Consider the following 57,671-nt stretch of genomic DNA (forward strand, 5'->3'; position numbering starts at 1 on the left):
CCGACCAGCTCGCTGGTCACGCAACCAACCCAAGCTCCGTGTCGTCGCCTGTTCGAGGCGACTGCACCATCGAGGGAGTCCTCAAGCACCCGGCTGGTTCACGCGCGCACTCCGGCCACGCACGGACAACGCGCCCTGCCCGAAGAGGTCGGGCGGGGCGCGTTGTGGAGTTCGGTCGAGGTCAGCTGACCGTGAAGCTCTTGGCGGGGCTGACGCCCGTGGCGTGGTCGCCGTCGGACTGGAAGACGACTCGGTAGGTGTAGCTGGCTCGGGCGGTGGGCTTGATGGAGAAGCCGTAGTTGCCCGTGGCGTTGAGCTTGGTGCTGGTGATGGTCGTCCACGTGGCGCCCGTCGAGCGCTGGAGGTAGACCGTGGAACCGGCGTGCTGGGGGCGGACGTAGCCGTAGAACGTGGTGGCGGCGCCCAGCTTGATGGACGTTGCCGACAGGCTCGCGGTGAGGGTCGGGCGGATGTCCGTTGTCCAGTTGCCGGTGCGGGAGCCCAGGAGCTCCGGCGAGCCGTTGTAGCCCCAGGCAAAGATCGTCGAGTACGTCGGCTGGTAGGTGACCGAGTACGTGCCGGTGGCGCTCGTCGTGACGCGGGTGATCTCGCGCCAGGTCGAGCTGTTCTTGTTCCGGCCGTACAGCGAGACCAGTACGCCGGCCAGCGGCGCCTTGGTGTCGACCCGGACGACGCTGCCGCTCAGCGTGACCTTGCCGCCGAAGTCGAGTGCGGTCGCGTTCGCGGTCATCGTCGTGTACGTCCCGGTCAGGTTGGCCGCGACCGACGAGCTCCACTTACCACTGCGGTCCTTGACCCAGGCGCGGAACGCGTAGCTCGTCGCGTTCGCGAGCCCGGTCGCCGTGGCGCTCGCGGCCGGACCCATGTACGCCGGGGTGCCAGTGTTCGGAGCCCCCGGAGCGACAGTCCCGACGTTACGCCGTACGACGACCTGGTCGAGGTCGGTGATCCCCGGCAGCGTCCACTTCATCCCCGCCGCGGCGTACTGCCCGGTCACGGTGAAGTTGGTGATCGGCGCCGGCGCGACGTCGACGGTCCGGAAGAAGACGAAGTACGAGCCCGGCATGGTCGCGCCGCCGGTGTCCTTCACCGCGCCGATGACCGCCCGGTACGGCGTGTTGTCCTGCAGCGTCGCGGTCGGGTCGATCGTGATCCGCTTGGTCGCCGGGTCGTAGGTCGGTGTGCTCGGCACGACGGCGCCGGTCTTGCCGTGCAGCAAGCGGACCGTCGTCGTGTTCACGCTCGCGGGGTCGAGCTCACGCTCGAAGGTGAACGTGGGGGAGGCAGTCTGCGCGATACCACCGGCCAGGTCGGCCGGGCTGGTGTCGCGGACCCAGTAACGGTCGCCGATCCCCGAGCTGCCCGGCCCCGTGTTGGCAACGGACAGGGTGTACTGACGGCTGTCACGGACACCGTTGTAGTTGTTCACCTTGAAGTAGGAGCGGCCGGCGGGGAGGGTGACGTTCGCCTTCTCGTCTCCCGTGCCGGCGTCCGCGAACCCGATCAGCCGAAGTTGCGCGTCGTAGACGCTGAGCACCGGGTCGACCCTCTGCGCGCGGTTGACCTCCTTCTCGTACTCCGGGGCATCCAAGGTGATGACGACGTTACGAGCGGCCGGCGACTCCGCGGAGTACCAGTCCTCTTCGCCCTCCGTGCCGATGGCACCGGCGATGGATGCGTGGGCCATCGCGGTTGCACGAACCGGGACGTCGTTGCCATCAGGACCGGCGGCCCAGAACTCAGGCGCCCAGGTCGCGCCGAGCGCGTTCGCGGCGTCGAGGATGCCGGCGCCGTAGTACGGGTCCCGGCCGCGTGGGCCTGCATCGCGGGCAGTGTTCTTGAGCTGCGCCTCGATCTGGGCCGGCGTCCAGCTGGGGTACTTGTTCCGCAGCATCGCCGCGACACCCGCGACGATCGGCGCGGAGAACGACGTACCGTCGCCAACGCCGTAGGGAAGCTCGTTGGGCTTCGCGAGACGACGCGGCAGGGTGGACAGGATCGACCAGCCCGGAGCGGCGATGTCCACGTTGTCGCCCCAGGAGCTGAAGGTGGTCAGGACACCGTTCGAGTCGGTGGCGCTGACCGAGAGCACCTCCGGAAGCGAGCCCGGGTAGTGCGCCACGTTGGTGTACTCGTTGCCCGCGGAGACAACCACGACGATGCCCTTGGCAATGGCCGCCTTGATCGCGTTGTGCATCACGGCGTTGTAGCTCGGACCGCCGAGGGACATGTTGATCACCCGGGCGCCGTGCGAGGCAGCCCAGTTGATTCCGGCAACGATCGCCGAGTCGCTCCCGGAGCCGTTGGCCTGGAGGACCTTCACCGGTAGGATCCGCGCGTTCCAGGCGACTCCGGCCATACCGCGGGCGTTGTTGGTGTTGCCGGCGATGATGCCGGAGACGAAGGTGCCGTGCCCGTTGTCGTCGTCGGTGGCGGCGTTCTTGGTGTAGGCGTTGTAGCCGCTCAGAACCCGTCCCGAGAGCTCGGGGTGCCCCGCGTCGACGCCGGAGTCCAGTACGGCGACCGTCTGCGCGCCTGCGGACTTGCTCAGGTCCCATGCTTGCGGCATCCGGACCGTCGACAGGTAGCCCTGGTCCGACCGGTAGTACTCGTCGTTCGGCGTAGCGTCGGCGTGCCGGGTGTAGTCCAGCGACGCGGCCTCCACGCTCGGCTCGGCCTTCAGCTTCTTCAGCAGGTCGGCGGCCGGGGCGGTGCTGGACACGGTGACGAAGTCACCGGTCGACAGCGAGGCGGCCTGGCGACTGTTGTGCTTGGCAAGCACCTTGCTCCGGGCGGACGCGCTCGCCTTGGCGGAGAACTTCACCATCACGGTGTGCGGGTCGAAGGTCTCCGGTGCGGTGCCCTTCGCGGGCAGCGTGGGTGCGGGCAGGCGCTTGAACGTGGCCGGCTGGGCCGCGGTGACGCTCGACGAACTGAGCACGACCAGCCCGGACGCGATCAGCGCGGCCGGTAGGCCCAGTTTCAGGAGGTGGGACGGGCGGATGGGTAACACAGGACCCCCCCAAGGGTCTCAGAGTGACATTCTGGGCGGAGTATGTCAGAGCAGGGAGACAGTTTCGGGGGCGCCGGGATGTCAATAGATGCAATGTTGTCCCGACGTTACCGTGGGACGCCCAGCGGGGGCTGGTCCTGGGAAGAGGTTGGCGATGAAGTACATGTTGTTGATCCGGCCGGACATCGAGTTCGACGGGCCGGTGCCGGCGGAGATGGTTGCCGCGACCGAGGCGTGGGTGGCGGAGATGACTGCGCGCGGCGTACGGCTGCACGGGGATGCTCTGCGGCCGGCGCGCGAGGGGACCGGGGTGAGTCGGCGGCAGGGCCGGGTGGTGACCACCGACGGGCCGTACGCGGAGGCCAAGGAGCAGATGGGCGGCTACGACCTGATCGACTGCCGCGACCTCGACGAGGCGATCGAGATCGCCTCCAAGCACCCGGTCGCGGAGATCGGCACGGTCGAGATCCGCGCGGTCAAGGCGATGACGGACTAGGCCGAGCCAGTACGACGAACGCACGGCCGGTCGGGTGCGAGGGCCGGAGTGGCCGGGCGGGGGAGCGGACGCGACCGGCGGGCGGGCCACCGCGCGGGCCACACATGATCGCCGAGCTGGAGCGTGTGCGGCAGTCTCGGGGCGGCGTACAGGTTGAAGTGGGCGTGCGGTTCTAGGGTGGGAGTCCACCTGCTGAGGAGTGCGCACGATGGCTGATGGTTCTGCACCGAGGTCTGATCTGTCCGGGTGGCGGAAGGCGCCGTTCACCGGGGGTGGGCTGACCTATGACTGCTACGAGAAGGGTGCCGGGCCGGGCGTCGTACTGGTTCCGGAGGTTCCCGGGATCAGTCCGGAAGTGCTCGGGCTGGCGCAGCATCTGGTCGCGGAGGGGTTCACTGTCGTCGTACCGTCGCCGTTCGGTACGCCGGGGCGGGAGGCCTCGTCCGGGTACACGATGCGGGTGTTCGCGCGGTTGTGTGTGACGAAGGAGTTCCGGGCGTTCGCGGTCGACGCCGAGCGGCCGATCACGCGGTACCTGCGGGCGCTCGCCGCGGATCTGGCAGCCCGTACGCCGGGACGTGGCGTCGGCGTGATCGGGATGTGCTTCACCGGCGGGTTCGCGCTGGCGACGGCGGTGGACGACGTCGTCCGGGCGCCCGTGATGAGCCAGCCGGCGACCCCGGGACCGATCAGCCCCGCTCGCCGGCGCGATCCTGGGGTCTCGCGCCAGGAGCTGGAACGCGTCGCCGAACGCACCCGCACGGACGGCCTGTGCGTACTCGGCCTGCGCTTCACCAAGGACCGCGCCGTACCGGCCGAACGCTTCGCCACCCTGCGCGAACACCTCGGCGACGCCTTCGAGGTCATCGAGCTCGACTCGGGCCCCGGCAACGCGGGCGGCTTCAAGTCCTCCGCCCACCAGGTCCTCACCGCCGAGGTCCGCGAGACCCCAGGCCACCCGGCGCTCGCAGCCCGCACCCGCACGGTCGAGTTCCTCCGCGAGCACCTCACCCCAACAGCCTGACGGTGTACGCCAGGCACCGACCGACGCCGTCATCCGGCGTCGGTCGGTGCCTCAGGCAACTTCATTCAGCGAAGATCCCGGAACGTCCGGCGTACGTCGTCGGTCCACTCGACCGGGATCTCCCACGGGATGAAGTGCCCGCCCCGTGGATGGCACGTGACGTTGGTGTGGTTGTACCAAGCTGCCCGATCACCATTCAGGAAATTCGCGACGCGCTCTGCAGCGGAATGAACGCCGGGTGGGTTCTCGTAGTTCACGAACGTGATCCCAGTCGGCGCCTCGACGACCGGCCAGCGGTCGTGGGAGGGCTTCCACGGGTAGCGGTTGTTGTTGGCGTACGTCCGGATCGACGTCTCGATCGCGTTGCCGGCCCAGAAGATCGTCGCGTGGGTGAGCAGTTCGTCCTTCGTGAACACGTTCTCCACGTCGCCGTTGTCGTCGGACCACTTGTCCCAGCGCTCCAACAGCCACGCGAGCAGGCCGGCGGGGGAGTCGGCCAGTCCGAAGGCGAGCGTCGACGGCGCGAGCATGTGCGCGGACAGGTGCACCGCGAACTGTCGTTCCACCGAGAGAATCCGCTCCCGGATCTCCAGCGATACGCCGTCGGGGATCGCCCGCCCGCCGGTGATGTCCCACGCGCGCTCGCCCTCGAAGAACGTCAGCTTCAACGCCGACCCGATGTGGATCCCGTACAGCTCGTCGGCGTACTTGTGCCCGAGCTGCCCGGTGACCAACGCGCCCACGTCGTTCCCCGCGGCCGCGTACCGCTCGTAGCCCAGTACGTCGGTCATCAGCGTGTGCCACACGTCGGCGATCTTCCAGAAGTTCATGTCCGGCTGCTGCAGCGGCGTCGAGAACCCGAAGCCGGGCAGCGACGGCACGATCACGTCGAAGGCGTCCGCCGGATCACCTCCGTACGCCGCCGGGTCGGCCAGCCGGTCGATCACCTTCGACCAGTGCCAGAACGTCCACGGCCAGCCGTGGCTCAGGATCAGCGGCACCGGCCGCGGCCCGACGCCCGCCTTGCGCAGGAAGTGCACCGGTACGCCGCCGACGTCGACCCGGTAGTTCTCGTAGCTGTTGATCGCGCTCTCTGCCGCTCTCCAGTCGAACGAATCGGCCCAGTACGCGACCAGCTCTTGCAGGTCAGTACGCCGTACGCCGTACCGGCCGTCCTCGTTGCCCTCGTCGAGCGGCCATTTCGTGGCCCGCAGCCGGGCGCGGAGATCGTCGAGCACCTCGTCGGTGACATGGATCGGGGTCGGTTCCAGGGTCATGGATTCCTCACAGGATCGGCGGCGATCTCGGTCAGGCGTTTCAGCACCCGCGCGGAGTCGCTCAGGAGAGCGCGGTCTTCGTCGTTCAGCTGGTCCACCAGCTCGGCCAGGCGTTCGACACGGCTGACGCGGCGGGAGGCGACGATTGCCTGCCCGGCGTCGGTGAGCGAGAGCAGCACCGCCCGTCCGTCCCGCGGGTCCCGGGCACGGGCGATCAGGCCGTCGCGTTCGAGCTTCGCGACCAGGCTGGTGAGGGCCGGCTGCTTGAGCTGCTCGGTGGCGGTCAGGTCGGTCAGCCGCAGCGGCCCCTGGCGCGCGAGCGTGTGCAGGACGGACAGCGTGGAGAAGTTGAACCGGCGGACCGAGGGCAGCCGGATGAAGATCGTGGTGAAGTCCTCGATCGCGGTGGTCAGGTCGTCGAGATCGGGCGTCGGTTCCGGCACGGCAGAACCATATCAATTTTCGATGTAACTCCAAGGGGTTAAATCAACCAACGGTTTCGCTGCGTGTAGTTACCGACACGTGCTGACGGCAAGTGTTAAGCCCACGTTGGGAATTCCCCTGTCGCGATTGCCTCCTGAGCGCCGCGGGCATCTCTTCACCTGGACGAGGTGTCTGTCGCGCCAACGCGGTGCCGGCGGGTCGCACCGACTGGGGTCGTTGCTCTGCGCAAGGCTTGTTCAGCCCTGTGTGACGCTCGGTGATTTGCTCTGGTCGCACCCCCTGCGGGCATGGCACCATCGGCCACCGGGGAGTCACGTCATCAGGGGGCGGCGGAATGGCGAGAGCCAAGCGAGCGAACCGCGGCGACACCGAGCGGTCGCGCTGGTCGAACGGTACGGCGGACGCCGGCCACCGGGAAGAACCCGGCTGGGGCGCGCAGGTCGTGCAAGCCCGTCCGAACGGCGCCGGTGCCCCGGCGTACGGCTTCGGCGGACCCAACGGAGCAAGCGGACCCAACGGCCCAGGCGGCCCCAACGGCCCAGGCGGACCAAGCGGACCCAACGGCCCAGGCGGCCCCAACGGACCAGCACCAGGCGCCGCCACGACCACCACCGGCCAGCCGACCGCCGAACGCACCCCGGCTGAGCCGTCAACGACGGACGAGCCCACCAAAGCAAAGCCCGCCCCAGCGAGAACAGGTGAGACCACCGCAGTGAGCACGGTTGAGAAGGCCCCCGTGGGCCCGGGTGAGCCAGGCGCGGGCGGCTGGCAGCAGCAAGCCGCGAACGCCCGCCCGATGACGGTGGCCCCTCGCCAGGCAGGATTCGGTACGCCGGTCCGCGTGGACGAGATCGCTCTCGCGGCGAAAGCGCTCTCCGAAGATCTCCTCGCCGCGACCCAGGGCATGCCCGAATCAGTCGCGTCCCGTCAGCTCCGGCGGGATCTCGACAACGCCGTCGAGACGTTCCGCGCGGTGGCCAGCGAGCTGCAGTCAACAGCCGGCAGCCTGGTCCGCCTGGCAGCGAGCGAAGGCCAGGTCTGCGGCGTGACGTGGGGCGTGTGTCCCGACCACGGCCTCACGCTGATGAACGTCGGCGAGGTCGCGACCTGTCACGTGCTCGGCTGCCACCACGAGCAGCAGGGCCCGGCCGAGCAGTGCGCGCAACCCGTTGCCTACAAGGTCGTCGACGTCGCCGGCCCGGCGCTGTTCACCTGCGCCGGCCACGCCATCGCCTGCCGTCTGCACCTCGACGGCGCCGTCATCACGCTGGCGACGGACAGCCTCGAGCTCCTCTGAGCCGGCACTACCAACGCACAGCTACTCCTGCACGATTGTCATCGTCTGCAGCCGTACGGCGTCCTGCCCCGGCGGGGCGCCGTACATCCGCCGGTACTCACGGCTGAACTGCGACGGATTGTCGTAGCCGACCGCGTACCCCACCGAAGCCACGTCGTGCGGCGCCGCCAGCAGCGCCAGCCGGGCCTTCTGCAACCGGATCTGCTTCTGGTACTGCAGCGGGCTCATCGCCGTCACCGCCCGGAAGTGCCGGTTCAGCGAGGACACGCTGGTCCCCACGTCCGAGGCCAGGTCCGCGATCCGGATCACCCGGTCGGATCGCTCCCTGATCCACGCGATCGCCCGCGCGACCAGCGCCAGCCGGCTGTCCGCCGTACCGGCCTGGCGGATCAGGGCGGCCTGCGGACCGTTCAGCAGCCACCAGTGGATCTCCCGCCGTACGCCGGCCGCCAGCACCTGCCGGTCCCGCGGTGAGTCCAGCAGCCGCGTCAAGCGGACCAGGGCGTCGAGCAACCGGTCGTCCGCGGCGCTGACCGCCATCCCCGGCCCGTCGTGCGGCCGAATGGTGGTCGGTCCGCCGTCGACGAGGAGCTGCGCGATCGTCGTCGGTTCGAGTCGCAGCCCGAGCGCGAGGAAGGGTGCCTTGATGATGTGCCCGGTCAGTGGCAGGTCGACGGTCACCACCGCGACCTGACCGGGCCCGTGCTCGAAGGTGTGCTCGCCGAGCACCGTTCGTTTGACGCCCTGGACGACGAGCGTGAGCATCGGCTCGGAGACCGTGATCATCGGGTCGGTCACCCGGCCCGAGGCGAACACCAGCACACTGCCGATCCACCGCGGCTTCTGGTTGCTTCCGGCAAGCGCCTCGACCCGGCGGCCGAGCTCGCGCAACTGGTCCATGCTCCCAGTCAAGCACGCCGGCCCAACCCGAAGTTGAGCCGATCGTGCAACCGATCGCCCCCATCGGTCTAGGAGACGCCGCCAAGGAGCGATCCACTGGAGGCATCCCCGAAAACCCCTGGAGGCCCGCACCATGTCCCTCGATTCCTACCGCACCCTCGGCCGCTCCGGCCTGCGGGTCAGCCCGCTGACGCTGGGCACGATGACCTTCGGCGACGACTGGGGCTGGGGCAGCAGCCCCGAGGAGTCCACGAAGATCCTCGCGACGTACCTGGACCGCGGCGGGAACTCGGTCGACACCGCGAACCTCTACACCAACGGCCACTCCGAGCAGATCATCGGCGACCACCTGCACGGCCGGTCGTCGCTGCGGGACCGCGTCGTCCTCGGGACCAAGTTCTTCGGCAACCTGTACCCCAAGGACCCGAACGGCGGCGGCCCCGGCCGTAAGGCGATCGTGCAACAGCTGGAGAACTCGCTCCGCCGTCTGCGGACCGACTACGTCGACCTCTACTGGCTGCACAACTTCGACCCGGCCACGCCGGTCGAGGAGACCCTGCGGGCCCTCGACGACCTGGTTGCCGCAGGCAAGATCCGGTACGTCGGCTTCTCCGACGTCCCGGCCTGGGCGACCGCCGAGGCGGCCACGATCGCCCGGCTGCGCGGCTGGTCCCCGATCATCGCGCTCCAGCTGGAGTACTCGCTGCTCGAGCGGACCGCCGAGGGCGAGCTGATCCCGATGGCGGCGGCGCTCGGCATGGGCGTGATGCCGTGGTCGCCGCTCAAGGGCGGCTTCCTGTCCGGCAAGTACTCCAGCACCGGCGCCGCCGACGTCGACACCACCCGCGGCAACACGCCGAGCGCGGCGGACTACGTCGTGATCGACGCCCTCAACGCCGTCGCAGCCGAAGCCGGTACGACGGCCGCCAAGATCGCGCTCTCCTGGCTGGCCGGGCGACCCGGCGTCACCTCGACGGTGATCGGCGCCCGCCGGATGGACCAGTTCGAGACCAACCTCGGCGCGCTGGAGATCACGCTCACCGACCAGCAGCGGGCGACGCTGGACGAGGTCTCGGCCCCGACGCTGAACTTCCCCGCCGAGAACAACAGGCTGCTCGCCCCGACCATCCAGTTCGCCGGCGCCACGGTCGACGGCCGCACCACCGCGACGAACCAGTTGCTCGAGGCAAGCGACACCCGCTACTGAGAGCCCCGGCCCTCAGAGGCCCGCAGAGGGCCTCAGGTGATCCGGCAGGACGTCAGCTGGTCGTTCGCGTTCGGCGAGAGCGTCGTGAAGTTCGCCGTGTTCGCCGACCAGGTCCACGACTGCCCGGTAAAGTTGTCCCCGGAGTACGCCGTGACCGTCCACCCGGACGGGACCCGCACCGACGACGCCCAGTTGTCCTGGACGCCGGCCGCCTGCAGCTGCGCGCGCGTGTAATTGCCCTTGGCAAGCACAGCTCCAGCGGCGCCCAGGTAGTCGACGTGCTCGAAGAACACCACCCCGCCCGTCCCCTGCGCGGGCATCGGCTGCGTCGGCCGGTTCGGGGTCAGGGCGATCTGCCCCTTGAACATCCGCCCGCCGTCGTTGGTCAGCCGCAGGTAGTAGTCCGAGGAGCACGCCGTACCGTCCTCGTCGAGCGCCCGGATCCCCGACCCGCTGGGGACGAAGGCCGAGCTCTCCGCGGTCTTGCCGATCTGGTTGCCCTCGTTGTACTCGTCGAACATCGAGATGTACATGCCCTGCACGCCGACCCGGGTCAGGTTGTAGAACTGGCGCCACATCAGGTCGCCGTGCCGCCGGTGCCCGGACTGCAGATCGCCCGGGATCACGCACGGCTGATAATCGATCCCAAACGCGTTGCAGTCGGCCTGGTCCTGCTGGTTGACGTTGTTGTAGTAGTGATCCGCGCCCGCGACGTCGCTGATCCGGCCGACCATCCACGGCGACAGCATGTTGAACGCGTGGTAGACGTCCAGGTACCCGGCCCGCGAGTCCTCGACGCCGCGGCGCCAGTGCGTCGGCACGCCACCGATCACGTAGCAGCCCTGCGCCTTGAACCAGTTCACGACGTCCAGGCAGACCGACGCCGGCCACGCCTTGTTCGCCTCGTTGAAGCCGAAGCCCCAGATGCAGACGACCGGCTTCCCGTTCTGCCGCGCGTACGCCGGTGACGACGTGTACGCGCGCATCTTGTCGATCCAGTCCTGCTTCATCTCCGACTGCATGTTCTGCCACGCGGTCGCGTCGTACATGATGTAGAACTTCCGCCCGTACTGCTCGGCGGCCTGGCGCACCTTCGCCGCCATCGCGTCGCGGGTCGGGCCCTCGCCCCCGAACGGGTTGAACCGCTGCAGCGCCGCGGTGTCGCAGCCGTTCTGCTGCATCCACTGGAAGTGCGTGTTCACCGTCTGCTGGTCGTACGACGAGAACAGCTTCGCGGGCTGGCCGTTGCCGAGGTTCGCGTACGCCGTCTGGTACGTCGCCGTGTAGTCGCGGACGTCCGGCCAGCTGCCGAGGGCGTTGTTGCCCGGCGAGGGCGGCTGGCCCCAGTTGCTGCTCCAGTGCCACCAGCCGTTGATCGGGGCGCCGTCGCCGGCGCAGGCGAACCAGCCCTGGTAGCCGACGGTGATCTTGCCGACCACGTCGCCGGGCGGGCTGGCCAGCGGGCCGGCGGAGGCGGACAGGGCGGTTCCTGCCGAAGTGGCGGTGGCCGCTGCGGCCGCGGAAGCGGCCAGGAAGGTACGTCGTGTGAGTGCCATGTGTGCAGGCTCCTGGTGGGGGCGGGACAGGACTGCGGAGAGAGTGGCCGCAAAATATCAACAATCAGATGAAAGACCAAGACCGAAATCTCTTGGACCTGACATCTTGACGCCGCGTGACGCTGTACTTAGTTTGTTGGCTCAACAGACAAAGTCTGTGACCGGCGTCACAACGCCGGCCGTTCTCCTGTCGGGGGAGAAGGGGTGGGGGTCTGTGACGCTGACCGACGGCAGTCGGCCGGGCGGTGGTGTGGTTGCCGCCGACCACGTTTCGCTGCGCCGCAACAACCTCTCGGTCGTGCTCCGGCACGTCCGCTCCGCGGGTCCGAAGTCACGGGCCCGGATCGCCGCCGACACCGGCCTGAACAAGGCCACCGTCTCCAGCCTGGTCGCCGAGCTCGTCGAGCGTGGTCTGCTCCGGGACGGCCGCGCCGAGTCCGAGCGCGGCGCCCTCGGTCGCCCTGGGCAACTGGTCGAGCTCGACGGCAGCGCGGTCTGCGGCGTCGGCGCGGAGATCAACGTCGACTACCTCGCGGTCACCGCGCTCGACCTCAGCGGCGACACCGTCATCGAACGCCGCGTCCCCCTCGATGTCGCCCACCTCGACCCCGGTACGACGCTCGACCACCTGGCCGAGCTCGTGCAGGAAGCCGTGACCGCGGTCGACACGCGGGGCGGTCAGACCGCCGGGGTGACGCTGGCGGCGCCGGGTCTGGTGCAGAGCACGACCGGTTCGCTCAAGCTCGCGCCGAACCTCGGCTGGGGCGAGCTGGAGATCGTCGACGAGATGCGTGAGCGGCTCGGCGGTCCGGCGTACGCCGTGCGCGTGGACAACGAGGCGAACCTGGCCGCCCTGGCGGCGTACTCGGAACTGCGCAAGGACGCCGGGAGCAAGGTCGAGGACATCGTGCTGCTGACCGGCGCAATCGGTGTCGGTGGCGGCATGGTCGCCGGCGGGCACCTGCTGCGCGGCGGCCGCGGCTTCAGCGGCGAGGTCGGGCACATGCCGGTCGCGCCGGCCGGGGGGATCTGCGGCTGCGGGCGCACCGGGTGCTGGGAGACCGTGGTCGGTCTGACCGCGTTGCTCAACAAGGCGACCGACGCCGACGACCCGGTCCGCGACCCGTCGCTGGACGTCGAGCAGCGCCTGGCCGAGATCACCCGCAGGGCCGAGGCCGGGGGAGCGCGGACGCTGCGCGCGCTCGCGGACGTCGGGACCTGGCTGGGCATCGGCGGCGCGATCCTGGTGAACATCCTGAACCCGGACGTGCTCGTGCTCGGCGGCTACTTCGCCGTCCTCGGCCCCTGGCTGAAGGAACCGCTGGAGAACGCGATCCGCGACCGCGTGATCGCGCCCGACGGTGGCGGCTGCCGGGTCGTGCAGTCCGAGCTCGGCTTCACCGCGGCCGTGCGCGGCGGGGCGCAGATCTCGCTCGACCAGGTGTTCCTCGACCCGACCCTGATCGGCCGCGACGCCACCGGAGTCGCGCAATGAGCAGTCAGAACAGCGGGACCAGCAGGAAAGGTGGAGGGGTGGCTGACGAAGAACTGTTGCGGATGACCGGGATCGTCAAGGAGTTTCCCGGCGTCCGGGCGCTGGACGGCGTCGATCTCGACGTACGGCGGGGCGAGGTGCACTGCCTGCTCGGCCAGAACGGCGCCGGCAAGTCGACGCTGATCCGCGTGCTGACCGGCGCGCACCAGCCGGACGAAGGCACGATCGTTGTCAATGGCAACGAGGTCGCGCTGAACAGCCCGACCGCCGCGATCGATCTCGGCATCGCCGCGATCTACCAGGAGCTCGACCTGGTGCCCGACCTGACCGTCGCCGAGAACGTGTTCCTCGGCCACGAGCCGGCCCGGTTCGGGCTGACCCGGCGGCACGAGACCAACACCAAAGCGCGCGAGCTGCTCAAGGGGCTCGGTCACGGCGAGATCCCGGTCGGCCGTACGGTCGGACTGCTCCCGGCCGCCGGCCAGCAGGTCGTCAGCATGGCCAGGGCGCTGTCCCGTGACGCCCAGCTGATCGTGATGGACGAGCCGTCCGCGGTGCTCGACTCCGAAGAGGTCGGCAACCTGTTCCGCGTGATCCGCGACCTGACGTCGCGCGGCGTCGCGGTCATCTACATCTCGCACCGGCTGGAGGAGATCCGCGAGATCGGCGACCGGGTCACCGTGCTCAAGGACGGCGCCACCGTCGCCACCGGCCTGGACGCGCGCGAGACGCCGACGTCCGAGCTGATCCGCCTGATGACCGGCCGCTCGATCGAGTACGTCTTCCCGCCCCGCGCCGAGCTCGCCAAGGACGCGCAGACCGTGCTCGAGGTGACCGGTCTGTCGAGGCCGCGCGAGTTCGAGGACATCGGCTTCGAGGTCAAGGCCGGCGAGATCCTCGGCTTCGCCGGGCTGGTCGGATCGGGCCGTTCCGAAGTACTGGAGACCGTGTACGGCGCTCGCAAGGCCGCCACCGGTGAGGTCCGCGTCGACGGCGTCACGCTGCGCCCGGGCCGGGTCCAGGCGGCGGTCAAGGCCGGTGTCGGACTGGCGCCCGAGGAGCGCAAGAGCCAGGCGCTGCTGCTCGACGAGGCGGTCTACAAGAACATCACGGTCTCCACCATGCAGCGGTTCGCCAGTGGCGGGTTCCTCAACGGGCACGCCGAGAAGAAGGCGGCCGAGGAGTTGACCAAGGCGCTCGACGTACGGCCGCCCGGCGTCGAGCACCCGGTCCGCAACCTGTCCGGCGGCAACCAGCAGAAGGTCGTCCTGGCCCGCTGGCTGTTGCGCGACTGCCGGGTGCTGCTGCTCGACGAGCCGACCCGCGGGGTCGACGTCGGCGCGCGGTCGGAGATCTACGCCCTGGTGCGCAAGCTGGCCGCGAGCGGGGTCGCGATCGTGCTGGTCTCCAGCGAGGTCGAGGAGGTGCTCGGTCTGGCCGACCGGGTCGTGGTGATGCGGGAGGGGCGGGCCGTGCACACCGGGCCCGCGCAAGACATCGACGAGCACCAGGTACTGGACCTGGTGATGGAAGGAAGTGCCGTGTGATGAGTGAGGAAGTCGCACGACCGGACAAGGCAACAGGAGAGAAGATGCAGGACACCGTGCCGACGGGAGGGGTCGAGACCACCGCGTCCACCCAGTCCACCACCCGCCAGCCCGGCGCGCCCCGCAACGGCGGGGGAGCGGCGAGCGTCCTGCGCTCGGGCATGGGCCGCAACGTCGGCCTGGTCGTCGCTCTGGTGCTGCTGTGCATCGTCGGCGTCGCCACCGCCGGCGACACCTTCGCCACCGGAGCCAACGTGCTCACGATCCTGCGGCTGGCCGCGGTGGTCGGTGTGGTCAGCATCGGCATGACCTTCGTCATCACCGGCGGCGGTATCGACCTGTCGGTCGGCGCGATGCTCGCGCTGGCCTCGGTCTGGGCGACCACCCTGGCCACCCAGCAGATGGCCGCCGACTACGGCGTGATCTTCATGGTCTCGACGGCGCTCCTGGTCGGTGCCGCCTGCGGCCTGGTCAACGGCCTGCTCGTTGCCTACGGCAAGATCGTGCCGTTCATCGCGACGCTGGCGATGCTGGCCGGAGCGCGCGGTCTGGCCGAGATCATCTCCGACCGCAAGACCCAGATCATCACCGTCAACCCGTTCCTGGACCTCTTCGGCGGCTCGTTCCTCGGCGTCCCGGTGCTGGTGTGGATGTTCGTGATCGTCGCCGCGCTCGGCTGGGTGCTGCTCAACCGGACCACGTTCGGCCGCCGGACGTTCGCTGTCGGCGGCAACGCCGAGGCCGCCCGCCTGGCGGGCATCAAGGTCCAGCGTCACACCGTTGCCCTCTACGTCCTCGCGGGCCTGTGCTGCGGCATCGCCGCCGTCATGCTGATGGCCCGTACGACGACCGGCAGCTCGACCCACGGCCAGCTGTACGAGCTGGACGCGATCGCGGCGGTGGTGATCGGCGGCACCCTGCTGTCCGGTGGCCGCGGCACGATCGTCGGCACCGTGTTCGGCGTCCTGATCTTCACGACGCTGAACAACGTCTTCACCCTGAACAACCTGAGCATCTCCGCGCAGTCGGTGGCGAAGGGCCTGATCATCGTGATCGCGGTCCTCCTCCAGCAGCGCCTGGCCGCCCGCGCCACCACCCCATGAGTTTCGTAACCCCTGTAGAGCAGTTCGCACATTGGAGGACGATGATGTCCGCACGACCCGCGCGGTTCCTGAAGGTTGCCGGTATCGCCGGCCTGAGCTCGCTGGCGCTGATCGCCTGCACCAGCAACACCCCGGAGGCCGAGAAGACCTCCGACACCGGTGCCACCCAGGCGGTCGCCGGTGGCAAGAACGACGAACCGGGCAAGAAGGTCAAGATCGGCTTCTCCGCGCCGGCCGCCGACCACGGCTGGATGGGCGCGATCACCAAGGCCACCCAGGCCGAGGCGAAGAAGTTCTCCGACGTCGAGCTGATCGTGGCCGAGGGCACCAACGACGTGAACCTGCAGATCAGCCAGGTGGAGACCTTCATCAACCAGAAGGTCGACGCGATCGTGCTGCTGCCGTTCGACGGCGCCGCGCTGACCGCGGTCGCGACCAAGGCGATGGACGCCGGTATCACCGTGGTCAACGTCGACCGCGAGTTCGGCACCACGTTCGCCGCCCGGACCACCGTGCTCGGTGACAACAAGGGCATGGGCGTCTCGGCCGGCACGTACATCTGCCAGGAGCTGAAGGGCAAGCCCGACGCGGTGGTCGCCGAGATCGCCGGCATCGACTCGCTGCCGCTGACCCAGGCGCGCAGCCAGGGCTTCAAGGAGGCGCTCGCGGACTGCGGCCTGAAGGTCAGCAACCGCGTCCCGGCCGAGTTCACCGTCGAGTCCGGTGAGAAGGCCGCCGCGAACCTGCTCCAGGCCGCGCCGAAGATCGACGCGATCTGGAACCACGACGACGACCAGGGCGTCGGCGTGCTGGCCGCGATCAAGAACTCCGGCCGTAAGGAGTTCTTCATGGTCGGCGGCGCCGGCTCGGCGAACGTGATGCGCGACATCAAGGCCGGCAACACGGTGATGCGGGCGACCGTCATCTACCCGTCCACCCAGGGCGCCGACGGCGTCCGGCTGGCTCGCCTGCTGGTGCAGAAGAAGTCGCTCGGTGACCTGGTCGAGGTCGAGGTCCCGCGCACCGTCCAGCTGTACGCGCCGGTCGTCACCAAGGACAACGTGGACCAGTACCTGCCGTCCGCCTTCGAGAGCTGAGAAAGGGAACACACGGTATGACGAACCTGGGCATCGGCCTGATCGGCTACGCCTTCATGGGGGCCGCCCACTCGCAGGCCTGGCGCAACGCACCGCGCTTCTTCGACCTGCCGCTGCACCCGGACCTCAACGTCCTGTGCGGCCGCAACGCCGAAGCGGTGCAGGCGGCCGCAGGCAAGCTCGGCTGGAGCACGACCGAGACCGACTGGCGCACTCTGCTGCAGCGTGACGACGTCCAGCTGGTCGACGTCTGTACGCCGGGCGACAGCCACGCCGAGATCGCGATCGCCGCGCTCGAGGCCGGCAAGCACGTGCTGTGCGAGAAGCCCCTGGCCAACACCGTCGCGGAAGCCGAGGCGATGGCCGCCGCGGCCGAGAAGGCGGCGGCCAGTGGGATCAGGTCGATGGTCGGGTTCACCTACCGGCGGGTCCCGGCGATCGCGCTGGCCCGCAAACTCGTGGCCGAGGGCAAGCTCGGCACGGTCCGGCACGTCCGGGCGCAGTACCTGCAGGACTGGATCGCCGATCCCGAGGCGCCGTTGTCGTGGCGCCTCGACAAGGAGAAGGCCGGCTCCGGCGCGCTCGGTGACATCGGCGCGCACATCGTCGACCTGACCCAGTTCATCACCGGCGACCGGATCGCCGAGGTCAGCGGCCGGCTGGAGACGTTCGTCAAGGAGCGCCCGAAGGCCGAGGCGCACAGCGGTCTGTCCGGTACGGCGAGCGCCGAGCGCGGACCGGTCACCGTGGACGACGCGGCGGTGTTCATCGCGAACTTCCGCGGCGGGGCGCTCGGTGTCTTCGAGGCGACCCGGTTCGCCACCGGCCGCAAGAACGCGATCCGGATCGAGATCAACGGGTCGTCGGGCAGTCTGGCCTTCGACTTCGAGGACATGAACGTCCTCCACTACTACGACGCGACCGAGGATGCCGAGACCGCCGGTTTCCGCCGCATCCTCGCGACCGAGCCCGTGCACCCGTACGTCGCCGCCTGGTGGCCGCCCGGTCACCTGCTCGGCTACGAGCACGGCTTCACCCACCAAGTGGTCGACCTGGTCACGGCGATTGCCGAGGGCAAGGACCCGGAGCCGTCGTTCGCCGACGGCCTCCAGGTCCAGCGTGTCCTCGCGGCCGTGGAAGACAGCTCGGCCTCCCGACAATGGCAGGAGATTCCCGCATGAACGCGTATACCCCCAGCAAGGCCGACAAGTTCTCGTTCGGTCTGTGGACGGTGGGCTGGGAAGGAGTCGACGTCTTCGGTACGGCGGTGCGCGCGCCGCTCGACCCGGTGCTCGCGGTCGAGAAGCTGGCCGAGCTCGGCGCGGCCGCCGTCTCCTTCCACGACGACGACCTGGTCCCGGACGACGCGCAGCGCCAGGCGGTGCTCGCCCGGTTCGGCAAGGCACTGGCCGACACCGGCCTGGTCGTCGAGATGGCCACCACGAACCTGTTCGCCCATCCGGTCTTCAAGGACGGCGGCCTGACCGCCAACGACCGTGACGTGCGGCGGTACGCGCTGGCCAAGATCCTGCGCAACGTCGACCTGGCCGCCGAGCTCGGCGCCACGACGTACGTGCTGTGGGGCGGCCGCGAAGGTGCGGAGTCCGGCGGCTCGAAGGACGTCCGGTCCGCGATGGACCGGTACAAGGAGTCGATGGACCTGCTCACGTCGTACGTGCGTGACCAGGGCTACGACCTGCGGTTCGCGCTGGAGCCGAAGCCGAACGAGCCGCGCGGCGACATCCTGCTGCCGACGATCGGGCACGCGATCGCGTTCATCAACGATCTCGAGCACCCCGAGCTGGTCGGCATCAACCCCGAGGTCGGGCACGAGCAGATGGCCGGCCTGAACTACGCGCACGGCATCGCCCAGGCGCTGTGGCACGGCAAGCTGTTCCACATCGACCTGAACGGGCAGCACGGTCCGCGGTTCGACCAGGACCTGCGCTTCGGCGCCGGCAACCTGCGCGAGGCGTTCTGGACCGTCGACGTCCTGCAGGGCGCGGAAGGGCAGCCCGGGTACGACGGCTACGTGCACTTCGACTACAAGCCGCCGCGCACCGAGGACCTGGAAGGCGTCTGGGAGACCGCGCGCGGCTGTATGCGCAACTACCTGATCCTCCGCGAGAAGGTGGCCGCGTTCCGGGCCGACCCGGAGGTCCAGGAAGCCCTGGCCGTCGCCCGGGTCGCGGACCTGTCCCAGCCGACGCTCGGCGCGGGCGAGTCCCTCGACGAGCTGCGCAAGGCGACGTACGACCCGGAGGCTCTGGCCGCTCGCGGCCTGGGCTTCGAGAAGCTCGACCAGCTGGCGATGGACCACCTGCTCGGAGTCCGCTGACCCACAAGACGCACGTCCCGCAGTAGCTGAACCGCAACACCAGGGCCGACGCCCGGGGACCCGCCCCGGAACTGGGTGACTCGGATCGGACCCCGATCCAAGGCACTTGATGGAGCGCGCACCTTATCCGACCCATAAGGAGCACCTCATGCACCAGCTACGCAGGCGCCTGCACGGCACGGTTGTCCGTGCCGTGCTGCTGGCGCTGATCGCCGCCTTGGCGATCCCGCTCAGCGCCTTGCCCGCGCGCGCCCACCCGGGCCACGGGGACGAGACGTTCAACGCCCTGATCTTCAGCAAGACCGCCGGGTTCCGGCACGACTCGATCCCGGCCGGGATCCAGGCCGTGAAGGACCTGGCGGCCGGCAACAACTTCACCGTCACCGCGACCGAGGACGCGGCGATGTTCAACGACACCGAGCTGGCCAAGTACGAGGTGGTCATCTGGATGTCGACCACCGGTGACGTGCTGAACGCCGACCAGCAGGCGGCGTTCGAGCGTTACGTCCAGGGCGGCGGCGGGTACGCCGGCGTGCACGCGGCCTCGGACACCGAGTACGAGTGGCCCTGGTACGGCAAGCTCGTCGGCTCGTACTTCGACAGCCACCCGGCCGGTACGCCGAACGCCGACGTCAAGGTCGAGGACAAAGCGCACCCATCGACGGCGGGCGCACCGACCACCTGGAATCGTACCGACGAGTGGTACAACTACCGGACGAACCCGCGCGACACCGTGCACGTGCTCGCCTCGCTCGACGAGACGTCGTACACCGGTGGCAACATGGGCCCCGAGCACCCGATCGCGTGGTGCCAGGACTACGACGGCGGCCGGGCTTGGTACACCGGCATGGGCCACACCATCGAGTCGTACGCCGACCCGGTCTTTCGCGAGCACCTGCTCGGCGGCATCAAGACCGCGGCGGGCGTGCTGCCGGCCGACTGCGGCGCGTCGCTGAGCGACAGCTACCAGAAGGTCGCCCTCGACGACGACACCTCCAACCCGATGGAACTGACCATCGCCAAGGACGGCCGGGTCTTCTACATCGACCGCAACGGTGCCGTGAAGATCGTCAAGACCGACGGCAGCGTGGTCACCGCGGGCACCCTGAACGTCTACACCGGTCAGGAGTTCGGCCTGCTCGGCATCGCGCTCGACCCGGCCTTCGACACCAACGGCTTCGTCTACCTGTACTACTCACCAGCGGGGGCCGAGGCCTTCGACCGGGTGTCGAGGTTCAAGGTGAACGGCGACACGCTCGACCTGGCCAGTGAGAAACAGGTCATCCGTATCGACACCCAACGGGACCAGTGCTGTCACGCCGGTGGTGCGCTCGAGTTCGACAACAACGGCAACCTGTTCATCGCGACCGGCGACAACAGCAACCCGTTCGACTCCGACGGCTACTCGCCGATCGACGAGCGGGCCGGCCGCTCCGCGTGGGACTCCCAGCGCAGCGCCGCCAACAGCAACAACTTCAACGGCAAGGTGCTCCGGATCCACATCGAGGCCGACGGTTCCTACACGGTTCCGGCCGGCAACATGTTCCCGGCCGGAACCGAGAAGACCCGGCCCGAGATCTACGCGATGGGCTTCCGCAACCCGTTCCGGATCGGCATCGACCCGACCACCAACCACCTGTTCGTCGCCGACTACGGTCCGGACGCCGGGCAGGTCTCGCCGACCCGCGGCCCGGACGGCCGGGTCGAGTGGGACGTCCTGGACAAGCCGGGCTTCTACGGCTGGCCGTACTGCGTCGGCAACAACACGCCGTACAACGACCACGACTTCGCCACCGGGACCTCCGGCGCGACGTTCAACTGCGCGGCACCGGTGAACAACTCGCCGAACAACACCGGCATCACCCAACTGCCGGCGGCGATCCCCGCCGGCCTGTGGATGGGCAAGTCGACGACCGGCGTACCGGAGATCGGTGGCAGTGGCGCGCCGATGACCAGTGGTGCGTACCAGTTCGACCCGGACAGCGACTCCGACCGCAAGTGGCCGCAGTACTTCGACGGCAAGGCGATCTTCGCCGACTGGAACGACAGCCGGCTGTTCTCGGTGCAGCTCGACGACGACCGGTCCAAGGTCGCCGACGTGTCCCGGATGCTCGGGAAGCTGGACTTCATTCGGCCGCACGCGTTGCAGTTCGGCCCGGACGGCGCGTTGTACGTGATCGAGTGGGGCAGCGGATTCGGCGGCAACAACGCCGACTCCGGCGTCTACCGCGTCGACTACGTGCAGGGCAACCGGGCACCGATCGCGCAGTTCACCACGGACAAGACGTCCGGCCCGGCACCGTTGACGGTCGCCTTCGACAGCACGGGATCGCGTGATCCCGACGGGCAGCCGATCACGCTGGCGTGGGACTTCGACGGCAACGGGACGACGGACTCGACCGAGGCCAAGCCGACCCACACCTACACGACGGCCGGCGTCTTCACGGCCCGGTTGACCGTGACCGACAGCGACGGCCGGACGGCGGTGTCGAACCGCTCGATCACCTCGGGCAACACCGCACCGACGATCTCGATCGAGGCGCCGGTCGACGGCGGGTTCTTCGACTTCGGCGACACGATCAAGTACAAGGTGACCGTCACCGATCCCGAGGACGGGACGGTGGACTGCCAGGACGTGATCACGCAGCCTGCCCTGGGCCACGACGAGCACGCGCACGGATACGAGCAGTATCACGGCTGCGAGGGGACGTTCCCGCTTCCTGGTGACGAGGGGCACGTCGGCGCGAACATCTTCGGCATCGTGACGGTGAAGTACACCGACAAGGGTGCTCCCGGCACCGGTGCGATCACCACCGAGAAGGTCGTGCAGCTGCAGCCGAAGACCCGCGAGGCGGAGTACTTCAACGAGACCGGTGGACCGGGCGAGGCGCCCGGCGTACAGGTCGAGGACACCGGTGACGTCGCCGGTGGCGGGAAGAACATCGGGTTCATCGAGGACGGCGACTGGTGGGGCTGGAAGCCGACCAACCTGACCGGGATCGACCGGATCGAGCTGCGGGCGGCCTCGCCGGACGCGGGCGCGACCGTCGAGGTCCGGCAGGGGTCACCGACCGACGGCGCGATCGTCGCGACGATCCAGGTGACGCCGACGGGTGCCTGGCAGACGTACGGGAACTTCTCGGCGGCGGTCAGCGGTGCCTCGCTGACCAGCGGTCCGCTGTACTTCGTCAAGACGACGGGTCAGCTGAACGCCAACTGGGTGAAGTTCATCGGCAAGGGGGTCACCGACAACCAGCGGCCGGCCGTGACGGCGACTGCCTCGGTGGTCCAGGGCAAGGCTCCGCTGAAGGTGGACTTCACCTCGGCGGCGACCGATCCCGAGGGTGACGTTCCGCTGGCGTACGCGTGGAGCTTCGGCGACGGCGCGACGGGCACGGGTGCTTCGCCGAGTCACACCTACACGGCCGCCGGGACGCACACGGCGACCGTCACGGTGACCGACTCGCGTGGCGCCAAGGGCACCGCGAAGATCGCGATCAAGGTCGACACACCGGCACCGCCGACGTGCCTGACCGGGCGTTCGGACGGGTTCGAGGGGACGACCCTCGACACCGGTCGATGGAGTGAAGTTGTCCGTGGCAACCAGGAGCTGTCGGTTGCCGGTGGCAACCTGGTGCTGCCGTTGACGGCGACCGACATCTACGGCACCGGCAACACCGGTACGCCGAACATCGTGCTGCAGCCGTTGCCCGCCGGAGCGTGGCAGGCGACCGCCAAGCTGACGATGCCGGCCCGTCTCGCCTACCAGCAGGCCGGGCTGATCGTGTACGGCGACGACGACAACTACGCCAAGATGGTGCTGCAGGGCCGGTCGACCGGTGCCGCCTCGGCGGCGGACCGGATCTTCCAGTTCATCCGCGAGGAAGCCGGGATGCCGAACGAGGTGGAAGCCTCCAACACGGCCAACCTCGGCGCGGAGTACCCGGACACGGTCTGGGTGCGGTTCACCAGTGACGGCGCGAGCCTGAAGGCGGCGTACAGCGCGGACGGCGCGACCTTCACCGAGATGCCGGAGACCAAGCAGCTGGCCGGGATCAGCAACCCCCGGATCGGGCTGTTCGGCCTGGCCAACCGGACCGAGGCGCTGCCGCTGGCGGCACAGTTCGACTACTTCAGCATCACGCCGGACGACACGGCCGAGGTCCCGACCCCGGACGACGAGTTCACCGGTACGGCGCTGGACGCGTGCCGCTGGTCCGCGATCGTGCGGCCCGACCCGGCGGCGTACCGGGTGACCGGTGGCGCGGTCGAGATCGACACCAGCAACGGCGACATCTACCAGGGCACGGCCACGAACCCGAAGAACCTGCTGCTGCAGCCGGCTCCCGACGGTGACTGGACGATCGAGACCAAGGTGGACGGCACGGCGTTCAACGAGGCCTACCAGCAGGGTGGGCTGATGGTGTACGGCGACGACGCGAACTACGTGAAGCTGGACTACCTCACCAGCAACGCTTCGGGCTCCGCGGTGTCGCGCGGGATCGAGCTGCGCAGCGAGGTGAACAACGCGGTCGTGTCGCCGCAGCCGAACGCTCCGGCGCCGACGCAGGGAGTCTGGCACCTGCGGCTGGCCAAGAGCGGGACGACCTTCACCGGGTCGTACAGCGCGGACGGTCTGGAGTGGACCGCGCTGCCGGCGGTGACGAACCCGGCGCTCGCGTCGGCGAGCTTCGGCATCTACGCCTTCGGGGTCGACCAGACCGCGTCGAAGACGGCGAAGTTCGACTACTTCAAGATCGTCCGGGACACGGTCGCTCCGCAGGTCAGCCTGTCGCTGAACCCGTCGGCGCCGTCCGGTCTGAACGGCTGGTGGACCGACGCGGTCGTCGCGACGGCGATGGCGACCGACAACCAGCCGGGACAGGTCTACCTGGAGCAGAAGGTCGGCGACGGGGACTGGTCGGAGTACACGACTCCGGTCAGCTTCGGGACCGACGGGACGCACACGCTCCAGGTCCGGGCGTCGGACACCGCGGGCAACGTGTCGGCGCCGGAGTCGGTGACCGTCAAGGTCGACCGGACGGCTCCGAAGTCGACGGTCACCGGGCTCGCGTCCGGTGGCAAGCTCGGCGTCGCGTCGCCGGTCGTGGTGTCGGCGACGGCTCAGGACGCGCTCTCCGGGCTCGCCGGGGTGACGCTGAAGGTCGACGGGAAGGCGCTCCCGGCCGGCGGCAAGCTGGACGGGGCCGCGCTCGGGCTCGGTGCGCACGAGCTCGCAGCCACGGCCACGGACAAGGCCGGCAACACCTCGATCACCAAGGTGCCGTTCACCGTGGTGGCGTCGTACGCCGAAGCCCAGAAGCTGGTCGAGCGGTACCGGGTCGCCAAGACGTTGCCGCTGGCAACGTCCACAGTGATGAAGGTGCAGCTCGCGCTGGCCGAGCAGGCGCAGCGCAAGGGTCTCAAGATCGTCGCGACCGTCGCGCTGGACCTGTATCTCAAGCAGGCGAAGACGGTGCGGGACGTTCCCGCCCGGACCCTGCTGACAGCTGTCGGGCAGGACTTGAGGAAGAAGATCTGACCCGATGAACACGTCGCTGTGCGAGACCGCACCCTGTCCGACGCGGAGAGGCGTGCAGGAGCTCCCGAACGCCCAGGTGGTTCGGCCCCACCCGGACGCCCGGGAGAGCGGTTTCGCACAGCGCCGGGGGACCGCCCAGTGGTCCTCGTCCCCGGCGCCCGGCCAGGCGCTCCGGCCGTGCGCCGGGGACACCCCCTGATCACCCGCCCCAGCCCGACCACCGTACCGATCGACGAAGGAGCAGAAAGCGATGGCACGACCGATCACCCTGTTCACCGGCCAGTGGGCCGACCTGCCGTTCGAGGAGGTGGCCCGGCTGGCGTCGGAGTGGGGCTACGACGGCCTGGAGATCGCCTGCTGGGGTGACCACCTCGACGTACGGAAGGCCGCCGAGGACGACGCGTACGTCCAGAACCGGCTCGACATCCTCGAGAAGCACAACCTGAAGGTCTGGACGATCTCCAACCACCTGCTCGGCCAGGCGGTCTGCGACGACCCGATCGACCAGCGGCACCAGGCGATCCTGCCCGCGCACATCTGGGGCGACGGCGATCCCGAGGGCGTGCGGCAGCGCGCGGCCGAGGAGATGGGCGTCACCGCGCGCGCCGCCCGGCGGCTCGGTGTCGACGTCGTGGTCGGCTTCACCGGCTCGGCGATCTGGAAGACCGTCGCGATGTTCCCGCCGGTCCCGCAGTCGATGATCGACGCTGGGTACGCCGACTTCGCCGACCGCTGGAACCCGATCCTGGACGTCTTCGACGAGGCCGGCGTGAAGTTCGCGCACGAGGTGCACCCGTCGGAGATCGCCTACGACTACTGGTCGACCACCCGCGCGCTGGAGGCGATCGGCCACCGTGAGGCGTTCGGCCTGAACTGGGACCCGAGCCACTTCGTCTGGCAGGACCTCGACCCGGTCGGCTTCCTGTGGGACTTCAAGGACCGGATCTACCACGTCGACTGCAAGGACGCGAAGCGCCAGGTCGGCAACGGCCGCAACGGCCGGATGGGGTCGCACCTGGCCTGGGGCGACCCGCGGCGCGGCTGGGACTTCGTCTCCACCGGGCACGGCGACGTCCCGTGGGAGGCGTGCTTCCGGATGCTCAACACGATCGGGTACGCCGGGCCGATCTCGGTCGAGTGGGAGGACGCGGGCATGGACCGCCTGGTCGGCGCCGCCGAGGCTCTGCAGTTCGTGAAGGGCCTGGCCTTCGACCCGCCGACCGCGTCGTTCGACGCGGCCTTCTCCTCCTAGCACCTGGGTTCCTGTGGTGCCGGGCCCTGCCCTGACCCGGCACCACAGGTGTTCTAGGGGCGTCCGGGCAACCGGTAGTTGTCGCCGAGGACCTGCCCACGGTTGGGCTTGTAGAGGTCGAAGCCCCTCGAGTTGCACTGCAGACCACCGTTGATGCAGTGGTTCACCAGGGCCGCCAGCGTTGGGACGTCCCAGGCGTTGAAGAAGTCGTAGTGCCAGGTGTACCCACGTCCGCTCGCCAGCCGGACGTCGGTGACGTTCCCGTCGGCGGGGAACGCGATCTTGAACTCCAGCATCGGGACCGGGTTGGGGTGACTGGACGGGCAGGAACCGTTCACCGGGTACGCCATGTGGCTCTTGTGGTCCGGGGTGTCCAGGTCACGCCCGTTCCAGCAGCTCGGAGCCTGGTAGCGGATGTTGAGCTGGGTCCCCGCGGGACAGTTCGACGGGAAGTCCCAGTTGTGCGTGCTGTCACCGCACTCCCAGCCCTCGACGGCGCCCGGTGAGGTCCGGAACTGGTCGAGTGTGGCGGACGGGCTGCCGACGACGTACCGAAGACCCGGCGGGAACGGCCGGACGGCTGCGTAGTCGAGGATGCCCGACTTGTAGTAGATGGTCTGGTGCCAGGTCTGCTGCACGGGCTGGCTGGTGCCGGCCCCGCGGAACATCGTCGGCCACCAGTACGCCGACAGGTCGTCGGGGTTCAGGCAGGTGGTCGAGTACGGGCCGGGCGCGTTGAGGCTGTCGAGCGTGGTGGCCGCGTTCGTCGTCTTGTTGCCGACGAAGCTGTGCTCGTGGGACGCGCCGGGCATGTTCGGGAACACGATGGGGTCGTCGTTGGCACGGTGGTTGACCGTGCAGTTGACCTGGAACTCGTGGTGGGTGACCAGGTCGTCGGCCTGCGCCTGGTTGCCGGCGACGGCGGTGAGGACAGCGCTGAGGGTCAGGGCGGCGGTGCCGCCGGCGAACAGGATCTTCTTCCTTCTGCTGAACACGGATCTCCTCCTGTCGGGGGACTCCGCGGGGCGGTGGGCAGGAACTGGGTACTACGCGGCCCGCGGTCTGGGAATCGCGGGAGAGCGCTCTCTGGAACAGCGTCGATCCGACCGTGCGCGCTGTCAAGAGCTGCCCGGTTCCGGAACCGGCTGAGCGTGAACGAGCCGTTGACAAGCCGCCGGATCGGCTCCACGATCAGTTCGCGAGAGAGCGCTCTCTGACTCTCGCGCACCGTTCCCCGGCTGTGTGGGCCGGGTCCCGGTCGCTGTGCTGTCCCGCCCTCACGCACACAGCGAAGGAGCACCACCCGATGATTTCGCCCACCCCACCGCGACGACGTGTGCGGTCCTTGCTCGCGGCAACCCTCGCGGCAGCTACCTTGCTGCTCGGCAACGCCGTACTGCAGGCCGTGCCCGCGCAAGCGGCAACTCTGCTGTCCCAAGGGCGCCCGGTCACCGCGTCCTCGTCCGAAGGAGCCGGTACGCCGGCGTCCGCCGCCGTCGACGGCGACCTGAACACCCGCTGGTCCAGCGTCTTCAGCGACCCGCAGTGGCTGCAGGTCGACCTCGGTTCGGCCGCGACCGTCAGCCAGGTCGTGCTGCGGTGGGAGTCCGCGTACGCGACGGCGTACAAGGTCGAGGTCTCCGACAACGCCCAGAACTGGCGGCCGCTGTACAGCACTGCCGCCGGCGACGGCGGCACCGATTCGCTCACCGTCAACGGCTCCGGCCGGTACGTCCGCCTGACCGGCACCCAGCGCGTCGGCGGCTACGGCTACTCGCTCTGGGAGTTCGAGGTGCACGGGACGCCCGGCACCGGCGGACCGCCGCAGGGCAACGGGACCGTCCAGGTCGCCGGTAGTCAGGGCAACTGGCAGCTGCTGGTGAACGGCGCGCCCTGGCAGGTCAAGGGCCTGACCTGGGGACCGGCCGCGGCCGACGCCCCGCAGCATCTCCCGCAGCTCAAGTCGATCGGCGTCAACACCGTGCGCACCTGGGGGACGGACGCGAGCTCCAAGCCGCTGTTCGACTCCGCGGCCGCGAACGGGATGCGCGTGATCGCCGGCTACTGGCTCCAACCTGGTGGTGGACCCGGCAGCGGCGGCTGCGTCAACTACGTCACCGACACGACGTACAAGCAGAACATGCTCGGCGAGATCCGGCGCTGGACGACCGAGTACAAGGACCACCCGGGCGTGCTGCTGTGGAACGTCGGCAACGAGTCCGTGCTCGGGCTGCAGAACTGCTACTCCGGCGCGGAGCTGGAGACGCAGCGGATCGAGTACGCGAAGTTCGTCAACGAGGGCGCCAAGGCGATCCACGCGATCGACCCGAACCACCCGGTCACCTCGACCGATGCGTGGGCCGGCGCCTGGCCGTACTTCAAGCAGTACTCGCCCGACCTCGACCTGCTCGCGGTCAACTCGTACGGCAACGTCTGCCAGGTCAAGCAGGACTGGATCAACGGCGGCTACAACAAGCCGTACATCCTGACCGAGGGCGGGCCTGCTGGTGAGTGGGAGGTTCCGAACGATGCGAACGGCGTACCGAACGAGCCGACCGACATCCAGAAGCGCGACGGGTACTTGCAGGCCTGGAACTGCATCACCGGGCACAGCGGGGTCGCGCTCGGCGCGACGCTGTTCCACTACGGCAACGAGAACGACTTCGGCGCGGTCTGGTTCAACATCGCGCCGGGCGGCGAGAAGCGGCTGTCGTACTACGCGATCCGGCAGGCGTACGGCGGTCCGAGCGGTGGCAACACGCCGCCGGTGATCACGGCGATGAATCTCAGCCGGACGACCGACGTACCGGCCGGTGGGACTCTGTCGGTGAACGTCGCGGTGACTGATCCGGATGGCGATCCGCTCTCTCATGAATTCAAGGTGGGCGGCAAGTACATCGACAACAACGGGGCGCTGGTGACGACGCCGTCGTCGGGCAACGGTCCGTTCACGGTGACCGTTCCGCAGCGGCTCGGGGTGTGGAAGCTGTACGACTACGTGCGCGACGGCAAGGGCAACGTCGGGATCGAGACGCGGTCGTTCCGGGTGGTCGCGCCGCCGGTGACCGGGACGAACGTTGCTCGGGGCAAGCCGGTGACGGCGTCGTCGTACCAGCAGGTCGGCGACGGCGCGCCGTTCCCGCCGTCGAACGTGACCGACGGGAACAACACGACGCGCTGGGCGAGCGACTGGGCCGATCCGCAGTGGATCCAGGTGGATCTGGGGTCGGTGCAGTCCTTCGATCGCCTGCAGCTGATCTGGGAGGGCGCGTTCGCGCGGTCCTACCGGGTCGAGGCGTCGGACGACGGCGCGAACTGGCGGCAGGTCTACACCACGGCGGACGGGAACGGCGACGTCGACGACCTCGGCGTGGCCGGCTCCGGCCGGTACGTGCGGCTGACCGGGACCCAGCGGGGGACCGGGTTCGGCTACTCGCTGTACGAGTTCGGCGTCTACCGGCGCTGAGTCGAGGAGGTACGGCGGTCCGCGCTGGCGGGCCGCCGTACCTGTGGACAAGGAACAGAGGTCCGGCCGTTGACAGAGCTACGATCCGTTGCCATGAAGTCGATAGCGCGGACGCCCACGTTGGAAGACGTCGCCAAGGTCGCGGGCGTCTCCCGGGCGACGGTGTCCCGGGTCGTCAACGGCCAGGCGTCGGTCGACGCCGCGTTGAAGCGCAAGGTTCTCGCCGCGGTCGACAAGATCGGTTACCGGCCCAACAGCGCGGCCCGGGTTCTGGCGGGGCGCCGGACCGGCGAGCTCGCCCTCGTGCTGTCCGGTTCCGACGGCTCCGCCGAGGAGGTCTTCGGCGACCCGTTCTTCGGCCGGATCACCGGGGGAGTGGTCAAGCACCTGCGCACCAAGGGCATCCACCCCACCCTGTTCCTCGCGGACTCCGAAGCCGCCCGCCGGGAAGCGGTCGACCACGTACGCCGGGGCGCCGCGGACGGCGCTCTGCTCGTCTCCACGCACGCCGACGACATCCTCCCAGGCCTGTTCGTCGAGGCGGGCCTACCAGCGGTGTTGTTTGCCCGGCCCGCGCTGCACGCCCCGATCAGCTACGTCGACCTGGCCCACGAGGTGGGCGCCTCCCTGGCCGCCGACCGCCTCGTCTCCCGCGGCTGCCGGCGGGTCGTCACGATCGCCGGCCCCACGGACGTCCCCGCCGCCCAGGACCGCCTCACCGGCTTCCGCCAGGCGATGGCCCGGCACGGCCAGCCCCACATCCCAGTTGCCCACGGCAACTTCACCCAGGACTCCGGCGAAACCGCCATGCTCGACCTCCTCACCAAGGTCCCCGACCTGGACGCGGTCTTCGCCGCCAACGACCTGATGGCAGCCGGAGCCCTCCGAGCCCTCCGAGACGCCGGCCGCACTGTCCCCGACGACGTAGCCGTCATCGGCTTCGACGACAGCGCCCCCGCCAGCACGTCCGTCCCACGCCTCACCACCATCGCCCAACCCCTTGAGAAAATGGCCGCGGAAATGTCCCGCCTCCTGGTAGCCCAAATAGAAGCCCCGGGCCAGTCCCCCCAGTGCACCATCTTCGACCCCCACCTGGTCGAACGAGCCTCAGCCTGACGAGCAGAGTGCCCCTTACTGCGGTCTTCCGGGCCGAGGGATGGCGCCTGACGCGTCCTGGGTTCGGGCCCACATGTCAGTTGCCCATGGCAGCTTGACCCAGGACTCCGGCGGTGGTTGGGCGTCCGGGTGCTGACTGATGCGTTGTTTCACCACTGACGCGGTGTACCGCATCAGTCGTCGTACAAGACGTCAGTGGTGGAACAGGAGGGCGGCGGCTCGTCCGGACGACCGAGCAGACAGATGTCATGAACGCGCGACCCGCTCCGACTTACCAGTGAAGGCGCCCCACGGCGCCCTGAGCTGGAGGGCTGGATGATGGATCCGCTGAATCTGCTGGTGGCACGACAGAACGTGGCTGACCAGGTGCGGGAGACCGCCCAGGGTGATGACAAGGGTGCGAAGGACGCGCGGTTGGGGCCTGTGGTTCAGGTGGGGTGGTGGCAGTGGTTGATGAGTCGGTGGGAAATCGGGCGCGCTACGACCCGGCGGCGTGTCACAGTCCTGCGGTGACGGAAACGACGCGAGAAGAGCAGATTGCCGAGCTGTTGGCGGCGTACGACGAGCAGTTGCGCGGTGGCGCGGAGGGCTCGGGCGTTCCGAGTACGACGGACGGCCCGGTGACCCGGGTCGAGTACCCGACGCGGGGCTTCGTGAGCTACCGCTCTCTCGACGGACTCGAGGGCGCCGAGCTCGATGCGCTGATCGCCCGCCAGCGGGACTTCTTCGCCGCCAAGGGGCAGGCGATGGAGTGGAAGACGCGCGGGCACGATCTTCCGGCCGACCTGCCCGAACGGCTGACCAAGGCCGGGTTCGTGCCCGAGGAGCGGGAGACGGTCGTGATCGCGGAGAGCGCGACCATCGCCGCTCGCCTGGAGGGGCGGGAAGCGGTCGACGGTGTGACGATCCGCCGGACGACCGAGCTGAGCGACTTCGAGCGGATCGCGGCGATGGAGACGACGGTGTGGGGCGAGGACTGGTCCTGGCTCACCGGCGACCTGGTCAGCCGGAACGCGGCCGGGCAGACCGACATCTACGTCGCGGAGGCCGCCGGCGAGGTCGTCTCCGCCGCCTGGGCGGTGCACAAACCGAACACCGACTTCACCGGCCTGTGGGGCGGTTCGACGCTCGCGGAGTGGCGCGGCCGCGGGATCTACAAGGCGCTGGTCGCCGTACGGGCCGCTCGTGCGGTCGAGCTCGGGCACAAGTACCTGCAGGTCGACGCCTCCGACGACAGCTCGCCGATCCTGCAGCGGCTCGGGTTCCTGCCGGTCACCACGACCACGCCGTACGTGTTCACCCCGAGCACCAGCTGACGCCCAGCTCGGCAGATCTACAGTCGTACGGCGTTCAACTGGTAGACAGGACAGATGCAGCAACTCCGGGCGCTGGGGATCTCCGCGCAGGCCGAGGCGATCTACCTCGACCTGATCGCGCGGGGTTCCGTCGACCGGTCCGACCTGGTCGAACGCCACGGTGCCGGTCTCGACGCCCCGCTCGACGAGCTCGCCGCGATCGGCCTCGTCGAGCGGTCCGGCGACAAGGTCCTCCCGCAGCCGCCGCACCTCGCGATGGAGGCGGTCGCCCAGCGCCGTACGAAGGAGGCCGAGCTCGCGCGGGAGAGCGCTTCCTTACTCTCCGACCTGTGGACCGCCGGGATCGGCCGGCAGACGTACGTCGAGCTGCTGCCGTCGCTCGAGGTCACCCGCTCGGTGATCAACTCCGTCCAGGTCGACGCCGAGCAGCGGGTCCGTGCGATGACGGTCGGTAACATCGCGTCACCGACGAACCCGCAGATCGTCGGCGGTCTCTTCGACGCGCTGGCCCGGGGTGTCACGTACGAGGTCATCTACGGCACGCGCGTGCTGCAGGACCCGGATGCGCTGCGGATGGTCCAGCAGTGCGTCGACGCGGGGGAGCAGGCGCGCGTCTTCCCGGAGATCCCGCTCAACCTGACGATCGTCGACGACCGCTGGGCACTGGTCGCGGCCCGTACGACGGTCGGCGAGATCGTGAACAGCGCGGCGATGGTCGTGCACCACTCGCCGTTCCTGACCGGCTTGATCGGCATCTTCGACGCGCTGTGGCGCGTCTCGGTCCCGATCACCGGCGGCACCGAGAACACCGAGGTGATCGGGGCGCCGGCGCTGGAGACGAAGCGGCTGCTCACGTACCTGAGCGCCGGCCTGACCGACGAGTCGATCGCGCGCGAGTTCGGCGTCAGTGAACGGACCGTCGCCCGAAGGATCAGCCGCCTGCAGGAGACACTGGGTGCCCAGACCCGTTTCCAGCTGGGCGTCCAGGCCTCCCGGCAGAACTGGCTTTGACGTCCGGTGAGCGGGGGTGTCGAGAACGCGACGGCGGCTCCGACGTTACCGGTGCAGGCGCCGGAACGGCGACGAATCAGGAGGAGCTGGGATGAAGTACATGCTGTTGATCCACGCGAACAAGCAGGGCTGGGACGAGATGCCCGCGCAGTGGACCCCGGAGGACGTCAAGGCCATGGTCGGCTACATGGACGACCTCAACCGTGACCTGCAGGAGGCCGGCGAGCTGGTCGAGGGGCGCGGCCTGTCCGGGCCCCACGCGATGAAGAACGTCCGGGCCGGCGACAACGGTGAGCCGATCGTCACCGACGGGCCGTTCACCGAGACCAAAGAGGTCCTGGCCGGCTACTGGGTGGTCGACGTCGCGAGCGAGGAACGCGTCCTGGAGATCGCTCTCCGCGTCTCCCAGGCCCCCGGTCCCGGCGGCCGCCCGACCAACCAGAACGTCGAGGTCCACCCCGAGGGCGAAGCACCGGCCTGATAACCGGTCGCTCCCACGGCCCGGCGTGACTACCGTCGACGGCTATGGATCCCAAGGAGATCGTCCGGCGCGGGTACGACGCGCTCTCGGTCCGGTACGACGAGGCCTACGGCGGCGAGTCGAAGTACCGGACCTGGATCGACCAACTCCTCGAGCGGTTCGACGACGGCAGCCGCGTCCTCGACGTGGGGTGCGGCAGCGGTCTCCCGCTCGCCCGTGAGCTCGCGGCCGCGGGGCATGCTGTCACCGGGGTCGACATCAGCGAGGTGCAGATTCGCCGGGCGCGTGAACTGGTGCCGCAGGCGGAGTTCGTGCTGGCCGACGCGGCGTCGCTCGACTTTGCAGCTGGGTCGTTCGACGCCGTGGTGTCGTTCTACGCGCTGATCCACCTGCCGCAGGACGAGCAGCGGCAGCTGCTGCGGAACATCGCGACGTGGCTGCGGCCCGGCGGCTGGTTCGTCTGCACGATGGGGGAGCAGGCGTGGACCGGTGTCGACGGGGACTGGCTCGACAGTGGGGTGAGCATGTGGTGGAGCCACGCGGACGCCGGCACCAACCGGGGGTGGATCGCTGAGAGCGGGCTGGTGGTCGAGGAGCAGGAGTTCGTTGCCGAGGGCGACAGCGGGCACATGCTGTTCTGGGCCCGGCGGCCCTTCTAGGGCTGGGCTTTGCGGTACATGGCCCAGTTCGTCGGGCCGTTGCTCGGGAGCTCGATCTTGCCGAGGACCTCGAAGCCGAGGGACTCGTAGAAGGTGACGTTCGTGGCCGTCTGGGTCTCGAGGAAGACCGGCGAGTGCTCCTCGTCGGCGCAGGCCAGGCCGGGGGCGATCACCGCGCGGCCGAGGCCTTGGCCCTGGTGGTGGGGGTCGACGCCGACCATGCCGAGGATCCACAGCGGTTCGGTCGGGCGCAGGACGGCCATTGCTCGACCGACCGCCTGCATCGGGAGAGCGCGATCTCCCGAGATCTCGCGGAACTCTTCGGCGTACGGCGCGGTGACGTCGCGCGGCGTCCGCGGTGTCGTCCAGACGGCGACGGCGACGGCGCGGTGGTCGGCGCTGGTCCAGACCTTGCCCTGTTCGAGCCCGACCCCGGTGACGAACAGGCGGTAGTAGCGTTCCAGCCGGTCGAGGTAGTCGTCGGCGGCGATCGCCAGCCGCGACATCGGGTAGTCCTCGAACGCGCGCACCAGCGTCCGCACCATCGGCTCGATGTCGCTGGTCCCAGCAAGCCGGATCCCCATGCCCGCCACCCTACTCAGCGTTCGAGCTGCCGTACGACGTGGTCGGCGACGGCGGCCATGCCGGCTTCGTTCGGGTGGTACGGCACGGACCCGCCGAGGGCCGGCGGGCGCAGCCCGAAGCCTGTCGTCCACGGCTCGGCCGAGCCGACCGCGTGCTCCTTGCTCGGCCCGGAGATCGCGACCAGCTCCGCGCCCGACTTCTCCGCGGCCGTCGCGAACGCGCCGGCCAGGCGGTCGGCCATCAGCGCGATGCTCGGGAGCTGCTCCTCGTTCAGCGGTACGTCGAGCCGCGGGCGGGTCGCCGGGCCGACGACCGCGAGGTAGTCGACCAGCAGGATCCGCGCGGAGGGAGCGCGATCCCGGATCGCGCCGACGACCTCGGCCAGGTGGGCGGCGGCCGCGTCGTACGCCGCGTCGTCGCGCAGGTAGCTGACCCGGGCGCGGATCCGGTTCGCGACCCGGCGGCCGAGGAGCGTGGCGGGCTTGGCGAGCGTGTTCATCAGGCTGCCGCGGACGAACGCGCCGATGTACTCGAGATCGTTGCCGCCGGCCGTCACCGTGACCAGCGCGGTGTCGGGGCCGACGGCCTCGAGCTGCGGGGCCGCCTCGTCCTGGCGGTCGGTGAGCAGGTGGGCGGTGGTCGCGCCGGAGTACGTGACGTCGACCAGGTCGAGCCCGAGCCGCTCGGCGACCAGGTGCGGGTAGTTGCGCCCCGACCGGCCCGCGGCCTTGTCCACCACGGGCGCGATGCCCGGTCCCGCCGCGAAGGAACTGCCGAGCGCGACGTACCGACTGCCAGTTGAGATCACACCGGCCAACCTACCGCGAGCGACCCGCCGAGGAGCGGGGGTCGGTGTGCAGGCGGAGGCCGGTGCTCGTCGGAACCTGCCGCCCCCGGTTGGTGTCCGGCGATCTCGTGCGGAGAGCGTGCTCTCAGCTGGTCCAGCGGCCGCGGTGGACCAGGTCGCCGGCCGGTCTGCGGCGCTTGCTCAGGTTGCGCGGCGGTTCGTCGGAGTAGCCGATCGAGATCGCGCCGATCGGCATGAAGTGCTCCGGTACGCCGAACTGCTCGCGGTACACCCCGATCCGGTCGGCCGGCAGCCCGAAGAAGCAGGCCCCGAGCCCCTCGTCGACCGCGGTCTGCAGGATCAGCAGCGCCGACATCCCCGCGTCGATGTCCCAGTACGGCACCGGCCACCAGTCCTCGGCGCGGTCGTCGTGGCCCTTGTCGGGCTCGGCGTACCGGTCGAGGTAGGCCTCCTTGTTCGAGTGCACGACGATCAGCAGCGGCGTCTCGACGTTCGCGGCGAGCCAGTTCTCCGGCTCCGCCTCCGGCCGGGCCGCGTCCCGGAACCGCGCGATGTCCTCCTGGTCGTCGAGCACCAGGTACCCGAACCCCTGCGAGAAGCCGGCCGACGGCGCCCGCAGCGCGTTGTCGAGGATCCGCTCGACGATCTCCGCCGGCACCGCCCGCTGCACGTCGTACCGCCGAACCATCCGCCGCCGCCGCACCACATCCTGAAAGTCCATGCGTGCAAAGTACGTGCTCCCGGGTCTGTTCGGTACAGCAATTCCGTTCCTGGGTCGCCAGGCGCATAGGCTCCGGCCGTGAGCGAAGACTTCGGGAGTTCCGGGATCAGAGAGCGTGTTCTCGCGGGGTGGGCGGCGGCGCCCGTGCGGTTCCGGGAGGACGCGAACGCCGAGGAGGATCTGGCCCTCGGCGGGTACCTGGACCGCGTGGTGGTGGAGCTCGCCCAGAACGCGGCGGACGCGGCGGTGCGGGCCGGGGTGCCGGGGCGGGTGCGGTTCTCGTTGCGCGACCAGACGCTGGTCGTCGCGAACACCGGTACGACGCTGACGGCGGCCGGGGTCGAGTCGCTCGCGACCCTGCGCGCCTCGGCGAAGCGGGACGACGATCTGGAGCGCGCCGGCGGCGACCTGCGGCAGCTGGACCCGCGGGCGGTCGCGGTCGGGCGGTTCGGGGTCGGGTTCGCCGCGGTGCTCGCGGTGACCGACGAGCCGGTGATCCTCTCGCGCAGCGGTGGGGTGCGGTTCTCGCGGGCGGACACGGCGGCCGCGGTGGCGGCGCTGGGGTCGGACGGCCTGGACTTGGAGGTACGACGGCGCGACGGTCAGGTGCCGGTGCTCCGCCTGCCGTTCCCGGCCGAGGGGGAGCCGCCGGCGGGGTTCGACACCGCGGTGATCCTGCCCCTGCGCGACGACGCCGCGCGGGAGCTCGTCCGGCGGCTGCTTGCCGACGCAGGCGACCCGCTGTTGCTCGCGTTGCCCGGGCTCGAGCAGATCGAGATCGACGTCGACGGCGAGGAGCGGGTCCTCGCCGACGTGACCTCACGCTGGACCGTACGACGAGCAGCAGGCGTCCTCGACGAGGACACGAGAGAGCGGTTGCTGGCCGACCGCCCGACCGAGGAACGCGCGCGGCCGTACTGGTCGGTGCTCTGGGCCCTGCCGCGCGACGCCGGCACCGCCGTACCAAGGACGGTCTTCGCGCCCACGCCGACCGACGAGTTGTTGTCGCTGCCGGTGTTGCTGTTGGCAACCTTTCCGCTCGACCCGTCCCGGCGGCACGTGGCGAAGGGTCCGCTCACCGATCACCTGGTCGAGAAGGCCGCGCAGGCGTACGGCCGGCTCCTCCAGACGCAGGCGGAAGCCGGTGCGAACATCCTTCCGCTGGTACCGACAGGCCTGGCGGCGGGTGCCCTGGACGGTGCTCTCCGGGATGAGATCTTGAGCGTTCTGCCAACCACACCACTCCTTCAAGGGCTCGAATCCCAGCCAGAGTTGGTGCGTCCTCAGGACGCTGTCGTGGTGGGCGGCGCCGACGAGGCGTTCGAGGTGGTCCTGGCACCGATGGTCGGTGGGCTGGTTCGGGAGCGCCGCGAGGATCGCACGGCGCTGGACGCCTTGGGCGTACGGCGGGTGGAACTGGCTGAAGTGGTCGACCAGCTGGGCGCGGCGGGGGAGTCGCCGCAGTGGTGGCGGGAGACCTATGGAGCGCTCTCCGGGATGGTCACGGATCCCTTGCTGCGTGAGGCTTTGGGGACCTTGCCCGTGCCGCTGGCCGACGGTCGACTGGTTCGAGGTGTCCGTGGACTGCTGCTGCCGGGCCGGGAGCTGCCCAGCGAGGTTCTCGCGACCTTCGGCGAGTACGGCGTACGGGTGGTGCATCCGGACGCCGCGCACGAAACGCTGGAACGCCTGGGAGCGCTTCCCGCGACTCCCCGCACGTTGCTCGAGGACAGCGCGGTCCGTACGGCGGTGGAGCACTCGGCCGACGCCGACGATCCCGGGCTGATCGCTGCCGCGGTGCTCGGCGTGGTCGCGGTGGATCCGAGCCAGGCCGACGGCCTGTGGTGGTTGTCCGACCTGGTCCTGCGCGACGCCGACGGCGAACTGGTCCCGGCGAACGCGTTGGTGGTTCCCGGCTCCGAGGCCGAGGCGGTGCTCGACGAGGACGAAGTCGCGCCGATCGAGCGCGACCTGCTGGAGCGGTACGGCGTCGAGGCGCTCGGCGCTGTCGGCGTCCTGAGCTCGCTGGGCGTGGTCGCGGCGGCCGATGTCGTGCTCGACGAGTTGCCCGAGCAGCTGGCGGATCTCGACGGGATCGAGGACTGGGCCGACGACGTCGCGCCGGACGGTTCGCGGTACGGCGTGACGGTGGGCGAGCTGGTGGCCGTACGGGATCTGGACTGGGTCACCGACGACGCGTGGCCGCGGGTGCTGGAGCTGTTCGGTTCGTCGCCCGAGCTGCGGCGCGCGCTGGTCGATCGGCCGCGGGTGGTCGGGCCGGACGATCGCGCGTACGGCGTACCGTCGTACGCGGCGTGGTGGATCAGGGAGCGCGTTCTCCTGGAGGACGGTGAGCCGCTGGCCGGCCGAGCGGATCCGGAGGCCGATCCGGTGCTGGCGAGTCTGCTCGATCCCGCGCCGGAGTGGACGGCGCGGCTGGATCCCGAGGTCCGGACGGCGGTCGGGCTGGTGCGGTCGGTGGCTGACCTGGACGTCGACGGGGTGGGGGAGTTGCTGCACCGGTTGGCGGATCCGGAACGGGAGATCGGGGAGAGCGCGATCCTGGGTCTCTGGCAGCAGCTGGGGACGCTGACGGTGTTCCCGGACTCGGCTCCGGAACACGTCCGGGTCCTCGGCGGGGAACAGCCGGCCGCCGCGGTGGAGGTGTTGAGTGGCGTTGTCGCAGCCGGAGACGCCGTGGTCGCGGACTCTCCGATGTGGGTGCAGCGCGACGATCTCGGCGGGTTCGTCGTCGCGTTCGGCGTGGTCGCGGACGGTCTGAGCGATCTGCTCGAAGTGCCGATGGCCGGAGAAGTTGCTGCGGGCAAGGTTGACGGAGAGGGTACGGCGGCCGACGTACCGGCGATCGTGCAGGAGCTGGTGCCACAGGTGCCGGACGTGTGGTGGGAGCACGAGGAGCTGACCGTCGACGGGGTCGAGGTCTCGTGGTGGGTCAGCGACGACGGCGCACCGCACGCGGCGACGTTCAACGGGCTGGCGAAGGCGCTGGCCTGGGCGGCCGGTCGCTGGGACCAGCGGCACGTCATCCTCGCGATTCTGAGCGACCCGAGCCGCGCGTCGGAGCTACGGATCGACGCGACCTTCGATCAGGGCTGAGGCGCTGCTGGTCGCCCAGCAGGCGCGGATCGCCGCTGGTCGTCGGCGACTCTGGCGGCGGTCGGGCGCCGGCGTCCCTCCAGCGCGGGACGATCTCGTCGTCGACCACCCACGGCTGCTTCGACGAGCTTGGCCAGCTCGGCCGGTGTCCCTCGACGAGCTTGGCCAGCTCGGGGTTGTCGATGCCGGCGGCCAGCAGCCGCGCCGACTTGATCGCGTGCGGGTCGCCCAGCCGGCCGAGATGAAGCTGGGCGCGGACGACGAGCTCGCGCATGTCGCACCGCGCGGCCAGCGCCGCGAGCTGGGCAACCAGCGGCCTGGCCCGGACGTGATCGCCCTGATCGAGCGCCGTACGAGCTGCTGTGTCGAGCACGTGCGCGTGGACCCACTGGTAGCGATCCGGTTCACGGCTGGCCCGACGAGCGGCCTGGTCGAGCCAGTGCACGACCCCCTGATAGTCCCCGCGCTCAGCGGCGAGCAGTCCAAGCCCCCGCGCCGCAATCCCTTCCCAGCAAGGGTCGTTGACCTGGCAAGCCAACGCCCACGCCTGCTCGAAACCCTCACCCGCGGCGCCGACCTCACCGGCGTGAAGATCCAGCTCGGCCTGCAACGCCTGCGGCCACGGCAGGAACGCGACCCACCGCTGCTGCCTGACCAGGTCGAGCGATTGCGCGACGGCCGTGCGGGCCTGGCTGTAGTCACCACGGAGCAACTGCGCACGCCCGAGGATCGACAGCGACCAGGCCTGCTGCCGCGCATCACCACACTCAGCCGCTAGCTCGGTCGACTGCACAAGCTGCCGCAACGCGGCCGGATAGTCCCCGAGATCCGACGAGTTCATCCCCCGTACGCCGAGAATCGCCGCGGTGTCCGCAGAGCCCACGGCCAGCCCCGCGGCCTTGGCCAGCCAGGTCTCGGCCGTAGCCCGCCGCCCGGCCTGCACCTCGACGAACCCCAGTTCCCGGTACGCCGTGACGACGGTCGCGCGATCCTCGGCCCGCTCCGCGACCAGGATCGCCTCCTGCAAGGTGATCGCGCCCTCTTCGTCGCGGCCTCGGATCGCGTGCACGAGAGCACCGCCAAGAGCAACGAGAGCGCGTCCCTGCAGCTGGGCGTCAGCGCACCGCGCCGCCTCAGAGACCGCTCTCCGAAGGCACTCCAGCCCCGACTCGACCACCCCTGCGGCAACCGCCGCCCGGCCGGCCTCGAACGCACTCAACGCCGTCGCCCGGCTCCCGACGACACTGAGCGCAGGCCCTCGATCGACTGCCGACGCTTGCCGCAGCGCGGCCGACGCCTCGATCCCCAGCTCCCGACGCAGCAGGTCCTCGCACACCGCGACCTGCCGCAGGGCCGCCGGTCGATCACCCGACACCGCGAGGCTCCGCACGAGCAGCTCGTGATTCCCCTGCTCCAACGGATTCGCCGCAACGGCCTTGCTGGCAAAGGGAATCGCGTCCCGCGCGCGCCCGGCCGCGACCAGTCCGACCGCTGCTTCCCGCAGGCGAGCCTCGACGGCGGAGGCGATGCGCTGCCGCTCGATCAGCAACCAGGACTCGAAGTCCGGGCACGCCTCCAGCTCGAGACCTTCCAGCAGCTCGCCCTCGATCTCCAGCAGCCGCCTCGGATCGGCCGACGCGAGGCCGGCGGCGGCCCCGCCCGCGTCGAGCACCTGGAGCACATCCACACCCAGTACGCCGGCCAGCGAGCTCATCACCGGATCACCACAGAGCGCTCCCCGGACGCCGAGAGCCCGGCGCAGTTCCGCCAACGTCCAGCGCAACGCGCCGAGCGGATCCTCGGCGTCCGCGAACAGCAACTCCGCCAGGCGTTTCCGGGTCGGCGGACGTTCCGCGAGCAGCACGTAGGCGAGCAGCGCCCAGCTCTTCCGTCCCCGCGGCGACCGCACCGGCACCCCGTCGTACGTGATCGAGGGCCGCCCGAGCAGCCTGATCGTCCCCTCCATGACCCACCCCCCGACCCTCAGTGTGGACCCGCGCCCCGCTGGTGTCACCGGCGAACGCCGACGGCCTCCAGGTACTCCGCGTGCGCGGCGATCGTGCCGTCGTCGGCCTGGTTGAACTCGCGCGGTACGTCGGCCAGCTCGGTCGCGAACTGTGCGCGGTCGGACTCGGTCAAAGTCCCGGCCAGCTTGGTGATCGGCCCGTAGAACTCACGGAACCACTCCGAGAAGTGCTCGGCCGAGTGGTAGCGGAACACGTACTCCCGCTTGGTCAGCGCGGTCCACTCGACCCGGTCGCCGAACAGCTCGGCCAGGTGCGCCTCGGTGCCCCACAGCACGGCGGGCTTCACCCCGGCCGGCGGCGGAGCCCACTTGCCGACGACCTTGAACATCTGCCCGACCATCCCGGTCGGGGTCCAGCAGGAGAGCGCGATCTTGCCGCCCGGCTTGGTGACCCGGACCAGTTCGTCCGCCGCCCGCTGGTGATCCGGAGCGAACATCACGCCGACCGTGCTGAGCACGAGGTCGTACGACGTGTCCGGGACCGGCAGGTTCTCGGCGTCGCCCTCGGTGAAGGTGACCGGCAGGTGCTCGGCGGTCGCGCGTTCGCGACCCTGTGCGAGCAGGTTGGTGGCGTAGTCGATCCCGGTCGCGTCGGCGAACCGGCGGGCGGCCGCGAGGGCGGCGTTGCCCTGACCGCAGGCGACGTCCAGGACCCGTTGCCCGGCCCGTACGTCGGCCGCCTCGACCAGCAGCTCGGCGATGATCTGCAACGTGTTGCCGACCCGCGGGTAGTCGCCGGTCTGCCAGCCGGCGCGCTGCTTGGCCTTGATCGCCTCGAAGTCCACGGCGGTGCTTGTCATCGTGCGTTCCCCTCGAACGTGGTTGGTGCGCCCAGGCAATCCAGTCACCGTGTGAAAGATCGTGTGACAGCAGCGATCACGCAGCGCGAGCCATCGTTGTCAGAGGTTGGTATATCGACTGATCAGCGGAAACCGGCAGATTTTTCAAGCCTGGCAGCAAAGTCTTGCCATCGTTGTCATCGCTACTTATAGTCCGAGAAACGTTTCAACCAGTGATGTCGCAGCCAGAGCAAGCGAAACGGAGATGCCTTACGTCACATCGGCCGGGCGCGATCCACCGCGCCGACGGAGGCCGAGCCACACCTCGGACCGAAGGAGATCCGATCGTGAACGACGCGCCCCGCCCACAGTTCGAGAACGTCGCAGAGGTCGTACGGCACCAGCTGAGTCGCCGCAGTCTGGTCGGGGGAGGTGCGGCGCTCGGACTTTCGGGCCTGCTGGCCGCCTGTTCCGGCAGCGGTTCGTACTCCGACAAGCCGGCCAACAAACCGGCCGCCACCAAGTCGGTCCAGATCGGCAAGGCGAACATCCCGACGCCGCGCGACCAGACGGTCGTGATCGGCCAGGTCGAGTACAACGTCTTCGACAGCTTCAACACGATGATCCCGAACGGCTGGCAGTCCGGGGCCGGGTTCGAGTCGATCTGCCGCGAGGCGATGTTCTACCTCAACCTGGCCAACGGCGAGCTGAAACCGTGGCTGTGCACGGGGTACGAGTACAACACCGACCACACGCAGCTGACGTTCAAGTTCGACCCCAAGGCGAAGTGGAGCGACGGCAAGCCGCTGACCGCGAACGACTTCAAGTTCACCGTGCTGCTGCTGAAGGACCGCAGGGACCTGTTCGGTGGTGGCGGTGACCTGGCCGAGTTCGTGCAGTCGATCGACGTACCGGACGCCCAGACCGCGGTGCTGAAGCTGAAGAAGCCCGGGCCGCGGACGCACTACAACTTCATCGCGGCGATCGCGAGCGCGTTCGACATCCTGCCCGAGCACGTCTGGAAGACCCAGGACCCGACCAAGTTCAAGGAGAACCCGCCGACCCGCAGCGGCCCGTACAAGCTGAAGCAGACGATCCGCAGCCAGCGGATGTTCGTCTGGGAGAAGAACCCGGACTACTGGGCCAAGGAGCAGCTCGACCCGGCTCCGCAGTACGTCGTGTACCAGAGCACGGCCAAGCAGCTGGACTCCGCGGCGCTGGCCTTCGAGCGGGCCGAGTTCGACGTCGGCTCGATCGACGAGCAGCACGCCAAGCAGCTGCGCAACACCGGCTACCCGGCGATGGTCACCACCCAGTTCCACGACCCGAACCCGCGGATCGTCTGGCCGAACTGCGACCCGGCCCGAGGGGTGATCGCGGAGCCGAAGATGCGCCAGGCGATCAACTACCTGATCGACCGGGAGAAGATCGGGACGTCGATCTGGCCGGTGAAGGTCCCGGCCGCGATCTACCCGTGGGCGGATTACCCGAGCAACGACGCGTGGAAGAACGACGAGCTGGCCGAGAAGTACAAGTTCGAGTACAGCCCGGACAAGGCGAACGCGCTGCTCGACGAGATCGCGCCGAAGAACGCGGCCGGCAAGCGGACCTACAAGGGCAAGGAGATCAACCTCGAGTTCATCACCGCCTCGCCGGTCGACGGTCCCGAGTACGCGATCGCGAACGTGATCAAGACAGACCTCGCCAAGGCCGGGGTGCCGGCGACGCTGCGCAGCCTGAGCGGTCCCGTGCACAGCGAAAAGTTCCAGCGCGGCGAGTACGACCTGGACTCCAACTGGGACGGTATCGCCTTCGACCCGCAACAGCTCTACACGAACTGGACCAGCGACAAGGCCCAGCCGATCGGCAAGAACGCCGCCGACAAGAACAAGCAGCGGTTCAGGAATCCGGAGTTCGACGCGGTGTCGGCCAAGCTCGCCGTGCTGGACCCGAAGAGCGCCGAGGCCAAGCCGCTGCTGGACAAGGCGCTGGAGATCTACTTCCAGCAACTGCCGCAGATGCCGGTGATCCAGACCGGTTACCCGTCGTACTTCAACACCACCTTCTGGACCGGCTGGCCGTCCGACGAGGACCTGTACCAGGTCCCGCTGAACTGGTGGTCGCACTTCATCTTCGTGCTCGGGAGGCTGAAGGCGACCGGCCAGAAGGGCCCGGCGTGACCGCGACCGCGCCGCCCGCGACGGCCGTGGAGGAGAGCGCCGAGAGCGCTCTCGCCCACGGTCCGCGGGCCTGGCTGGCGCGGCACCCGCTGGCGGCGTACGCGATCCGGCGGTTCGGGCTGTACCTGGTCGAGCTGTGGGGCGCGCTGACGATCGCGTTCTTCTTCTTCCGGCTGATCCCGGGCGACCCGATCCAGACGCTGATCCAGACTCTGCAGCAGAACTACGTGTACAACCAGCAGGCCAGCACGGAGGTGATCGCGCGCTACCAGGCCGAGTTCGGGCTCGACGGCAACATCTTCGTCCAGTACCTGAAGTACATGCAGAACCTGATCTTCCACGGCGATCTCGGGCCGTCGCTGATCAACTACCCGACCCCGGCCCAGGACGTCATCCTGCGGTCGCTGCCGTGGACCATCGGTCTGCTCGGCATGGCCGCGGTGATCAGCTGGGTCCTCGGCGTGCTGATCGGCGCGATCGCCGGCTGGCGGCGCGGCAAGCTCGGGTCGACGATCATCACCAACCTGTCGATCGCGCTGTCGCACGTGCCGTTCTTCTTCGTCGCGCTGATCCTGGTCTACGTGTTCGCCTACACGCTGGGCTGGCTGCCCGCGCGGTCGGCGTACGACTCGACGATCAGTCCGGGGTTCAGCGCGGACTTCATCGGCAGCGTGGTCAAGTACGGGTTCCTGCCGGCCATGTCGATCGTGCTGATCGGGACGTTCAGCTGGATCCTGTCCACCCGGATGCTGATGGTCCCGGTGCTCGGCGAGGACTACCTGGTGTACGCCGAGGCGAAGGGCCTCAAGCCCTGGCGGGTACTGACCCGGTACGCGCTGCGCAACTGCTACCTGCCGCAGATCACCGCGTTCGGGATCTCGCTCGGGTTCATCTTCAACGGCAACGTGCTGGTGGAGCAGCTGTTCAACTACCCGGGGCTGGGATCGACGCTGGTGACGGCGATCCAGCAGCTCGACTTCAACACGATCCTCGGGGTGACCGACATGGCGATCTTCTCCGTGCTCACCGCCGTCCTGCTGCTCGACCTCCTCCTGCCTCTGCTTGACCCTCGGGTCAAGTACTGGAAGTGATCGCGATGAGACTCCTGACCGCGACCGGACACACGATCCGGCACAGTCCCCGGCTGGCCGTCGGCCTGGCCGTCCTGGCGGCGATGATCCTGCTCGCCGTCTTCAGCCCGCTCATTGTCGATGCCATCGGCAACGGCAAGGACCCGCTCGAGTTCGCGGCGTACGAGAAGTGGCTGGTGCCGGGCCCGGATCATGTGCTCGGCACCGACCAGTTCGGCCGGGACGTGCTGGCGATGGTGGTCAGCGCGACCTCGGTGTCGTTGCAGATCGGCGCGATCGCCGGCGTGATCTCGACCGTGGTCGGGGTGATCGTCGCGTTCGTGGCCGGTTACAAGGGCGGCTGGGTGGACGGCGTGCTGTCCACCTTCACCGGCATCCTGCTGGTGATCCCGACGTTCCCGTTGCTGATCGCGCTCTCGGCGTACGCCAAGAACGTCAGCCTGTTCCAGGTCGGCGTGATGATCTCGATCTTCAGCTGGCCGTTCGCGGCCAAGACGATCCGGTCGCAGGTGCTCAGCCTGCGGTCACGCCCGTACGTCGACCTGGCGCGGGTGAGCAAGGCCCGCGATCTGGAGATCATCGTCACCGAGCTGCTGCCGAACCTGCTGCCGTTCATCGGTGTCGGCTTCGCCTCCTCGGCGCTCGGCGCGATCTTCGGCCTGGTCGGCCTGGAGGTGATCGGTCTCGGGCCCGGTGGCGTGATCGATCTCGGCCAGATCATCTTCAACGCGATCAACACCGGTGCGCTGACGCTCGGTGCCTGGCCGATGTTCGTGGTCCCGATCGTGCTGCTGACGGCGCTGTTCGCGGCGCTGAACATGATCAACATCGGGCTCGAAGAGGTCTACAACCCGCGGCTGAGAGGAGTGGCCGGTGAGTGACGACGACATCGTCCTGGAGATCTCGGGCCTGGAGGTCGGCTACTCGACCACCAAGGGCGAGGTGAAGGCGGTCCGCGGCCTCGACCTCGCCGTACGGCGAGGAGAGATCCTCGGCATCGCGGGGGAGTCCGGCAGCGGCAAGAGCACGCTCGCCGTAGCGCTGCTGCGGCTGCTCAAGCCGCCGGGCAAGGTCACGGCGGGGAGCGCGATCTTCCGTCCCCGCGGACGTTCTCCCGTCGACCTGCTGAAGGTCGACGGCGAGGAGCTCCGCGTGCTGCGCTGGAGCGCGCTGTCCTACCTCCCACAGGGCTCGATGAGTTCGCTCAACCCGGTGATGCGGATCGGCGACCAGTTCAAGGACGTGATCCTCGAGCATGCGCCGGACCGCAAGAACACGCTCTCCGAACTGATCCCGCGGCTGCTCGCGCAGGTCGGGCTGGAGGCGGACGTCGCCCGGATGTACCCGCACGAGCTGTCCGGGGGCATGAAGCAACGGGTCCTGATGGCGATCTGCGTCGCGCTCGAACCCGACCTGGTGATCGCCGACGAGCCGACCACCGCGCTCGACGTGACGATCCAGCGGGTGATCCTGCAGAGCCTGGTCGACCTGCAACGCGACTTCGGCGTCACGCTGGTGGTGATCTCGCACGACATGGGCGTGCACGCGCAGCTGGTCGACCGGGTCGCGGTGATGTACGAGGGTGAGCTGGTCGAGGTCGGCGACGTACGGCAGGTCTACAAGCAGCCGAAGCACGAGTACACCCGGCAGCTGATCGAATCGATTCCGCGGCTCGGCAGGAGGGCATCGTGACCAAGACGATCGAGCTCAGGGGCGTCCAGCAACGGTTCCACGCGCGCGGCGCCGCCGGCGGGTACCTGACCGCCGTCGAGGACGCGAGCTTCACGCTCACCCCGGAACCGCCGCAGGTGGTCAGCCTGGTCGGCCAGAGCGGCAGCGGCAAGAGCACCATCGCGCGCAACGTGCTCGGCCTGCAGAAGCCGACCCGCGGCACCATCACGTACGGCGGCAAGGACATCTTCAAGCTCGACCGCGCCGAGTACGACGACTACCGCCGCAACGTGCAGCCGGTCTTCCAGGACCCGTACGCGATCTTCAACCCCTTCTACCGCGTCGATCGAGTGCTCTGGAAGGCGGTCAAGAAGTTCAACCTGGCCAGGACCCAGGCCGAGGGGCTGGCCATGATCGAGCGCTCTCTGGAAGCGGTGAAGCTGGAGCCGGAGCGTGTCCTCGGCCGCTATCCGCACCAGCTGTCCGGTGGCCAGCGGCAACGGGTGATGCTGGCAAGGATCCACATGCTCCGGCCGGCCTTCGTGATCGCCGACGAACCGGTGTCGATGCTGGACGCCCAGGTCCGCCGGCTGTTCCTCGACATCCTGCTGGACTTCCAGCGCGAGCACGGCATGACGACGCTGTTCATCACCCACGACCTGTCGACGGTCTACTACCTCGGCGGCCAGGTGATGGTGATCAATCGTGGCCGGATCGTTGAACGAGGCCCCGTCGAGACCGTCATGCACGAACCGTCGCACCCCTACACCCGGCTGTTGCTGGACTCGATTCCACAACCCGACCCCGACCTGCGCTGGACCGGCCGGATCGAGGTCGACGAATGGTCCGGCACGGCCGAGGCCGGGACGCCGAAAGCCACCGCGCCGGAGACCCCGATCATCTGAAAGACGTATTGAGTCGGGGTCCGGCGGCCATTAATTCGGGGTCGCCAGGGCTTTGCAAGATCGTCACTCTGTGCACCTCTTGACGCCTGAGGTGAGGGCTCGGTTACGGTGAGTGCGTATCCAGCCGGACTGGCCGAGCGTGGGGCGAACTGGGCGCCCCGAGCAGTCGTCCGCCGGCCAGTTCCGTCCCGCGTCGGTGTTGCCGCCGACGCCTGGGCGGGGTGTCGGCTGGAAAGTCATCTCTCCGCGACGAGTTGCTGACTTCCGCCTGCCTACAGAGCGTTTCTGCCTGCCCGAGCAAGAGCTGTCCGTCAGATCGCCGACCTCACCCCGGGGCTCCCGGGGCGCTGCGTGCTGCGATCGGGCGGTCCAACCGAATGGTGGTGCATTTCGCGTGACCCTGACCGAACCGGCGTCCTCCGACGCCCACACGCAGCGACCGCAACTCAGCCTCGGGACCGCCGCGGCGCGGAACCTGGCGACCACGACCAAGTCCGAGCCGCAGATGCAGGGCATCACCTCGCGGTGGCTGCTGAAGATGCTGCCCTGGGTGCAGGTGAACGGCGGCGCGTACCGGGTGAACCGGCGACTCAGCTACGCCGTCGGCGACGGCCGGGTCACCTTCACCACCAGCGGTGCCGAGGTCCGCGTGATCCCGCAGGAGCTGTGCGAGCTCGCACTGCTGCGTAGCTTCGACGACGTCGAGGTGCTGACCGCGCTGGCCGAGCGGTTCGAGCAGCAGGAGTTCCAGCCCGGTGACGTGATCGTCGAGCGCGGTCACTCCGCCGACCGGATCTGCCTGATCGCGCACGGCAAGGTGAACAAGATCGGTGCCGGCAAGTACGGCGAGGACTCGGTGCTGGAGACGCTTGCCGACGGCGACCACTTCACCTACCGGGCGATCCTGGAGTCCGAGGACTACTGGGAGTACACCGTCAAGGCGATCACGCCCTGCACGTTGCTGACGCTGTCGCAGGACTCGTTCGAGGAACTGGTCGGCCGCTCGGACAGCCTGCGGGCGCACATCGAGGCGTTCCGGGCGAACCCGCAGCCCGACCAGGACGAGTTCGGCGAGGCCGAGATCGCGCTCTCCGCGGGCCACACGGGCGAGGACGACCTGCCCGGCACGTACGTCGACTACGAGACGACGCCGCGCGAGTACGAGCTGAGCGTCGCGCAGACCGTGCTGCGGGTGCACACCCGGGTCGCGGACCTCTACAACCACCCGATGGACCAGACCGAGCAGCAGTTGCGGCTGACCATCGAGGCGCTCCGGGAACGCCAGGAGCACGAGATGGTGAACAACCGCGACTTCGGCCTGCTGCACAACGCGGACCTGAGCATGCGGATCCCGACCCGCAGCGGGCCGCCGACGCCGGGCGACCTGGACGAGCTGCTCGGCATGGTCTGGAAGGACCCGGCCTTCTTCCTGGCCCACCCGCGCTCGATCGCGGCGTTCGGGCGGGAGTGCACGAAGGCCGGGATCTACCCGGACAGCGTCGACTTCGGCGGGCACCGGGTCCCGGCCTGGCGGGGTGTGCCGATCTTCCCGTGCAACAAGATCGGCATCAGCGAGACCCGGACCAGCTCGATCATGCTGATGCGCACGGGGGAGGACAGCCAGGGCGTCGTCGGTCTGCAGCAGACCGGTCTGCCCGACGAGTACGAGCCGGGGCTGTCCGTGCGCTTCATGAACATCAACGAGAAGGCGATCATCAACTACCTGGTCAGCGCCTACTACTCGGCCGCCGTCCTGGTCCCGGACGCGCTCGGCATCCTCGAGGGTGTCGAGATCGGTCGCGAGGGCTAGGCCCGGGATGAGAGTGCCGTCACCACCGGGAGCCGCCGCCCGGCTCGTCTCCCGCGTCGGGCGGGACGCGACAGACGAGCCGGGCGGCCCACCACCGGGGGCCAAGAAGCAGCCTTACCAACTCCCTGACTTCTACGTTCCTTACCCGGCGCGGCTGAACCCGCACCTGGAGCAGGCCCGTGAGCACAGCCGCGCGTGGGCGTACGCGTTCGACATGGTCGACGTACCCCAAGCAGGTAAGGCGATCTGGGACCTGCACGACTTCGAGTCCCACGACTACGCGCTGCTCTGCGCGTACACCCATCCGGACGCGAGCGCGGCCGCGCTCGACCTGGTCACCGATTGGTACGTGTGGGTCTTCTACTTCGACGACCACTTCCTCGAGCTGTACAAGAAGACCCAGGACACCGCCGGCGCGAAGGCGTACCTGGACCGGCTGAACGCGTTCATGCCGGTCGAGGGGCCGATCACCGAAACGCCGGAGAACCCGGTGGAGCGCGGTCTGGCCGATCTGTGGAACCGGACGATCCCGTCGATGTCGGCGGGGTGGCGGCGCCGGTTCGTGGACACGACGGAGGCGTTGCTGGCCGAGTCGCTGTGGGAGCTGTCCAACATCACCGCCGGCCGGCTGGCCAACCCGATCGAGTACGTCGAGATGCGCCGCAAGGTGGGCGGCGCGCCCTGGTCGGCGAACCTCGTCGAGTACGCCGTCCAGGCCGAAGTCCCGGACGAGGTCGCGCACCTGCGGCCGATGAAGGTGCTCAGCGACACGTTCTCCGACGCGGTGCACCTGCGCAACGACCTGTTCTCCTACCAGCGCGAGGTGGAGAAGGAGGGCGAGCTCAACAACGGCGTGCTGGTGGTGGAGCGCTTTCTCGGCTGCTCTCCGCAGCGGGCGGCCGATCTGGTGAACGACATCCTCACCTCGCGGTTGCACCAGTTCGAGAACACGGCGCTCACCGAGGTGCCGCCGTTGCTGGAGGAGCACGCTGTGAGTCCGCAAGGGCGGCTCGACGTACTGAGCTACGTGAAAGGCCTGCAGGACTGGCAGTCCGGTGGGCACGAGTGGCACCTGCGGTCGAGCCGCTACATGAACGACGGCGGCCAGGCGGCGACGCTCGGGCCGAGCGCGTTCCTGGACGGGCCGAAGGGCATGGGCACGTCCGCGGTCCGGATCTTGCAGTCGATGGTGACGTCGGCGCCGTACCGGATCCGGACGCACACGCACCGCCCGTACGAGGTGGTGGAGCCGTACACGCCGCCCGAGCTGTACATGCCGTACGAGGCCAAGATGAGTCCGCACCTGGACAGGGCGCGTTCCAATGTTCTCGAGTGGGGCGAGCGGGTCGGGATCACCGACGGCCTGGTGTGGGACCGGCACCTGCTCGAGATCGCCGACCTGGCGTTGTGTGCGGGCGGGATCCATCCGGACGCCGATCCGGATGCGCTGGACATCTCGACGCAGTGGCTGGCGTGGGGAACGTACGCCGACGACTACTACCCGGTCGTCTACGGCAGAACGCACGACCTGGCCGGCGCCAAGGCGGCCAACCAGCGGTTGTCGGCGCTGATGCCGCTGGACCTGAGCCCCGGGATCGTTCCGGTGAGCGGCCTGGAACGCGCTCTCTCGGATCTCTGGACCCGGACCGCGGGTCCGATGAGCCCCGAGGCCCGGAAGTCGTTCAAGGAAGCCATCGACTCGATGATCGACAGCTGGCTGTGGGAGCTGGCCAACCAGGCCCAGCACCGCATCCCCGATCCGGTCGACTACCTGGAGATGCGCCGGCGCACGTTCGGGTCGGACCTGACGATGAGCCTGTGCCGGATCGGCCACGGCCGGTCCGTTCCACCGCGGATCTACCGGACCCGGCCGATCCGCGCCCTGGAGAACGCGGCCGCGGACTACGCGTGCCTGCTGAACGACGTGTTCTCGTACCGCAAGGAGATCCAGTACGAGGGGGAGCTGCACAACGGCGTGCTGGTCGTCCGGAACTTCCTGGACTGCGACCTGCAGACCGCGTTCACGACCGTGAACGCGCTGATGACGGCCCGGATGAAGCAGTTCGAGCAGCTGGTCGCGGTCGACCTGCCGGTGCTGTTCGACGACCACGACCTCGACGACGACGCCCGGCGCGTGCTCACCGGGTACGCCGAGGAGCTGCAGAACTGGATGTCCGGGATTCTCGTCTGGCACGCGGGCTGCGGCCGGTACGACGAGGCGGAGCAGCTGCACATCCCGCGCAAGGTGCTCGGCAGGACTGCCGGGTTGGGTCAGTCGGCGCTGCGGATCCCGCGGCCGGCCGGTACGAAGCGACTGGAGGGTGCATTGTGACGACGTCCGACACCGAAGCCAAGCCGCAGCTCAGCCTGGGCACCGCGGCGGCGCGGCAGCTGGCGAGCACGACCAAGTCCGTCCCGCAGATGCAGGGCATCTCGCCCCGCTGGCTGCTGCGGATCCTGCCCTGGGTGGAGACCAAGGGCGGCGCGTACCGGGTGAACCGCCGGACCAGCTTCGCGATCGGCGACGGCCGGCTCAGCTTCTCGGTCACCGGCGCCGACGTCCGGGTGATCCCGCAGGAACTGACCGAGCTCCCGCCGCTGCGCGACCTGGCCGACCCGGACCTCCTGCAGGAGCTGGCGAACCGCTTCGGCGTGGAGGAGTACGAGCCGGGCTACGCGCTGACCGAGTTCGGCAGCCGGATCGACGACGTCCTGTTGCTGGCCCACGGCAAGATCAGCAAGGTCGGTGTCGGCCGGTACGGCGACGGGACCGACCTGGGCACCGCGGCCGACGGCGACTACCTGGGCGAGCAGCTGTTCCTCGACCCGCCGGAGAGCATCTGGGAGTACACCGCCCGGACGACGACCCGGTGCACGGTCCTGCGCCTCACGCGACAGTCGCTCGACGAGCTCAAGGACCGCTCCGAGACGCTGCGGGGCTACCTGGACGACGTCCGGTCCCGGCCTCGGCCGGCGCAGAACAAGAACGGAGAGGCGGAGATCGCGCTCTCCTCGGGCCACACCGGCGAGGACGACCTGCCCGGGACGTTCGTGGACTACGACCCGTCGCCCCGGGAGTACGAGCTGAGCGTCGCGCAGACCATCCTGCGGGTGCACACGCGGGTGTCCGACCTCTACAACCACCCGATGAACCAGACCGAGCAGCAGCTGCGGCTGACCATCGAGGCGCTCCGCGAGCGCCAGGAGCACGAGCTGATCAACAACCGCGACTTCGGGCTGCTGCACAACGTGGACTTCAAGCAGTGCCTGTACCCGCGCAGCGGTCCGCCGACCCCGGACGACTTCGACGAGCTGCTCACCCGGCGGCGCAAACCGCGGGCGCTGCTGGCGCACCCGCGGGCGATCGCGGCGTTCGGCCGGGAGTGCACGAAGGCCGGCGTGTACCCGGAGAACACCCTCGTCGAGGGACAGCGCGTGCAGTCCTGGCGCAGTGTCCCGATCCTGCCCTGCAACAAGATCCCGATCAACGCCGACAACACGACGTCGGTGCTGGTGCTGCGGACCGGGCTCGAGGACGAGGGCGTCGTCGGACTGCGTCAGACCGGGTTGCCGGACGAAGTGGAGCCGGGCCTGAACGCCCGGTTCATGGGCATCAACGAGAAGGCGCTCACGTCGTACCTGGTCAGCACCTACTACTCCGCCGCGGTCCTGGTCCCCGACGCCCTCGGCGTCCTCGAGCACGTCGAACTCGGCGGATGAGGAGCGCGCGATGACAACAGTCGAGCAGACCGGTCCGTCGACGGACCCACCGGTGCAACGCCTGCAGAGCAAGGAGATCCCGGCCCAGCAACTGCTGGCCTGGTCGCGGGACCAGGTCGAGCCGGCGCTGCGGGAAGCGGTCGGAAGGATGCCGCTGACAACGCAGCGGATCACCAACTACCACTTCGGCTGGGAGGACGAGGACGGTACGCCGACCCGCGCGGACGGCGGGAAGGCGCTCCGCCCGGCGCTCGCCCTGCTCGCCGCCCAAGCGGTCGGCGGTACGCCGACCGACGGCGTCCCGGCGGCTGTGGCGGTCGAGCTGGTGCACAACTTCTCGCTCCTGCACGACGACGTGATGGACTGCGACACGACCCGCCGGCACCGGCCGACGGCGTGGACGGTCTTCGGGCTCGGTCCGGCGATCCTCGCCGGCGACGCCCTGCTCAGCCTGGCGTTCGACGTACTGGTTGCCAGTGGCCACCCTGCCGCTGACGAGGCCGCGAAGACGCTGGGCCAGGCCGTGCAGGAACTGGTCGAGGGGCAACTGGCCGACGCGCACTTCGAGACCAGGAACGAGGTCGCGCTCTCCGAGTGCGTCCGGATGGCGCAGCTGAAGACCGGCGCGCTGCTCGGTTGCTCGACCGCGCTCGGAGCGTTGCTCGGCGGAGGCCGGCCGGAACAGGTCGACCACCTGCGGCTGTTCGGTGAGGACCTCGGTCTCGCCTACCAGTACGTCGACGACCTGCTCGGGATCTGGGGCGACCCCCGAGTCACGGGCAAGCCGGTCCACTCCGACCTGCGGCGGCGCAAGAAGTCCCTGCCCGTCGTCGCCGCGCTGAGCTCGGGAACGGACGCGGGCCAGGCACTGGCCGAGCTGTACGGCGGCACGCACGACCTGTCCGACGACGAGTTGGTCCGCGCGGCGGACCTGATCGAGCACGCCGGATCGCGCTCTCAGAGCCAGGCCCAGGCCGACGCCTTGCTCACGGCCGCGCTGGGGGAACTGCGGTCGGCGGCGACCGGGCGGCCGGCGGACGACCTGGAGCGGCTGGCGCGATTGGCGACCCGCCGGGACCGATGAGTTGGGGGAGCTATGCCGAAACGCACTGCGGGAGCCGGTGATCCGGAGCCACCGCGCACCATCCTGCTCGCCTCGCCCCGGTCGTTCTGTGCCGGTGTCGAGCGGGCGATCGAGATCGTCGAGGTCCTGCTCGAGCAACGCCGGCCACCGGTCTACGTGCGCAAGCAGATCGTCCACAACAAGCACGTGGTGGCCGACCTGGAGAGCCGCGGGGCCGTGTTCGTCGAAGAGTTGGACGAGGTTCCGGACGGGGCGACCGTCGTGTTCTCGGCACACGGCGTGGCGCCGTCGGTCCGTACCGAAGGGGAGCGGCGCGGGCTCGACGTGGTCGACGCGACCTGCCCGCTGGTGACGAAGGTGCACGCCGAGGCCCGCCGGTACGCCGCGCGCGGCGACACCGTCGTACTGATCGGGCATGCCGGGCACGAGGAGGTCGAGGGCACGATGGGGGAGGCGCTGGAGCAGACGGTGCTGGTGGAGAGCGTCGAGGACGTCGCGGCGCTGGAGGTCGAGGACCCCTCGCGGGTGTCGTACCTGACCCAGACCACGCTGGCGGTCGACGAGACGACGGCGATCCTCGATGCCCTGCGCAACAAGTTCAAGGCGCTGCGGGGACCGGACTCCGCGGACATCTGTTACGCGACCACCAACCGGCAGGAGGCGCTGGGAGCGCTCTCCGAGGAGGCCGACCTGGTGCTCGTGGTCGGGTCGGTGAACTCGTCCAACTCGGTGCGCCTGGTCGAGCTCGCCGAGCGCCGGGGCACTCCGGCGTACCTGATCGACGACGCTTCCGGCGTCCGGGAGGAGTGGCTGGACGGCGTCGAGGTGATCGGGCTGACCGCCGGAGCGTCGGCACCGCCGCGGCTGGTCGAGGGCGTGATCGCGGCACTCCGTGAACGCGGGCCGGTCGAGGTGGTCGAGCGGGAAGTCGCCCAGGAGACCATTCACTTCACGCTGCCGGTGGCGGTGAGGAACCCGTGACCGCGGTCTCGCTGGGGATGCCGGCGCTTCCCGTCGTACGGCGGAAGTCGCGGCAGGTGATGGTCGGGTCGGTGCCGGTCGGCGGTGGCGCGCCGGTGTCGGTGCAGTCGATGACGACCACGCCGACCGCCGACGTGAACGCGACGCTGCAGCAGATCGCCGAGCTGACGGCGGCGGGCTGCCAGATCGTGCGGGTCGCCGTCCCGTCGCAGGACGACGCCGACGCGCTGCCCGAGATCGCCAAGCGGTCGCAGCTGCCGGTGATCGCCGACATCCACTTCCAGCCCAAGTACGTGTACGCCGCGATCGACGCGGGCTGTGCCGGTGTTCGGGTGAACCCGGGCAACATCCGCAAGTTCGACGACCAGGTCGCCGGGATCGCGCGGGCGGCGTCGGCGGCCGGCGTACCGATCCGGATCGGCGTGAACGCGGGGTCGCTGGATCAGCGGCTGCTGGTGAAGCACGGCAAGGCGACGGCGGCCGCGCTGGTCGAGTCGGCGCTGTGGGAGTGCTCGCTGTTCGAGGAGCACGGGTACCAGGCGTTGAAGATTTCGGTGAAGCACCACGACCCGTTGGTGATGATCGCTGCGTACCGGGAGCTCGCCCGGCGGTGCGACTACCCGTTGCACCTGGGCGTGACCGAGGCGGGGCCGTTGCTGCAGGGAACGATCAAGTCGGCCGTCGGTTTCGGCGTACTGCTTGCCGAGGGCATCGGAGACACGATCCGGGTGTCGCTGTCCGCGCCGGTGGTCGAGGAGGTCAAGGTCGGCTCGCAGATCCTGGAGTCGTTGGGGTTGCGGCCACGGACCTTGGAGATCGTCTCGTGCCCGTCGTGCGGGCGGGCGCAGGTCGACGTCTACACGCTGACCGAGAAGGTCGCGGCGGCCTTCGAAGGGTTCCCGGTGCCGTTGCGGGTCGCGGTGATGGGGTGCGTCGTGAACGGGCCCGGAGAGGCCCGGGAGGCCGATCTCGGGGTCTCGTCGGGCAACGGGAAAGGACAGATCTTCGTCCGGGGTGAGGTGGTCCGGACGGTGCCGGAAAGCCGAATCGTGGAGGCGCTGCTCGAGGAGGCGCTGGCCCGCGAGTGGGGAGGTTTGGACGCATGACGATGACCATCAGTGGTCTGTTCTGGGTGGTCGGGCTGATGCTGGTCACCGCCGTCCTGGCGGTGATCCTGCGCAAGGCCCGGCAGAAGTTCGGCCGGGAGGCGAACAACGAGGTCGCCGGCCAGGTGTTCACGATCGTCGGCGGGGTGAACGTCGTGGTCGCGGCGTTCGTGCTGATCTCGCTGTTCGACGCGACCGACAGCGCCGACGAGAACAACTACCAGGAGGCGAACTCGCTGGTCGCGGTCCAGTGGGCCAGCGACTCGCTGGCCGAGCCGGCGCGCACGAAGATCGGTGAGCTGACGCAGGCCTACGCGACCGAGGTCGCCGAACAGGAGTGGCCGGACCTGCGGTCCGGTACGCCGGTGAGCGATCGGGGCTGGGAGCTGCTGACCCAGCTGCAGAACCAGATCGAGGGCGTGCCGACCAAGAGCGACCGCGAGGAGGACAGCCGCGTCGAGGCGTCGACGCAGCTGTGGAACGTGTACCAGGCACGGCAGGTGCGGCTGAACTCCGCCGGGAGCGGCGTGAGCGCGGTCGTCTGGTTCGCGATCCTGGTCGGCAGCGTGATGTCGATCGGGCTGATGTTCATGTTCGGCGGCCCGGGCGTCTACTCGTACGCCGTGATCGTGTCGATGCTGTCCGGGGCGATCGCGCTGCTGCTGTTCGCGATCTACCAGCTGCAGAACCCGTTCAGCGGCGGAGCGAACATCGGTCCGGACGCGTTCGTGGCAGCGCTCTCGCGTCTCAGCCGCGGGGGATGAGTGCGGATGCGAGGGGGAATCGAGGGAGTGGGACCGGGCGCTCCGATCCCGGCCAGCCGGCTGCGCCGGCGGCCTCGGGGAGCCCGGCCCTTCCACCGGCGCGCCCAGCGGGGTGGGGCGTTGGTGGTGGCGGCGGGGCTTGCGGTTGCGCCTGCTGTGCTGGTGGTGGACGAGTCTTCGGCTGAGGCTTCCTGCTCGGTGCTGCAGGTGGACTCGAGTGGGCCGACCTCGCTGTCCCGGTTGCGGCGGGTGGAGTTGCCGTCCGGGCGGGTCAGCGAGCTGGGTAAGCTCGGGTACCAGGTCGATGCCATGGGCTACTCGCGAGGGCAGGACCTCGTCTACGGGATCGCGTCGCGGGACCGGCACGGGTGGTTGCACCGGAAGCCGCACCTGGTGTCGATCACCCGGAACGGAACTGTCAAGGATCTGGGTGAGGTACGACGTGGGGTCGGCGGGATCGCGGATCCGGTCGCGGGAGCGGTCTCCGGCAACCGGCTCTACCTGCGGGACGCGCTGCGGCTCTACACGCTGGACATCGACCCGGACAGTCCGACGTACAAAAGTGTGCTGCGGGTGGTGCGGCTGAAGACGCTGATCGGGACGTTGACGCTGGACGACTTCGCGGTGGACCCGTCGAACGGGCTGCTGTACGGCGTGTCCACGCT

43 protein-coding genes (1 of these 43 only partly in view) are annotated in these 57,671 nt (G+C 69.3%); 32 read left to right on the top strand and 11 right to left on the bottom strand.

Annotated features, from left to right (window positions below; genetic code table 11):
• Window positions 1-181 precede the first annotated feature (181 nt).
• Window positions 182-3,034 (bottom strand): S8 family serine peptidase, encoded by a 2,853-nt coding sequence (locus ACLQ2O_RS10675; protein WP_425829840.1) that lies wholly within the window; start codon window positions 3,032-3,034, stop codon window positions 182-184.
• A 154-nt stretch (window positions 3,035-3,188) separates the two neighbouring features.
• Between ACLQ2O_RS10675 and ACLQ2O_RS10680 the strand changes: the two genes are divergently transcribed.
• A complete protein-coding gene (locus tag ACLQ2O_RS10680; protein WP_425829842.1) occupies window positions 3,189-3,530 on the top strand; it encodes a YciI family protein in 342 nt (113 codons plus the stop codon).
• 208 nt (window positions 3,531-3,738) lie between these two features.
• Window positions 3,739-4,554, top strand: coding sequence for a dienelactone hydrolase family protein (locus ACLQ2O_RS10685; protein WP_425829844.1), 816 nt, complete (start codon window positions 3,739-3,741; stop codon window positions 4,552-4,554).
• 65 nt (window positions 4,555-4,619) lie between these two features.
• Here ACLQ2O_RS10685 and ACLQ2O_RS10690 read toward each other — a convergent pair whose 3' ends face one another.
• Together ACLQ2O_RS10690 and ACLQ2O_RS10695 are read right to left on the bottom strand one after the other, a co-directional pair.
• Window positions 4,620-5,831 (bottom strand): epoxide hydrolase family protein, encoded by a 1,212-nt coding sequence (locus tag ACLQ2O_RS10690; RefSeq protein WP_425829846.1) that lies wholly within the window; start codon window positions 5,829-5,831, stop codon window positions 4,620-4,622.
• Complete coding sequence (locus ACLQ2O_RS10695; protein WP_425829848.1) at window positions 5,828-6,274, bottom strand: MarR family winged helix-turn-helix transcriptional regulator; 447 nt, start codon at window positions 6,272-6,274, stop codon at window positions 5,828-5,830. The genes ACLQ2O_RS10690 and ACLQ2O_RS10695 overlap by 4 nt, the downstream gene beginning before the upstream one ends.
• 713 nt (window positions 6,275-6,987) lie before the next feature.
• Between ACLQ2O_RS10695 and ACLQ2O_RS10700 the strand changes: the two genes are divergently transcribed.
• Window positions 6,988-7,572, top strand: a complete 585-nt coding sequence (locus tag ACLQ2O_RS10700) for a hypothetical protein (RefSeq protein WP_425829850.1) — start codon at window positions 6,988-6,990, stop codon at window positions 7,570-7,572.
• Between the two features lie 21 nt (window positions 7,573-7,593).
• On the opposite strand, the gene ACLQ2O_RS10705 is transcribed toward ACLQ2O_RS10700, so the two are convergent.
• A complete protein-coding gene (locus tag ACLQ2O_RS10705) occupies window positions 7,594-8,472 on the bottom strand; it encodes an AraC family transcriptional regulator (RefSeq protein ID WP_425829852.1) in 879 nt (292 codons plus the stop codon).
• Between the two features lie 133 nt (window positions 8,473-8,605).
• Between ACLQ2O_RS10705 and ACLQ2O_RS10710 the strand changes: the two genes are divergently transcribed.
• Window positions 8,606-9,679: an aldo/keto reductase gene (locus ACLQ2O_RS10710; protein ID WP_425829854.1), complete on the top strand. Its 1,074-nt coding sequence runs from the start codon at window positions 8,606-8,608 to the stop codon at window positions 9,677-9,679.
• Window positions 9,680-9,711: 32 nt separating this feature from the next.
• Here ACLQ2O_RS10710 and ACLQ2O_RS10715 read toward each other — a convergent pair whose 3' ends face one another.
• Entirely contained in the window at window positions 9,712-11,235 is a 1,524-nt protein-coding gene (locus tag ACLQ2O_RS10715; protein WP_425829856.1) for a lectin, read from the bottom strand.
• A gap of 214 nt (window positions 11,236-11,449) precedes the next feature.
• On the opposite strand from ACLQ2O_RS10715, the gene ACLQ2O_RS10720 reads away from it, so the two are divergent.
• From ACLQ2O_RS10720 to ACLQ2O_RS10755, 8 genes are all read left to right on the top strand, one after another.
• Window positions 11,450-12,730, top strand: a complete 1,281-nt coding sequence (locus ACLQ2O_RS10720) for an ROK family protein (RefSeq protein ID WP_425829858.1) — start codon at window positions 11,450-11,452, stop codon at window positions 12,728-12,730.
• A 38-nt stretch (window positions 12,731-12,768) separates the two neighbouring features.
• The gene (locus ACLQ2O_RS10725) at window positions 12,769-14,277 is read left to right on the top strand and encodes a sugar ABC transporter ATP-binding protein (protein ID WP_425829860.1); all 1,509 of its coding nucleotides are present in this window, start codon (window positions 12,769-12,771) and stop codon (window positions 14,275-14,277) included.
• A complete protein-coding gene (locus ACLQ2O_RS10730) occupies window positions 14,277-15,380 on the top strand; it encodes an ABC transporter permease (RefSeq protein WP_425829862.1) in 1,104 nt (367 codons plus the stop codon). Before ACLQ2O_RS10725 ends, ACLQ2O_RS10730 begins: the two co-directional genes overlap by 1 nt.
• Before the next feature lie 44 nt (window positions 15,381-15,424).
• Window positions 15,425-16,477: a substrate-binding domain-containing protein gene (locus ACLQ2O_RS10735; RefSeq protein WP_425829864.1), complete on the top strand. Its 1,053-nt coding sequence runs from the start codon at window positions 15,425-15,427 to the stop codon at window positions 16,475-16,477.
• A 17-nt stretch (window positions 16,478-16,494) separates the two neighbouring features.
• Window positions 16,495-17,658, top strand: coding sequence for a Gfo/Idh/MocA family protein (locus ACLQ2O_RS10740; protein ID WP_425829866.1), 1,164 nt, complete (start codon window positions 16,495-16,497; stop codon window positions 17,656-17,658).
• Window positions 17,655-18,815, top strand: a complete 1,161-nt coding sequence (xylA, locus tag ACLQ2O_RS10745; protein WP_425829868.1) for a xylose isomerase — start codon at window positions 17,655-17,657, stop codon at window positions 18,813-18,815. Before ACLQ2O_RS10740 ends, xylA begins: the two co-directional genes overlap by 4 nt.
• 148 nt (window positions 18,816-18,963) lie before the next feature.
• Entirely contained in the window at window positions 18,964-24,357 is a 5,394-nt protein-coding gene (locus ACLQ2O_RS10750; RefSeq protein WP_425829870.1) for a ThuA domain-containing protein, read from the top strand.
• A gap of 250 nt (window positions 24,358-24,607) precedes the next feature.
• The gene (locus tag ACLQ2O_RS10755) at window positions 24,608-25,609 is read left to right on the top strand and encodes a sugar phosphate isomerase/epimerase family protein (protein WP_425829872.1); all 1,002 of its coding nucleotides are present in this window, start codon (window positions 24,608-24,610) and stop codon (window positions 25,607-25,609) included.
• 53 nt (window positions 25,610-25,662) lie between these two features.
• Here ACLQ2O_RS10755 and ACLQ2O_RS10760 read toward each other — a convergent pair whose 3' ends face one another.
• Window positions 25,663-26,604, bottom strand: coding sequence for a DUF1996 domain-containing protein (locus ACLQ2O_RS10760; RefSeq protein ID WP_425829874.1), 942 nt, complete (start codon window positions 26,602-26,604; stop codon window positions 25,663-25,665).
• Window positions 26,605-26,915: 311 nt separating this feature from the next.
• On the opposite strand from ACLQ2O_RS10760, the gene ACLQ2O_RS10765 reads away from it, so the two are divergent.
• The 6 genes from ACLQ2O_RS10765 (at window position 26,916) to ACLQ2O_RS10790 (ending at window position 33,658) form a co-directional block, all read left to right on the top strand.
• Window positions 26,916-29,075, top strand: a complete 2,160-nt coding sequence (locus tag ACLQ2O_RS10765; protein WP_425829876.1) for a discoidin domain-containing protein — start codon at window positions 26,916-26,918, stop codon at window positions 29,073-29,075.
• A gap of 93 nt (window positions 29,076-29,168) precedes the next feature.
• Window positions 29,169-30,191: a LacI family DNA-binding transcriptional regulator gene (locus ACLQ2O_RS10770; protein WP_425829878.1), complete on the top strand. Its 1,023-nt coding sequence runs from the start codon at window positions 29,169-29,171 to the stop codon at window positions 30,189-30,191.
• Between the two features lie 509 nt (window positions 30,192-30,700).
• Complete coding sequence (locus ACLQ2O_RS10775) at window positions 30,701-31,507, top strand: GNAT family N-acetyltransferase (protein WP_425829880.1); 807 nt, start codon at window positions 30,701-30,703, stop codon at window positions 31,505-31,507.
• Window positions 31,508-31,561: 54 nt separating this feature from the next.
• Complete coding sequence (locus ACLQ2O_RS10780; RefSeq protein WP_425829882.1) at window positions 31,562-32,518, top strand: LuxR C-terminal-related transcriptional regulator; 957 nt, start codon at window positions 31,562-31,564, stop codon at window positions 32,516-32,518.
• Window positions 32,519-32,609: 91 nt separating this feature from the next.
• Entirely contained in the window at window positions 32,610-32,999 is a 390-nt protein-coding gene (locus ACLQ2O_RS10785) for a YciI family protein (protein ID WP_425829884.1), read from the top strand.
• 44 nt (window positions 33,000-33,043) lie between these two features.
• Complete coding sequence (locus tag ACLQ2O_RS10790) at window positions 33,044-33,658, top strand: class I SAM-dependent methyltransferase (RefSeq protein WP_425829886.1); 615 nt, start codon at window positions 33,044-33,046, stop codon at window positions 33,656-33,658.
• On the opposite strand, the gene ACLQ2O_RS10795 is transcribed toward ACLQ2O_RS10790, so the two are convergent.
• From ACLQ2O_RS10795 to ACLQ2O_RS10805, 3 genes are all read right to left on the bottom strand, one after another.
• A complete protein-coding gene (locus tag ACLQ2O_RS10795; RefSeq protein WP_425829888.1) occupies window positions 33,655-34,242 on the bottom strand; it encodes a GNAT family N-acetyltransferase in 588 nt (195 codons plus the stop codon). The two genes, ACLQ2O_RS10790 and ACLQ2O_RS10795, sit on opposite strands and share 4 nt — an antisense overlap.
• A gap of 14 nt (window positions 34,243-34,256) precedes the next feature.
• Window positions 34,257-35,051, bottom strand: a complete 795-nt coding sequence (locus ACLQ2O_RS10800; RefSeq protein WP_425829890.1) for an SGNH/GDSL hydrolase family protein — start codon at window positions 35,049-35,051, stop codon at window positions 34,257-34,259.
• A gap of 124 nt (window positions 35,052-35,175) precedes the next feature.
• Window positions 35,176-35,772, bottom strand: a complete 597-nt coding sequence (locus ACLQ2O_RS10805; protein WP_425829892.1) for a nitroreductase family protein — start codon at window positions 35,770-35,772, stop codon at window positions 35,176-35,178.
• A gap of 78 nt (window positions 35,773-35,850) precedes the next feature.
• On the opposite strand from ACLQ2O_RS10805, the gene ACLQ2O_RS10810 reads away from it, so the two are divergent.
• Complete coding sequence (locus ACLQ2O_RS10810; protein WP_425829894.1) at window positions 35,851-38,889, top strand: sacsin N-terminal ATP-binding-like domain-containing protein; 3,039 nt, start codon at window positions 35,851-35,853, stop codon at window positions 38,887-38,889.
• Here the strand turns inward: ACLQ2O_RS10810 and ACLQ2O_RS10815 are convergent.
• Window positions 38,816-40,855 (bottom strand): tetratricopeptide repeat protein, encoded by a 2,040-nt coding sequence (locus ACLQ2O_RS10815; RefSeq protein ID WP_425829896.1) that lies wholly within the window; start codon window positions 40,853-40,855, stop codon window positions 38,816-38,818. The two genes, ACLQ2O_RS10810 and ACLQ2O_RS10815, sit on opposite strands and share 74 nt — an antisense overlap.
• A 44-nt stretch (window positions 40,856-40,899) precedes the next feature.
• Complete coding sequence (locus ACLQ2O_RS10820; protein ID WP_425829899.1) at window positions 40,900-41,715, bottom strand: class I SAM-dependent methyltransferase; 816 nt, start codon at window positions 41,713-41,715, stop codon at window positions 40,900-40,902.
• 326 nt (window positions 41,716-42,041) lie between these two features.
• Here ACLQ2O_RS10820 and ACLQ2O_RS10825 point away from each other — a divergent pair, with 326 nt between their 5' ends.
• From ACLQ2O_RS10825 to ACLQ2O_RS10885, 13 genes are all read left to right on the top strand, one after another.
• The gene (locus ACLQ2O_RS10825) at window positions 42,042-43,874 is read left to right on the top strand and encodes an ABC transporter substrate-binding protein (RefSeq protein ID WP_425829901.1); all 1,833 of its coding nucleotides are present in this window, start codon (window positions 42,042-42,044) and stop codon (window positions 43,872-43,874) included.
• A complete protein-coding gene (locus tag ACLQ2O_RS10830) occupies window positions 43,871-44,965 on the top strand; it encodes an ABC transporter permease (RefSeq protein ID WP_425829903.1) in 1,095 nt (364 codons plus the stop codon). Before ACLQ2O_RS10825 ends, ACLQ2O_RS10830 begins: the two co-directional genes overlap by 4 nt.
• A 5-nt stretch (window positions 44,966-44,970) precedes the next feature.
• Window positions 44,971-45,846 carry an ABC transporter permease gene (locus ACLQ2O_RS10835; RefSeq protein ID WP_425829905.1) on the top strand — a complete coding sequence of 292 codons (876 nt, stop codon included), beginning with the start codon at window positions 44,971-44,973 and terminating at the stop codon, window positions 45,844-45,846.
• Entirely contained in the window at window positions 45,839-46,657 is an 819-nt protein-coding gene (locus tag ACLQ2O_RS10840; RefSeq protein ID WP_425829907.1) for an ABC transporter ATP-binding protein, read from the top strand. Before ACLQ2O_RS10835 ends, ACLQ2O_RS10840 begins: the two co-directional genes overlap by 8 nt.
• Window positions 46,654-47,541 carry an ABC transporter ATP-binding protein gene (locus ACLQ2O_RS10845; protein ID WP_425829909.1) on the top strand — a complete coding sequence of 296 codons (888 nt, stop codon included), beginning with the start codon at window positions 46,654-46,656 and terminating at the stop codon, window positions 47,539-47,541. Before ACLQ2O_RS10840 ends, ACLQ2O_RS10845 begins: the two co-directional genes overlap by 4 nt.
• Before the next feature lie 394 nt (window positions 47,542-47,935).
• Window positions 47,936-49,351: a family 2B encapsulin nanocompartment shell protein gene (locus ACLQ2O_RS10850; RefSeq protein ID WP_425829911.1), complete on the top strand. Its 1,416-nt coding sequence runs from the start codon at window positions 47,936-47,938 to the stop codon at window positions 49,349-49,351.
• A gap of 7 nt (window positions 49,352-49,358) precedes the next feature.
• Window positions 49,359-51,683, top strand: coding sequence for a terpene synthase family protein (locus tag ACLQ2O_RS10855; protein WP_425829913.1), 2,325 nt, complete (start codon window positions 49,359-49,361; stop codon window positions 51,681-51,683).
• Entirely contained in the window at window positions 51,680-53,071 is a 1,392-nt protein-coding gene (locus ACLQ2O_RS10860; RefSeq protein WP_425829915.1) for a family 2B encapsulin nanocompartment shell protein, read from the top strand. Before ACLQ2O_RS10855 ends, ACLQ2O_RS10860 begins: the two co-directional genes overlap by 4 nt.
• 10 nt (window positions 53,072-53,081) lie before the next feature.
• Entirely contained in the window at window positions 53,082-54,155 is a 1,074-nt protein-coding gene (locus tag ACLQ2O_RS10865; protein ID WP_425829917.1) for a family 2 encapsulin nanocompartment cargo protein polyprenyl transferase, read from the top strand.
• Between the two features lie 12 nt (window positions 54,156-54,167).
• Window positions 54,168-55,136 carry a 4-hydroxy-3-methylbut-2-enyl diphosphate reductase gene (gene ispH, locus ACLQ2O_RS10870; RefSeq protein WP_425829919.1) on the top strand — a complete coding sequence of 323 codons (969 nt, stop codon included), beginning with the start codon at window positions 54,168-54,170 and terminating at the stop codon, window positions 55,134-55,136.
• A gap of 17 nt (window positions 55,137-55,153) precedes the next feature.
• Window positions 55,154-56,242: a flavodoxin-dependent (E)-4-hydroxy-3-methylbut-2-enyl-diphosphate synthase gene (ispG, locus tag ACLQ2O_RS10875; protein WP_425830938.1), complete on the top strand. Its 1,089-nt coding sequence runs from the start codon at window positions 55,154-55,156 to the stop codon at window positions 56,240-56,242.
• Window positions 56,239-57,006, top strand: a complete 768-nt coding sequence (locus tag ACLQ2O_RS10880; RefSeq protein WP_425829921.1) for a hypothetical protein — start codon at window positions 56,239-56,241, stop codon at window positions 57,004-57,006. The genes ispG and ACLQ2O_RS10880 overlap by 4 nt, the downstream gene beginning before the upstream one ends.
• 165 nt (window positions 57,007-57,171) lie before the next feature.
• On the top strand, window positions 57,172-57,671 hold the start of the coding sequence (locus tag ACLQ2O_RS10885; RefSeq protein ID WP_425829923.1) for a DUF6923 family protein. Its footprint extends 709 nt past the window's final position; only the first 500 of its 1,209 coding nucleotides appear in the window; the start codon lies at window positions 57,172-57,174; its stop codon lies off the right edge, out of view.

Origin of the sequence: Kribbella sp. DT2, from assembly GCF_049844575.1 — a bacterium.
Taxonomy (GTDB): Bacteria; Actinomycetota; Actinomycetes; order Propionibacteriales; family Kribbellaceae; genus Kribbella.

Excerpts from the sequence above, each read along its gene's own strand:
- ACLQ2O_RS10680 (WP_425829842.1), top strand. The coding sequence starts at position 3,189 with ATGAAGTACATGTTGTTGATCCGGCCGGACATCGAGTTCGACGGGCCG.
- ACLQ2O_RS10770 (WP_425829878.1), top strand. The coding sequence starts at position 29,169 with ATGAAGTCGATAGCGCGGACGCCCACGTTGGAAGACGTCGCCAAGGTC.
- ACLQ2O_RS10750 (WP_425829870.1), top strand. The coding sequence starts at position 18,964 with ATGCACCAGCTACGCAGGCGCCTGCACGGCACGGTTGTCCGTGCCGTG.
- ACLQ2O_RS10710 (WP_425829854.1), top strand. The coding sequence starts at position 8,606 with ATGTCCCTCGATTCCTACCGCACCCTCGGCCGCTCCGGCCTGCGGGTC.
- ACLQ2O_RS10880 (WP_425829921.1), top strand. The coding sequence starts at position 56,239 with ATGACGATGACCATCAGTGGTCTGTTCTGGGTGGTCGGGCTGATGCTG.
- ACLQ2O_RS10705 (WP_425829852.1), bottom strand. The coding sequence starts at position 8,472 with ATGGACCAGTTGCGCGAGCTCGGCCGCCGGGTCGAGGCGCTTGCCGGA.
- ACLQ2O_RS10865 (WP_425829917.1), top strand. The coding sequence starts at position 53,082 with ATGACAACAGTCGAGCAGACCGGTCCGTCGACGGACCCACCGGTGCAA.
- ACLQ2O_RS10765 (WP_425829876.1), top strand. The coding sequence starts at position 26,916 with ATGATTTCGCCCACCCCACCGCGACGACGTGTGCGGTCCTTGCTCGCG.
- ACLQ2O_RS10820 (WP_425829899.1), bottom strand. The coding sequence starts at position 41,715 with ATGACAAGCACCGCCGTGGACTTCGAGGCGATCAAGGCCAAGCAGCGC.
- ispG (WP_425830938.1), top strand. The coding sequence starts at position 55,154 with ATGCCGGCGCTTCCCGTCGTACGGCGGAAGTCGCGGCAGGTGATGGTC.
- ACLQ2O_RS10835 (WP_425829905.1), top strand. The coding sequence starts at position 44,971 with ATGAGACTCCTGACCGCGACCGGACACACGATCCGGCACAGTCCCCGG.
- ACLQ2O_RS10740 (WP_425829866.1), top strand. The coding sequence starts at position 16,495 with ATGACGAACCTGGGCATCGGCCTGATCGGCTACGCCTTCATGGGGGCC.
- ACLQ2O_RS10730 (WP_425829862.1), top strand. The coding sequence starts at position 14,277 with ATGAGTGAGGAAGTCGCACGACCGGACAAGGCAACAGGAGAGAAGATG.
- ACLQ2O_RS10755 (WP_425829872.1), top strand. The coding sequence starts at position 24,608 with ATGGCACGACCGATCACCCTGTTCACCGGCCAGTGGGCCGACCTGCCG.
- ACLQ2O_RS10735 (WP_425829864.1), top strand. The coding sequence starts at position 15,425 with ATGTCCGCACGACCCGCGCGGTTCCTGAAGGTTGCCGGTATCGCCGGC.
- ACLQ2O_RS10780 (WP_425829882.1), top strand. The coding sequence starts at position 31,562 with ATGCAGCAACTCCGGGCGCTGGGGATCTCCGCGCAGGCCGAGGCGATC.
- ispH (WP_425829919.1), top strand. The coding sequence starts at position 54,168 with ATGCCGAAACGCACTGCGGGAGCCGGTGATCCGGAGCCACCGCGCACC.
- ACLQ2O_RS10715 (WP_425829856.1), bottom strand. The coding sequence starts at position 11,235 with ATGGCACTCACACGACGTACCTTCCTGGCCGCTTCCGCGGCCGCAGCG.
- ACLQ2O_RS10690 (WP_425829846.1), bottom strand. The coding sequence starts at position 5,831 with ATGACCCTGGAACCGACCCCGATCCATGTCACCGACGAGGTGCTCGAC.
- ACLQ2O_RS10785 (WP_425829884.1), top strand. The coding sequence starts at position 32,610 with ATGAAGTACATGCTGTTGATCCACGCGAACAAGCAGGGCTGGGACGAG.
- ACLQ2O_RS10685 (WP_425829844.1), top strand. The coding sequence starts at position 3,739 with ATGGCTGATGGTTCTGCACCGAGGTCTGATCTGTCCGGGTGGCGGAAG.
- ACLQ2O_RS10795 (WP_425829888.1), bottom strand. The coding sequence starts at position 34,242 with ATGGGGATCCGGCTTGCTGGGACCAGCGACATCGAGCCGATGGTGCGG.
- xylA (WP_425829868.1), top strand. The coding sequence starts at position 17,655 with ATGAACGCGTATACCCCCAGCAAGGCCGACAAGTTCTCGTTCGGTCTG.
- ACLQ2O_RS10855 (WP_425829913.1), top strand. The coding sequence starts at position 49,359 with ATGAGAGTGCCGTCACCACCGGGAGCCGCCGCCCGGCTCGTCTCCCGC.
- ACLQ2O_RS10790 (WP_425829886.1), top strand. The coding sequence starts at position 33,044 with ATGGATCCCAAGGAGATCGTCCGGCGCGGGTACGACGCGCTCTCGGTC.
- ACLQ2O_RS10805 (WP_425829892.1), bottom strand. The coding sequence starts at position 35,772 with ATGGACTTTCAGGATGTGGTGCGGCGGCGGCGGATGGTTCGGCGGTAC.
- ACLQ2O_RS10815 (WP_425829896.1), bottom strand. The coding sequence starts at position 40,855 with ATGGAGGGGACGATCAGGCTGCTCGGGCGGCCCTCGATCACGTACGAC.